This is a genomic window from Microbacterium marinum (assembly GCF_014204835.1).
GTDB classification, from domain to species: Bacteria; Actinomycetota; Actinomycetes; order Actinomycetales; family Microbacteriaceae; genus Microbacterium; species Microbacterium marinum.
In genome coordinates this window covers 2,484,939-2,540,336 of the sequence record NZ_JACHMD010000001.1, presented here as the reverse complement: position 1 = coordinate 2,540,336, position 55,398 = coordinate 2,484,939, and the positions used below count along the sequence as shown (strand labels likewise).

The following is a 55,398-nucleotide window of genomic DNA, read 5'->3' as shown; positions in this document are numbered from 1 at the left end:
GTCGCCGCGTGCGCCTCGTTCACCGTCTGCGGGCTCGCGGTCCTCGGCGGTCTCCTGCTCATCGTCTTCAACCACTGAACCGAGCACGCTGAGCCCGGGACGATCCGGGGTGCGACACCGTCGGTAGCGCTCCGTAGGCTGGGCGGCATGCAGCCCGTCACCTTCGGCCAGCACGCGCCCGCACTCCGGACGATTGTCCACCTGAGCGACACCCATCTCCTCGCCGGTGACGTCCCCCTCGGCGGCCGGTACGACTCCACCGCCGGGGCGGCGGCCGCGCTCGCCGCGGTCGAGCGCACCGGCATCCGCCCCGACGCGATCGTCATCACCGGCGACCTCACCGACCTCGGCGAGCCGGCCGCGTACCGGCGCCTGCGCGAACTCGTCGAGCCGGTCGCCGCCCGCCTCGGCGCGCCCGTGGTGTGGGTCGCCGGCAATCACGACGAGCGGCCGGCGATGCGGGAGGGGCTCTTCGACATCGTCGGCACCGAGGAGCCGATCACCGGCGTGTGGGACCTGGGCGGGCTGCGCCTGGTCGCCCTCGACTCCACCGTCCCCGGCTGGCACCACGGCGAGCTCGGCCCCGACCAGCTGGACTGGCTGCGCGGCATCCTCGCCCAGCCTGCCCCGCTCGGGACGATCCTGGCGCTTCACCACCCGCCGCTGCCCACGCACATCCCGTTCTTCGACATCCTGGAATTGCAGCGCCAGCATGAGCTCGCCGACGTCATCGCGGACACCGATGTGCGCGGCATCCTCGCTGGTCATCTCCACTACTCCACGAGCGGCACGTTCGCCGGTGTCCCCGTGAACGTCGCGTCGGCCACCTGCTACACGATGAACCTGCAACGACCCGCGACGGCGGTGAACGGGATGGATGCCGGGCAGTCGTTCCACCTCGTCCACGTGTACCCCGACACGATCACGCACGCGGTGGTCCCGGTCGTCGAGGCCGAGACCGCCGAGCACTTCACGCCGGAATGGACGGCTCGGATGGCGGAGCTGACGGCGCAGGAGCGCCTCGAGGCGTTCTCGCGCAAACCTTCGCGCTGACCCGCACCGACGAGCAGCTGGCGACACGCGCACCCCCGCCGCCCGGATCGAGGTCGGCGGCTAGGCTCGTGGCATCCCTTTCACGCTGTGAGACCCACAAGGACACCACACATGGCACTGGACGCAACGACGCGCACCGAAACCGACTCCCTGGGGAGTCTCGAGATCCCCGCCGACGCCTATTGGGGCATCCACACTGCGCGGGCACTGGAGAACTTCCCCATCTCGATGCGACCGATCTCGGTCTACCGAGACCTCGTCGTCGCCCTGGCGATGGTCAAGCAGGCCTCGGCTCGGGCGAACAAGGAGATCGGGGTCCTCGAAGGCTCGCGAGCCGACCTCATCGATCAGGCCGCCCAGCGCGTCATCGACGGCGAGTTCCACGATCAGTTCGTGGTCGGCGTCATCCAGGGCGGCGCGGGCACCTCGACGAACATGAACGCGAACGAGGTCATCACCAATATCGCGCTCGAGATGGCCGGCCGTGACAAGGGCGACTACGCCTACCTCTCGCCGATCGACCACACCAACCGCAGCCAGTCGACCAATGACGTCTATCCGACCGCCATCAAGGTCGGCCTCGGCCTCGACCTGCAGTCGCTCCTCGAGGAGCTCGACCTGCTGCGCCGGGCCTTCCTCGCCAAAGCCGGCGAGTTCCACGACATCCTGAAGGTGGGCCGGACCCAGCTCCAGGATGCCGTTCCGATGACCCTCGGGCAGGAGTTCCACGGGTTCGCGACCACCCTGGGCGAGGACTACCACCGTCTGAAGGAGAACGCCTACCTCCTTTACGAGATCAACATGGGAGCGACGGCGATCGGCACCGGGATCACGACGCACCCGGATTATGCGCCCGCCGTCCTCCGCCACCTGCGGGAGATCAGCGGGCTCGATCTCGAGCTGGCCGAGGACCTCGTGGAATCCACGAGCGACACCGGCGCCTTCATGTCGTTCTCCTCCTCCCTCAAGCGCAACGCCATCAAACTGTCGAAGATCAGCAACGATCTGCGCTTGCTCTCGAGCGGCCCGCAGGCGGGATTCGGCGAGATCAACCTCCCCCCGCGTCAGGCGGGGTCGAGCATCATGCCCGGCAAGGTGAACCCGGTGATCCCCGAGGTGGTCAATCAGGTCGCCTTCGCCGTCGCCGGCGCCGACCTCACCGTGACCATGGCCGTCGAAGGAGGCCAGCTGCAGCTGAACGCCTTCGAACCCGTGATCGCGCACTCGATCTTCCAATCGATCACCTGGATGCGGCGTGGCATGCGGACGCTCCGGGTGAACTGCGTCGACGGCATCACCGCGAACCGCGAGCGGCTGGGCACGATGGTCGGCTCCTCGGTCGGGGTGATCACGGCGCTCACGCCGTTCATCGGGTACGCCGCGGCCGCCGCTCTCGCCAAGACGGCGCTGTTGACCGGACGGAACGTGGGCGACCTCGTGGTGGAGGCCGGGCTGATGTCGCGCGACGACGTCGACAAACAGCTCTCGCCGGCGAGACTGTCGGGCCTGGAGGCCTCTACGCGCGCGATCCCCGTTATCACAGCAACAGGAGATGTCGACGGAAACTGACCGCTTCTTGTCTGAGAGACCCGAAGGCCGATAGCGTCGGGGGGTATCTCGGCCGATCAGCGACCAGAAGGACATGACATGACCGATCCCCAGCAGCCGAACCCGCAGCACACTCCGCCGGCAGCTCCCGCCTACGAGTCTGCCGCCTACCCCAACGCCCCGCAGTACTCCGGCGGACAGCCGGCAGCGGACGCGCCGGCCCCCGGCAAGACGCTCGGCATCGTCGCACTGATCCTCGCGATCGTGCCCGGCACCCAGCTGATCGGCCTCATCCTCGGCATCGTCGCCCTCGTCCAGAGCCGCAAGGCCGGGCGCAAGAACGGTTTCGCGCTCGCCGCGATCATCGTCAGCGTCGTGCTGATCCTCATCACGATCCTCATCATCGTGCTCGCTGTCGCAGCGTTCCAGGCAGCCGGTGGCGGCGACCTCATCACGCAGGTGAACGCCTGCCTCGACGACCCGTCGGGAACCGTGACCGTGCAGGGCATCACGATGTCGTGTCAGGAACTGCTGGAGCAGTCGGGCTACTGAGCCACACGCCATGACGAAGGCCCGGACGCGATCGCGTCCGGGCCTTCGTCATTCGTTCAATCGGTGATGCGACAGAACGTCGTGAGCTCGCCGATGCCGTCAATGCCGACCGTGACCGTCGACCGGTCGCGCAAGAAGATCTGCGGATCCCGCGAGTACCCGGCGCCGCCGGGGCTGCCGGTGGAGATCAGCGTCCCGGGGAGCAGGGTCGCCGACCGGGAGAGGTAGGACACGAGCTTGGCGACCGGATGGATCATCTGGCCGGTCGACGCATCCTGGACGGTCTGACCGTCGACGATGGCCCAGATGTGGAGGTCCTGCGGATCGGGAATCTCATCGGCGGTGACGACGAACGGCCCCGTCGGCGTGAAACCGTCGAACGACTTGCACCGGGACCACTGCGCCTCCGAGAACTGGATGTCGCGGGCCGTGATGTCGTTGACGACGGTGTACCCCCAGACGTGATCCAGGGCGTCCTCGAGCGGCACGTCGCGGGCCGCCAGTCCGACGATGACGCCGAGCTCGGCCTCGTAGTCGACGGACTGGCTGAGCGACCTCGGCCACGTCGTCGTGTGACGGTGACCGCTGAGGGAGCCGGGCCACAGCGTGAACACCGTCGGCGCGGCATCCGCCTTCAGACCCAGCTCGCTCGAGTGGGCGGCGTAGTTGAGGCCGATCGCGATCGTCACCGGGTTCCCCGAGATCGCCGAGGCGAACTCGGCACCGGCGAACGGATGCCACGTGGCGCGAGGCGAGTGCTCCCGCACGCGGTCGAGCAGATCGTCACCGCCTTCGATGAGCGCCTGCAGTGTCGAGGGGGCGCCCGCGAAGAGCGTCGACACGACGGCGGCGCGATCCTCGTCGATGAGCACCAGCTGCGGTTCGTCGGCACCGTCGAGAACAATGTGGGCGAAGCGCATGCCTCCAGGCTACCGTCGTGGGTCGGCGTGAGACGGGCGAGCGCACCGCGGGCGACGGTCTCCCGCGCCCCTAGGCTGATCGCCATGACGTTCCCGTCGCCGCTGGCGCAGCCTCCGCAGTCCTCGCCGACGACACCGCCGCCGGCTCCTGCGCACCGGGCGCTTCCCGTGCCTTCGACCTCGCGCGGGCGTGTCGTGCTGTGGGTGCTGGCGGCAGTGCTCGCCGTCGTGTGCGCCGGGCTGGTCGCCTACATGCTCACCTTCCTGGGTGCGGAGGCGGCGATCGTGGCGGGGCTGCTCGCGCTCGTGCCGTTGACCATCGTGCTGTTCGCGATCCGCCTCATCGACCGGTGGGAGCCCGAGCCCCGCGGCCTCGTGGCGTTCGCGGTCGCGTGGGGTGCCATCGCCGCCGTGGCGATCGCGCTCGCCGTCGACCTGCTCGTCGTCCTCGTCCTGGGTCCGGTTGCGGTCCCCGATGTCATCTCCTCCGTCGTGCAGGCGCCGATCGTCGAAGAGGTCGCCAAGGGTCTCGGGGTCCTCATCCTCTTCGTCGCCGCGCGTCGCTCGTTCGACGGCCCGGTCGACGGCGTCGTCTACGGCGCGCTCGTCGGCGCCGGGTTCGCTTTCACCGAGAACATCCTCTACTTCGCGGACAGCCTGCTCACCGGCGGAGCGGCCGACGCCGCGACCACGTTCTTCCTGCGCGGCATCCTCTCGCCGTTCGCGCACGTGATGTTCACGGCCCTGATCGGATACGGCGTCGGACTCGCGGCGCGGGCCGGGCTCTCCCGCGGGGCGGCCCTCGGCCCCTGGCTGGCAGGCGTCGTGGCAGGGACCGTGCTCCACGCGTTCTGGAACGGGTCGGCGATGCTCGCGGACTTCTTCGCGCTGTACGTCACGCTCCAAGTGCCGCTGTTCGCGCTGTTCATCCTCGCGATCGTGCTGCTGCGCCGGGAGGAGGCGCGGCTGACGCGCGAGAGGCTGGGCGAGTACGCGGCGGTCGGATGGTTCTCGCCGGCCGAGGTGGAGATGCTCGCGACACCTGCGGGACGCAGCAGGGCGATCGCCTGGGCGCGCACGCTCCCCGGCGATCGTGCTGGGCTCATGCGGGCTTTCATCCGCGAGGCGACGTCCCTCGCGGCGGCCAGGCAGCGGGTCGTCACGGGGCGAGACGCACGGGCCGCCGACGACGAACGCGTCTATCTCGAACGCGCGACCCGCATCCGTGAGCGACTGCTCGCCCGCTGAACCACGGACGACGATCCTCGGGCTGAGAAAGACTCAGCGCCCGGTGCCGCGGCGATGCCTGCGAGTCTTCCGGGCGCTGAGTTGGCCTATAGACATGGTCCGCCTGGCTCCGGACGATGTCAAGACCCCTCCCGGCCATCCGACGTTGACCAGAAATTTGCATTCATGGAAATACAATCGGATGCCGTGAGGTTCAACCCTCTGACAGCCGGCGAACGCCGGACGCCCAAGAACGAAGGACGACCATGACCGACGCCACCACGCTCGACATCCCCGGCTACAAGGCGGGCACCTGGGTGCTCGACGCCTCCCACAGTGAGGTGGGCTTCAGTGTCCGCCACATGATGATCTCGAAGGTCCGCGGGCACTTCGCCATCAAGGAAGCCACCCTCACGGCGCCCGAGAACCCGCTCGAGGCGACCCTCGAGGCCAAGGTCGACGCAGCCTCGATCGACACGAAGGACGAGGGCCGCGACGGTCACCTCCGCAGCGCGGACTTCTTCGACGTCGAGAACTACCCGACGATCACCTTCGCGTCGACGGGTGTGCGCTACGAGGGTGGCGACTTCCTCGTCGACGGACAGCTCACCATCAAGGACGTCACCAAGCCCGTCACCTTCGACGTCGACTTCGGTGGCTTCGGAACCGACCCGTGGGGCAACTACAAGGCCGGCGCCACCGCGAAGACCGTCATCAACCGCGAAGACTTCGGCCTCACCTGGAACGCCGCGCTCGAGACCGGCGGTGTGCTGGTGGGGAAGGACATCACCATCGAGCTCGACCTCCAGGGATCCGTCCAGGCCTGAGCCGCGTTGACCCCCGCCACCTCCTCCGGTTGGATGGATGCATGACTGCAGACCGCACCAAGCCCGAGATCGACGCTCCACTCGATCCCGCCCCCACCGACCTCGTCGTCCGCGACCTCATCGAGGGTGACGGCGCCGAGGCGAAGGCCGGCGACACCGTCACCGTCCACTACGTCGGTGTGGAGTACGTCTCCGGTGAGGAGTTCGACTCCTCGTGGAACCGCGGGGAGAGCATCCAGTTCCCGCTGCGCGGACTCATCCAGGGTTGGCAGGACGGCATCCCCGGCATGAAGGTCGGCGGGCGTCGTGAACTCGTGATCCCGCCGCACCTGGCGTACGGCCCCGCGGGTGGACACTTCCTCGGTGGCAAGACGCTCATCTTCATCATCGACCTGCTGAAGGTCGGCTGACGCGAGAGCGAGCCGAAGGCCCGGCCGGAGCGATCCGGCCGGGCCTTCGCACGAAGGGGGAGAGATGGTCGGCTGGGGGAAGTCGCTGCGTCTGACGGGCGCTGCCGTCGCGATGCTGCTCGCGGTGACGGTGCTGCAGGCGGTACCGCCCGCGGCAGCTCACGCGGACGCCGGCGCCGGGACGCGCGTCGCCGCAGCGCAGACCCCGGCGCCGTCACCCGGCGTCGCTCCCAGCCCGACACCCTCCGTCGAGCCGGTGACGGTGTTCGGCTACTACCGGACGCCGTGGAAGACCAACAGCTTCATCTACGAGGTACGCACGGACGGGACGGTGCACCGACTCACCCGCGACCAGTGGAAGGCGATCGGCGCGCCGGCCGTCGCATTCGCGCCGGTCTCCTACGCGCGGACCTCGTGGTCGACGAAGGTGTATGCGCTCGTGACGTGGCCCCATCACGACGGCGACGAGGCGGTGGACCAGGTCGTTCCGCTTGGGTCGGCGGCACTCCGGTCGGTGGGTTCCCCCCGCGGTCGCGTGACGGGTCACGTCCCCACGACGACATACTTCCGTTACGCCTCCGGCCCGGAGGATCTCTACGCCCGGACGCCGGACGGTGCCGCGCGGCTTCTGACGTCGGGTGAACGCCGGGCCGCCGGTTCCCCCGACGCGGGGAAAGTCGTCGGCGGGGGCTACTACCGAGCGGCATGGTCGCGGAAGATCCACTTCGTTTCGCCAGACGGGCGGCGGAAGACGATCGGCCCCGCGGCCCACGCAGCCCGTGGCAAGCCGCAGGTCTCCCTCGCGCCGACCGTGTACGCGCGGACACCGTGGTCGAAAACCGTGCACGCGCTCATCACCTGGCCTCGCACACCTTCGGACCGTCGGGTCGATCAGGTGGTGCGACTGACCTCCGCGACATACGCCGCCGCCGGGAAGCCGAAGACGACGATGCGGTATCGCCTCCCGGGTGATGCCTTCGTGCGCCTTCCCATCGGCAGGACGATCTACCACCGGATGTCAGGGACGCTCACCCCGGTCACGTGGTCGCAGTGGCGTGCAGCCGGATCGCCGGCTCTGCGGAAGGCGTCGCTGACGAAGCCGATGTACATCCGCGACATCCTCATCGTGAACAAGTCGCTCCCGCTGCCGCGCAGCTACGGCAACGGGCTGCGCCCCGAGCTCACCAGAGCGTTCTCGAAGATGAAGGCCGCGGCGCGGGCTGACGGCGTCTCGTTGAACATCATCTCGGGCTTCCGCTCCTATGCCTCTCAGGCGGCGATCTACCCCGCGAAGATCCGGCAGTACGGGTATGAGACCGCGCAGCTGCGGTCGGCGCGGCCGGGACACAGCGAGCACCAGACCGGGCTGGCGATCGACGTCAACTCGATCTCGCAGTCATGGGGCGAGACGAAGGCGGGCCGGTGGGTCGCGCGCAACGGCCACCGCTACGGCTTCATCGTCCGATACCCGAAGGGCAAGACCTCGGTGACGGGGTACGCGTACGAGCCGTGGCACCTTCGGCACGTCGGCGTCTCCACAGCGACGCACCTGTACAAGACGGGGCTCACGCTCGATGAGTACCTCGGCGTGCCGTCGAAGTACCGCTGATCCTCACGGCTCGGGATGCCGTGCGTCGTACGACCGGAATCGGGGTGCGAACCGCACGAGGGTCGCCGTCAGCGCGACGATGATCAGCCCGCCGACAACCTCCGGCACCCAGAGTGCGGCGACCGTCGAGAAGACACCGACGTAGAGCGCCCCCACGCGGGGCCCACCCGCGACGACGACGATGAAGACGCCCTGGAGTCGTCCGCGCATCGCGTCGGGCACCGCCGCCTGGAGCATCGTGTTCCGGTAGATCGAACTGACGTTGTCGGCGGCGCCGGTGATCGCCAGTGCCGCGCATGCGGCGGCGATCATGGCGGCGTTCGGCGTCGTGGCATCCACCCCGCCTTCTGCGCCAACGCCGAGCTGAGCCATCAGCAGGACGAGGCCGAACAGGGCGATCGCGGAGCCGTAGACGGTGATCGCTCGGGCGATCCCGATGCCGTGGAAGGGGAAGCGCGCCACCTGCCCCGAGAACACGCTCGAGAGCAGGGCACCGATCGCGATCGAGGCGGTGAGCAGACCGGTCGTCACGGGACCGCCGCCGAGGAGGACGGCACCGATGGCCGGGAACAGCGCCAGCGGGTGGCCGAACGTCATCGCGATGATGTCGAGGATGAACTGCAGCCGGATGTTGCCCGCGCGTCGGAGGAAACGCCAGCCGTCGACGAGCGACGCGAGCCCGGGCTTCACGATCTCACCCTCGGGGCGAACCGGAGGGAGGGTCCAGAGCCCCAGGAACAGCGCCGACATGAGTGCCACGTCGATGGTGTAGGTCCAGCCGTACCCGACCGTCGCGACGAGGACGCCTCCGAGGGCAGGACCGACCGCGACCATGATCCCCATCGCGATCCCCTGCAGAGCGGATGCCGCGGCGAGGAGATCGCGGGGGAGGAGCCTCGGCACGATGGCCTGCCGGGTCGCCATGACCACGGAGTTCGCGGCGGAGTTGACCACCGACAGGACGTAGAGCCACACCACGCTCTCCGCGCCGGTCCAGGTGAGCGCCATGAGGAGCACCGTCGAGACGAAAGTGATGGATGCCGCGCCGAGGGCGAGCGCGCGCCGGTCGACGGCATCGGCGAGCATGCCGCCGTAGAGGCCCGCGAGGATCATCGGAACGAGCCCGGCGACGGCGATCATCGCCACAGCGAAGCTCGATCCGGTGAGCTCGTACATGTGGAGCATGACCGCGACGATGGTCAGCTGCCCGCCCAGGCCTCCGAGGGTGGATCCGAACCACATGCGTGCGAACGGTGCGCTCGCCGTGAGTGGCCGGAGGTCGATCAGATGGTCTCGTCGGATGCCGGGGAATCGGCGGGGCGGCACGGCGGATGGCACCGTTCGAGGCTACCCGCCGCGCGGTGCGCGGCCCGCCGTGCGACTGGTAGACTCTTGTGGTTGCCGTTCGATCGGCCGCGGATAAAGAGAGCCCTCGCATCAGGCGTCGGGCGCCGCGCAACGAAGAGGAAGGGGATCACCTATGGCACTGGAAGCAGACGTCAAGAAGGCGATCATCGAAGAGTACGCGACGCACCCCGGTGACACCGGATCCCCCGAGGTGCAGGTCGCGATGCTGACGCAGCGCATCAAGGACCTCACCGAGCACCTCAAGGAGCACAAGCACGACCACCACTCGCGTCGTGGTCTGTTCCTTCTCGTCGGTCAGCGCCGCCGTCTCCTGGGCTACCTCCAGGACGTCGACATCAACCGTTACCGCTCGCTCATCGAGCGCCTCGGCCTCCGTCGATAAGGCATCGCTGCCAGCGTTCAATCGCGCAGAACATTCTTGAGAAGGCCGCTCCACGGTGTGGGGCGGCCTTCGTCGTTGCGCTCAGGCGCGGGCGGCCACCAGGTCGGCGTGCCAGATCTCGGCGACGTCGGGGTGAGCCCGCAGGCGCGACTTCAGCGCGTTCTCTCCGTGGAGGCCGTAGATCGGGTTGGCCGGATCCTGTGCGACGCCGCGCGCGTGAGGGGCGAGTTCCGCGGGCAGGTCGATGCGGGGGAGCTCTGCGTCGAGGGACGGGTTGAAGAAGAACGGCACCGAGATCCGATCGTGCGGCGCTCGCGGCGAGACCACCCGGTGATCGGTGGCGGTGAGGTACCCGTCTGTGGCCACCTCGAGGAGTTCGCCGATGTTCACGACGAACGCTCCGGGCACCGACGGAGCGTCGACCCAGACGCCGTCGCGACGTACCTGGAGGCCGCCCTTGCCGGGCTCCACCCACAACAGGGTGAGAACGCCGGAGTCCTTGTGCGCGCCGACGCCCTGCTGGGGTTCCGGGTCCGTCGACCCGGGGTAGCGGACGATCTTCAGCAGCGTCTGGGCCTCACCGAAGTGGTCTTCGAAATAGGTCGCGGGGGCGCCCAGCGCTTCGGCCCACGCCCGCAGGAGCTTGCGTGCGACCTCCGAGAGCAGGGACGTCCACTCCTCGACGAGCGGGCGCAGCTCCGGCTGAGCGCTCGGCCAGAGGTTCGGGCCGACAAGCACGGCGTAGTCGGGGGCATCGGGGTCGTCGATGGCGGGGCGTTCCGGACCGATGTCGATCTGCTCCCGCCAGTCGACTTTGCCCTGGGTGCGCTCACCGCCGATCCGCGTGTACCCGCGGAAGTGCGGACTCTTCGTGTTCTCGATCTCCAGCTTCTCCGCCTCGGACAGGTTGAAGAAGTCACGCGCGGCGCGGTGCAGTCGGCCTTCCAACTCGGGCGAGACGCCCGTGCCCGTCAGGTAGAAGAACCCCACGTCGTGCGTCGCGCGGCGCAGCTCCGCGCGGAAGCGTTCGGCCGCCTCCGGCCCGTGGTCGAGGAGGGAGAGGTCGAGGACGGGGAGGTTCAGCTCGGACATGGTCCGAGGATAAGCAGGGCCCTGTGAGGGTCGGCGCAATGTTGCCCCGCGTTACCCGCCCGACCGCGGTGTGCGGGCGTCTTCAGTGGAAGGGTGCCGCGACGCGGTTCCGGTGATAGTCGAAGATGATGCTCGTGCGGGTGTTGGCGACGCTGCGCTGTGCGGAGAGGTGCTCGACGACGAACGCGCGCACCTCGCTCGAGTCTCCGACGGCGATGTGGATGAGGAAATCGTCCGACCCGCCGAGGAAGAACATCTGTATCACCTGCGGGAGACCGCGCACCTCCGACGCGAAGTCGACGATGCTCTCCTGGCGAGATCCGGGTCGCAGGGTCACGTGGACCATCGCGTGCAGCCCCGCCCCGACGACGCGTTGATCGACACTCGCGTGGAATCCGGTGATGACCCCGCGGTCGATGAGCCCTCGCGTCCGCGCGTGCGCGGTCGACGGGGCGACGTCAAGTCGCGCGGCGAGCTCGGCGTTCGACAGTCGTCCGTCGCGGGCGAGGGCCGCGACGATCGCGCGATCCAGCTCGTCGAGGACATTCGTCGGTGGGAGATTCTTCGACGTGGAGCCCGCATGTGACGGCATCCGCCCTCCTTTCGCATGATTGCAACGCGATCTGCCGAAGATTCTGCCATCGTCACCCGCTCGAAACGAACCCTGTGCAGGATTTTCCCGCACCCACTCATCGACGAGGAGCGAGAGACCATGCGCATCGGCATCCCCAGCGAGATCAAGAACAACGAGAACCGCGTGGCCATCACGCCCGCCGGGGTCGATGCGCTGGTGGCCCGAGGTCACCACGTGCGGGTGCAGTCCGGTGCCGGCGCCGGGTCTCGGATCTCGGATGCCGACTACGAGGCCGCCGGGGCGGTCGTGGTCGGCGAGGCGGCGGCCGTCTGGGGCGAGGTGGAACTGCTGGTGAAGGTGAAGGAGCCGATCGAGCAGGAGTACTCCTTCCTGCGCGACGATCTGACCCTGTTCGCCTACCTCCACCTTGCTGCGGATCGACCGCTCACCGACGCCCTCCTCTCGTCGAGGACCACAGCCGTGGCGTACGAGACGGTGCAGCTGCCCGACCGCTCGCTCCCGCTCCTGTCGCCCATGAGCGAGGTCGCGGGTCGGATCTCCATCACCGTGGGTGCGTATTCGCTGATGAGCGCCGCCGGCGGACGGGGAACCCTCCTCGGCGGGGTCGCGGGGACCCCGAAAGCCAAGGTCGTCGTGATCGGCGGAGGCGTGGCGGGTGAGCACGCAGCCGCGAACGCCCTGGGGATGGGTGCGGACGTCACGGTCATCGATGTCTCTCTGCCACGGTTGCGCGAGCTGGAGAAGCGCTACGCCGGGCTGCACACGCGGGCGTCGAGCCGATACGACATCGCCGAGCAGGTGGCCGTGGCCGACCTCGTGATCGGTTCGGTCCTCATCCCCGGCGCGGCTGCCCCGAAACTCGTCACGCTCGACATGGTGGCGGGCATGAAGCCGGGCGCCGTCCTCGTCGACATCGCGATCGATCAGGGCGGCTGCTTCGAGGGTTCGCGGCCCACAACGCACGACGCGCCGACGTTCACGGTGCACGACGCCCTCTACTACTGCGTCGCGAACATGCCGGGCGCGGTGCCTGAGACCTCGACGCGCGCGCTCACGAATGCGACGCTGCCCTACCTCCTGTCCCTGGCGGATCTCGGCTGGGATGCCGCTGCGGCGGCCGACCCGGCGCTGGCGAAGGGGCTCAACACCATCGACGGGCGGGTCGCGAACGCGGGAGTCGCCGCGGCGTTCGGGATGGCCTTCGCGGGCTAATCGGCGGCGCCGGTGCCGCCGTCGCGTCGCTCGGGCTGCGGGGAGCGCGAGCCTGTGTCGGGTCGGCGTGACCCCGTCGGGTCGTTGCGTCGGGTATCCCGGCGCGTGAGCGAGGGATCCGCGAACAGCCAGCCGGGCCGCGGCTCGATGAGCGGCCGGAACAGGCGGCGCACCGGGCGGGACGCCAGCCCGACCGTGATCACGATCGAGAGCAGGATCACCAGCGGCAGGAACACCCAGGTGGGATCGAGATCGCGGAGGATCCCCGACTCGCGGAACGGGTACAGCACGAAGGAGTGCAGCAGGTACACGTACATCGTGTACCGCCCGATCGCCGTCCAGCGGTATCCGCCACGGGGGATCAGCGCGAAGAACGCGACGCTGAGCACGACGGCGATGAGCATCAGGGCGAGACGGACGCCGCCCGCCCACCACTCGGTGCCGCCGATGGCGGCGTAGTTCTCGTCGTAGAAGAGCCACTGGCGCAGGTTCATCGCCTCGAGTTCGTTCACGAACCGCCAGGAGATGAAGGCGGTGACGGCGAACAGGAGCGCCGCTCCGATCCGGAACGAGAGGCGGCGACGCCGCAGGAGATCCCGCTTCTCGAGGATCTTGTGGTGACTCAGCCACCATCCGAGGGTGAAGAACGGCAGGAGCCCGAGGGTGCGTGAGAGGGACAGTGTCGAGTCGACGTTGGGGAGGTAGCCCACGGACAGCGAGATCAGCACCGTCCACAGGAGCGGCCACCGGAGGAGGGCGAGATAGGGGAGGACCACTCGGAAGATCGCGAGGGCGAGGAGGAACCACAGCGTCCACGACGGCTGGGTGAGGTTCGGGTTCGCTTCCCCCTCGAAGACGAGCTTGGTCGCGGTCCAGAGCCCTTCGAAGATGACGTACGGCAGGACGATGTCGGTGAGCACGCGCGTCATCTGCCGCCGGTTGGGCGGATCCGACTTGGAGAAGTACCCCGAGATCAGGGCGAACGCCGGCATGTGGAACGCGTAGATCAGGAAGTACAGACTCAGTGCGATGTCGGAGTCGTAGGTGAGGCGCTGGATGGCATGACCGAGCACGACCAGCAGGATGCAGGCCGCGCGCGCGTTGTCCCAGATGGGGACGCGCCGCGTGCGGGGGGCGGCGGGGGCGGCAGTGCTCATCCTGGCCAGCGTACCGGCGGGAATAACCTGGACACGACCGCGTTGACTTGGGTACATTCAATTGCATGAATCGGGCGCGATGCGTCCGGAAAGCGAGAGAGATCGTGAGCGACACGACCACCACCTGGCCCGGCGTCCAGTTCGGCATCTTCACCGTCACCGACATCACGCAGGACCCCACGACCGGTCACACCCCCAGCGAGCGTGAGCGCATCTCCGCCACGGTCGAGATCGCCAAGCACGCCGAGGAGGTCGGGCTCGATGTCTTCGCCATCGGCGAGCACCACAACCCGCCGTTCTGGTCGTCCTCGCCGACGACCGCGCTCGCCTACATCGCGGCTCAGACCGAGAAGCTGATTCTGTCGACCTCGACGACGCTCATCACTACGAACGACCCGGTGAAGATCGCCGAAGACTACGCGATGCTCCAGCACCTCTCCGGCGGTCGCATGGACCTCATGCTCGGCCGAGGCAACACCGGCCCGGTCTACCCCTGGTTCGGTCAGGACATCCGCCAGGGCGTGCCGCTCGCGATCGAGAACTACGCGCTGCTGCACAAGCTGTGGCGCGAGGACGTCGTGGACTGGGAAGGCAAGTTCCGCACATCGCTCCAGGGCTTCACGTCCACCCCGCGTCCGCTCGACGGTGTGCCGCCGTTCGTCTGGCACGGTTCGATCCGCACCCCCGAGATCGCAGAGCAGGCCGCCTACTACGGCGACGGGTTCTTCGCGAACAACATCTTCTGGCCCGCCGAGCACTACCAGCGGCTCATCGGCCTGTACCGGCAGCGGTGGCAGCACTACGGGCACGGCGCCCCCGAGACGGCCATCGTCGGGATCGGCGGGCAGGCGTTCATGGCCAAGAACTCGCAGGACGCCGTGGCGCAGTTCCGCCCGTACTTCGACAACGCCCCCGTCTACGGCCATGGGCCGTCGATGGAAGACTTCACCGAGATGACGCCCCTCACCGTCGGGTCGCCGCAGCAGGTCATCGACCGGTACGCCGGCATGCGCGATCTCTTCGGCGACTTCCAGCGACAGCTGTTCCTCGTCGACCACGCCGGGCTCCCGCTCAAGATGGTCCTCGAGCAGCTCGACTTCCTCGGCGGCGAAGTCGTGCCGGTGCTCCGCAAGGAGCTCGCCCAGAACCGCCCCGCCTCCGTGCCCGACGCGCCGACCCACGCCGCGCGCGTGGCCGCGACCTACGGCGACGGACCCGTCCGCGACGCCCGTCCGCGCGCCAACCGCGGCGACAACCTGTCGGGTCCGAGCCCCTACCAGGACACCCCGGCTCCCGCAGGTGCCGCCTTCGGCGTCGGCGGCGCACGATGACCGCGCGTCGGATCGCGGTCGTCTCCGCGGGGCTGTCCAACCCGTCGTCGACGCGGATGCTCGCCGACAAACTCGCCGCGGCGGCGCTCGCCGACCTCGCGGGGCGAGACGTCTCGGCATCCGTCGACACGTTCGAACTGCGTGAGTACGCGCACGACATCACGAACAACCTGCTCACCGGGTTCGCGCCGCCCGCGCTCGAGACGATGATCAACGCCGTGGTGTCGGCCGACGCGCTCATCGTGGTGACGCCGATCTTCTCGACCAGCTACTCGGGCCTCTTCAAGTCGTTCATCGACGTCCTCGACCCCGACGCCCTGAACGGGATGCCGGTCCTCATCGGAGCGAACGCCGGCACCGCCCGGCACTCGCTGGCCATCGACTACGCGATCCGCCCGCTGTTCGCCTACCTGCACGCCGAGGCCGTTCCCACCGGTGTCTTCGCAGCGTCGTCGGACTGGGGCGCGAAGGCGGACGACGTGAAGCCGCTGTCGGCGCGGATCGAGCGGGGTGCGCGTGAGCTGGCGGATGCCATCGCCCGGCGTCCCGCAGCGACCGGGCTCGATCCCTTCGACCCCGAGTCCTACCTGGGTAAGGGCGGTTCGTTCGGCCACCTGCTGGGCGGGCTCACGGGCGAATGATCAGGCTCGGCGTCGTCCGCTCACCCGGGCGACGACGACGTCGATGACGGCGCCGAGGGCGATCGCGACGACGATCGAGAGAATGACGGCGACGAGCGGATCGCGGGGGAGCAGCGCGCCGATCGCCGCACCGATGACCGCCTGGTAGATCGCCCAGGCGGTGCCGGCGACGGCGACGATCGTGAGGTACCTCACCGCCGGGACGCGCGTGGCGCCGGCGGTGAGGTTGACGGCGAGGCGCGCGAACGGGATGAACCGGGCGGTGAACACCACCGTCGCCGTTCCGCGCGCGAGCCGGCGTCCGGCCCAATCGAACGCGTCCTGCACGCGGCGGTGGCGCATCCAGCGCCAGCGGCTCAGCCCGATCGCCCGCCCAGCCGCGTAGCAGAGCGCGTCGCCGCAGAATGCCGCTGCCGCGGCCACCGCGATGACGGCGAGGAGGGGCGGCGAGCCGATCGACACCGCGAGCGCTCCCGCCGCGCTCACGGCGACCTCGCCCGGGATGACGACGAGGACCGCGTCGAGGAGGACCAGTGCGAACAAGAGCGGAAGCGTCCAGGGGCCGTCGGCGACGCCCGCGAGCAGATCGGCGAGCACGTCCCAGCAGTACCGTCCGTCGGTGAACGGCGGGCGAACGACGACGCGGGCGGACGCGGGAACGACGCGCGGGAGACGTGACGGTGACGTGCCGGGGGAGGGTCGGTGAACTCTCCGCGACAGGGGCGCGGACGCGGTCGCGCGGGTCTTCCGTGCGGGCACCCTGAGGGTGTGAGAGTCGCGGTCATCACCGAGTCCTTCCTCCCCCACATGAACGGGGTCACCGGTTCCGTGCTGCAGGTGCGGGACCATCTCGAGCGCGCCGGGCACGACGTCTTCGTCGTCGCCCCGGCGGTCCGCAGGCACGCGCTGGGGATGCCGGGTCGCTCGGTCCCCTCCATGCCGCTGCCGTCGTATCCCGCCGTTCGGGTGTCGGCGCCCCCGTCTGTGACGATCGCGCGCGACCTGCGCCGGTTCGGGGCGGACGTCGTCCACCTGGCTTCCCCATTCCTCTTGGGCTGGCAGGGTGTCATCGCCGCGGAGTCCCAGCGGATGCCCTCGGTGGCCGTCTACCAGACCGACGTCGTCGCGTACACGGCGAGGTACGGCATCCCGCAGGCGACGGCGCTCGCGGAGGGGCACGTGAAGCGGCTCCACCGCCGCGCGACCCTCACCCTCGCCCCCTCGGAGGCGGCGCGCACGCAGCTCGAGGGCTTGGGCGTGGACCGGGTCGCGCTGTGGGGACGCGGCGTCGACGGCATCCGATTCTCCCCCTCACGCCGCAGCGAGGCGTGGCGCCGCCGCGTCGCGGCGGGAGAGACGATCGTCGGGTACGTGGGGCGGCTCGCGCCGGAGAAGCAGGTCGAGGATCTGGCGGCGCTCGCCGGCATCCAGGGGGTGCGCGTCGTCATCGTCGGCGACGGCCCGTCGCGGCCGTCACTGGAGCGGGCGCTGCCGGAGGCGGTGTTCCTCGGGCATCTCCAGGGTGACGAGCTCGCGACGGCGATGGCGAGCTTCGACGTGTTCGTGCACCCGGGCGAGAGCGAGACGTTTGGGCAGACGATTCAAGAGGCGCAGGCGAGTGGGGTGCCGGTGGTCGCCACGGGTCGTGGGGGTCCGCTCGACCTCGTCCGCAGCAGCGTCGACGGCTGGCTCTACCGTCCCGGTGACCGCGATGATCTGCGGGCCCGTGTCGAGGACCTCGTCGGGGACGCCGCGAAGCGGCGCGCGTTCGCAGCGTCAGCGCGCGTCGCCGTGTCGGGCCGCACGTGGTCGAGTCTCGGCGCCCGTCTTCTCGAGCACTACGACCGTGCGCAACACCTTGCGCGGCTCGACCGCGACCTGCGCGTGAGGGTCTGGCCCCGTCCTGAGCTCCCCGGGGCGGGCGGCGCCACTTCAGCGCCCCACGAGCGGCGGTGGTCGCGCTATGTCGCGCTGGGCGACTCCATCACCGAAGGACTGTGCGACACGTCTCGGACGCCGGACGGTGCGTTCCGTGGTTGGGCCGATCGCCTCGCGCAGCTGCTGGCGCTCTCGGGGAACGATCGGAATCCCTTCCGCTACGCGAACCTCGCCGTGCGCAGCCGTCGCGTGCGTCATCTCCTCGAAGAGCAGCTGCCGCGGTGCCTGGAGCTCCGGCCCGATCTCGTCTCGATCCTCATCGGCGCCAACGACCTGGTCGGTGGACCCGTCGACATCGATGGCCTCGCGGGCGAGGTGGGCGGAGCCGTGCGCGCCCTGCGCGCCAACGGGTGCGATGTCCTCCTCGCGACCGTCTTCCTTCCCGAGCGCGCCGCGGCCGGGTTCCTGGCCCGCAGGTTCGCGGCGTACAACGCACGGCTGCGGACGATCGCGCGGGAGACCGGTGCCCTGCTCCTCGATCTCGAGGCTCATCCCGAGCTCGCCCGCCTCGACCAGTGGGCCGACGACCGCGTGCACCTGCGCTCGCGCGGGCATCGATTCGTCGCCTACCGCGCCGCCGAGACGCTCGGGGTGCCGCATGCCGAGGCGCTGGCCGGGCTCGATGAGGCCTTCCATGTCGACGAGGACGTCCCCGCGCGAGGAACGTGGCTACGCCGCGACGCGCTGCCGTGGATCTGGCGGCGCCTGCGCGGCCGCACCGCAGGGGACGGGCTGACCGCGAAGTTGCCCGACTACGTGATCGTGAGCCGCCCCACCGGCCGGGCCACCCTGCCGCAATGACCGCACGCGCGACGAGGGGCCCGAACGCCGATGCGTCCGGGCCCCTCCTCCCCGCTCTGCGGTACCGCGCGGCTCAGCCGCTCTTGCGGCGGAACTCGCGCTTGGTGACGGCTGCGTGCGTTCCGTGAACGGCGGAGTCGCCGTCCAGGTGCGCCTCGCCGCGTCGGTGGTGGGCGTTCTTCTTCTCGAGCGCCTCGCGGAACTTCCGCTTCACGTCGTCGGATGCCGCGCCGGCGGACTTCTCGTCATCACTCATACGGCCACGATACGCAGACGGGAGGCGCGCTGATAGGCTGTTTCGGGTTGCCGTCTGGCATCCGCTCAACTTCACAGTGAGCTCCCATCGAACGATGGGTCCATGGAGCAGGCCGGCAGGAAGCTGGTCCCCTGTGGTGGGTTCCCCTCCGACAAGAGGGTGATCTTCCACTGGTGGCCAGCGCAGGCGGTACTCGCGGATGCGTCCGCGCGCTCATATCTGCCTGTTCCTGCTCCTTCGAACGACCCTCGCCCCTCACACGGAGGGACGAGGCTAAACAAAGAAGGAGAGACCTCTTGGAAGGTCCTGAAATCACCGCCGCCGAAGCTGTCCTCGACAACGGCCGCTTCGGCACCCGCACTGTCCGGTTCGAAACCGGACGACTGGCCCAGCAGGCGCAGGGCGCCGTGGCCGCCTACCTCGACGAGGAGACGATGCTCCTGTCGGCCACCAGCGCCGGCAAGCACCCCCGCGAGGGCTTCGACTTCTTCCCGCTGACCGTCGACGTCGAAGAGCGCTCGTACGCAGCAGGCAAGATCCCCGGCTCGTTCTTCCGTCGTGAGGGCCGCCCCTCCACCGAGGCGATCCTCGTGTGCCGTCTGATCGACCGGCCGCTGCGCCCGTCGTTCGTCGACGGCCTGCGCAACGAGGTCCAGATCGTCGTCACCGTGCTGTCGATCGCTCCGGGCGAGTACTACGACGCGCTCGCGATCAACGCGGCATCCGCGTCGACCCAGATCTCGGGTCTGCCCTTCTCCGGCCCGATCGCCGGTGTCCGCCTCGCCCTCATCCCGGGCCACGGCGAGCACGCCGACCAGTGGGTGGCGTTCCCGACGGCCGCGCAGGTCGACGAGGCCGTCTTCGACCTGATGGTCGCCGGTCGCGTGCTCCCCGACGGCGACGTCGCGATCATGATGGTCGAGGCCGAGGCCACCGAGAACAGCTGGAACCTCATCAAGGGCGGCGCCGTCAAGCCGAGCGAGGAGATCGTCGCCGGTGGCCTCGAAGCCGCCAAGCCGTTCCTCAAGCAGCTCGTCGAGGCGCAGGCGCAGATGGCGGCTTCGTCGTCGCGCGAGCCCGGCGTCTACCCGGTCTTCGCGCCGTACAGCTCCGAGGTCTACGACTTCGTCGCCGGCCGCGCGTACGACGACCTGGTGAACGTCTACCAGATCGCCGACAAGCAGGAGCGTCAGGCAGCCGACGACGTGGTCAAGGACCGCGTCAAGGCCGAGCTGATCGCCGCCGTCGAGGCCGACCAGCTTCCCGCCGGCGCGCCGATCGAGTTCTCCGCCGCCTACAAGTCGGTCACCAAGGTCGTCGTCCGCGGTCGCATCCTCTCCGAGGGTGTCCGCATGGATGGTCGTGGCCTCGCCGACATCCGTCCGCTCGACGCCGAGGTGCAGGTCATCCCGCGCGTCCACGGTTCGGCGGTCTTCCAGCGCGGCGAGACCCAGATCATGGGTGTCACCACGCTCAACATGCTCAAGATGGAGCAGCAGATCGACTCGCTGTCCCCGACGACGAGCAAGCGCTACATGCACCACTACAACTTCCCGCCCTACTCGACCGGTGAGACCGGCCGTGTGGGCAGCCCCAAGCGTCGCGAGATCGGGCACGGCTTCCTCGCCGAGCGCGCCCTCGTGCCCGTGCTGCCCAGCCGCGAGGAGTTCCCGTACGCGATCCGTCAGGTCTCCGAGGCGCTGAGCTCCAACGGCTCGACCTCGATGGGCTCGGTCTGCGCCTCGACCCTCTCGCTGCTGAACGCGGGCGTGCCGCTGCGCGCTCCCGTCGCCGGCATCGCGATGGGTCTCGTCTCCGACGAGGTCGACGGCCAGACGCGCTACGCCGCGCTGACCGACATCCTGGGAGCGGAAGACGCGCTCGGTGACATGGACTTCAAGGTCGCCGGAACGAGCGAGTTCATCACGGCGATCCAGCTCGACACGAAGCTCGACGGCATCCCGTCGTCGGTGCTCGCCGCCGCGCTGACCCAGGCCAAGGAAGCACGCATCACAATCCTGAACGTGCTCAACTCCGCGATCGACGCCCCCGACGAGATGGCGCCCACCGCGCCCCGCGTCATCAGCGTGCAGATCCCCGTCGACAAGATCGGTGAGCTGATCGGCCCCAAGGGCAAGACGATCAACGCCATCCAGGACGAGACCGGCGCGCAGATCTCCATCGAGGACGACGGCACCGTCTACATCGGCGCCGTCGACGGACCCTCGGCAGAGGCCGCGCGCGCGCAGGTGAACGCGATCGCCAACCCGACCAACCCCGAGGTCGGCGAGCAGTTCCTCGGCACCGTGGTCAAGCTGGCGGCGTTCGGCGCGTTCGTGTCGCTGCTTCCGGGCAAGGACGGCCTGCTGCACATCAGCGAGGTCCGCAAGCTCGCCGGTGGCAAGCGCGTCGAGAACGTCGAAGACGTGCTCGGTGTCGGTCAGAAGCTCCTCGTGCGCATCACGAAGATCGACGATCGTGGCAAGCTCTCGCTCGAGCCGGTTCTCGAGGAGGCAGCGGACCAGGAAGGCTCCGCCGCCGCCAGTGAGGGGCCGGAGGCCCCCGCAGAGGGCTGATCCCGAACGACTCGGACGCCCCGGCTCTCTTCTCAGAGGGTCGGGGCGTCCGTCGTCATACGTGACCGGTCGTGACGCAATAGTTATCGAAACATCCACGGGCACGCCCCGGAATGGACCAGGGGTGTCGGTGCCCTGCTCTACTCTCGGGAGTACGCATCGGGGGGTGCGTGGATTCACGCACCCTCGAATGCTCCGCAAGGAGGGGCGATGAACGTGTTCGGCTCGGCACACCCGCCGGCCGCCACCGCGCCCGAGCAACACCCGTCGGGGCCGCTTCCCGTGCAGGGCGTGCCGGTCGGGGAGGCGCTCCGCGTCAGTCTCGGGGAGACCGGATTCGACGTGTTCCCGCTCGTTCTCGGCGCCGCAGAGTTCGGCTGGCACGTCGACCTCCGCGCCGCGCACGCCATCCTCGACGCCTACCGGCTCCGCGGCGGCAACATTCTCCACACCTCCGACAGCTACGCGGCCGGGCGTAGCGAGCACGTCATCGGGCAGTGGTTCCGCAGTCGAGGGTCGCGCGACGAGACCGTCCTGACCGTGCGCGTCGGTCGGAATCCCGACAACCCGGGCCTCGGCTCGGTGAACCTGGTCCGCGCGGTCGAGGCCTCCCTCACGCGGCTCGGGACCGACCGCATCGACGTCCTCTACCTCGACGGCTCGGCGGATCGCGCGACCGTCCTCGAAGACACCCTCGCCACCGCGGAGTGGCTGGTGGAGACAGGCAAGATCCGGGCCCTCGCGGCATCCGGATACACGGCCGCCCAGCTGGTCGAGGCGCGCATCCTCTCCTCCGCCGGATATCCCCGATTCACCGTCCTCGACGTCGCCTACAACGTCTTGCGGCGAGACGAATTCGACGGTGACCTCCGACTGGTCGCCGGCGCGCAAGGCATCGCGGTGACGCCGTCGCAGGCGCTCGAGCACGGGTACCTCTCGGGGGCGCACCGCGATCGGGATCGTGTCGGCGGCTCTGTCCGGGGTCGCCAACTCGCCGCGAGCATGAACCGGCGCGGGGCGCGCACCCTCCGCGCGCTCGACAGGATCGCCGGCGAGCTCGCGGTGCCGCCCGCGGCGATCGCCATCGCCTGGCTGCTGGCGCAGCGAGTCGTCGTCGCACCGATCGCCAACGCATACGCCGTCTCGCATGTGGAGGAGCTCGTTCAGGGCGTCGGGGTGCAGTTGAGCCGCGCGCACCTGGCTGAGATCGCGCGCGCCGCCGAGTGAAGCCCGACGTCGATCGGGCGTGACGCTGCTTCGTCCGTGCCCTGACGTATGGTGGAGGACAGCCGCGGTTACCCGCGGCGAGGGACGACCGAAGCGAGCGATGACGTGACGCACTATCTCTATCTGGTGCGCCACGGTGAGCACCTCGACGCCGAGCACGGCATGGTCGACGGGCCGCTCTCGCCGCGTGGCCGCCGGCAGGCGGAGCTTCTCGCCGATCGCCTCTCCGGTGTGCCGCTGACCAATGTGTGGCACTCTCCTCTCGAGCGGGCCGCCGAGACCGCCCGGGCCGTCGCCGGACGGTTGCCCGCGGTCGACCCCGAACCCACCGCACTCCTGTTCGACTGCGTTCCGAGTGGGATGACGCCCGACACCCCGAGTGTGTACGAGCCGTTCTTCGGTGGCGTCACCGAAGCCGAGGTCGACGCTGGCGCGGCGCAGATGTCCGATGCCGTCGCGGAATTCCTCGCGCACCGCCCGAACGCGCACGAGTTGCTCATCACCCACAACTTCGTCATCGCATGGTTCGTGCGCCACGTGCTCGACGCGCCGACGTGGCGCTGGCTCACGCTGACTCAGGCGAACTGCGGTCTCACCGTCCTCGCCCAGCGTCCGGGGAGGCCGTGGACGTTGGTGACCCACAACGACCTCGCGCACCTCCCCATGGAGCTGCGCACCGGACTGCCCGAAGCGCCGCTCGTCTGAGGCCGGCTTCCGGACTCGCTCGGTCGGGACGGCGGCTCTAAGGTGGGCGGATGCCGCAGCCGCCCGCCGAGGTCATCCTCACCACCGCGTCGGTCGAGCGGTTGATCCGCGCGCAGCACCCCGACCTTGCGGCCCCCGTGCGCCCGGTGGCGCGCGGGTGGGACAACGCCGTCTACCGGCTGGGGGACACGTTGGCCGTGCGGCTCCCCGTCCGCGCCGTCGCGGCGCCGCTGATCCGCAACGAGCAGCGCTGGCTGCCCGCGATCGCGGCGCGTCTGCCGGTGGCCGTGCCGGCACCGCTCGCGGTCGGTGAGCCGGGGGAGAGCTTCCCGTGGCACTGGAGCATCGTCCCCTGGTTCTCGGGCACGCCGGCGTCGGCGGTCGATCCGCAGGCGCGCGACGACATCGCCGTCGAGTTCGCCCAGGTCCTCCTGGCGTTGCACACACCCGCACCCTCGGAGGCGCCGCACAATCCGGTCCGCGGGGTGCCGCTTGCCGCCCGCGCCGCCGCTGTCGAGCCGCGGTTCATCGACTCACCGCGACTCCGAGAGATCTGGCAAGACGGCTGCGATGCCCCGACCTGGCCGAATCCGCCGGTGTGGGTCCACGGCGACGTGCACCCCGGCAACCTCGTCCTCCAGAGTGGCGGCATCCACGCACTCATCGACTTCGGTGACATGTGCGCCGGAGATCCCGCGTGCGACCTCGCGATCGCCTGGCTGGGCTTCACCGCGGTGGGCCGCGCCCGGTTCATGGCGGCGCTGGAGGGCGAGTACGACCCGCACATCTGGACGCGTGCGCAGGCGTGGGCGGCCGCGATCGCCGCCCTCCTCGCCGACGCGGACGATGCCTGGCTCCGCGCGATGTCGGTGCACGCAGGCGCGGAGCTGACCGGGGCCTGAGCGCCTCGGTTTGGTCGTTGCCACCAAGGCGAGAAGAATCGATCGGTGCTCGATGGTCCGCTGCTCGCCGACTGGCTCCCGGTTTCGGCGGCCGCGCTCATCTTCCTCCTGGTCGCGGCAGGTGTCGCGGGATGGGTCGACGCCGTCGTCGGCGGTGGGGGCCTCATCCAGCTCCCGGCTCTCGTGATCGCGGTTCCGCAGGACGTCTCGACGCCGTACATCCTCGGGACGAACAAGCTGTCGTCGTTCTTCGGGACACTGTCCGCGAGCTGGGTGTACCTCCGCAGCATCCGGGTGCAGATGAACCTGCTCGTGCCGCTCGTCCTCGGCGCATTCGGCGGGTCCGCCGTGGGCGCCGCGTTGTCGAGATATGTGCCACGCGAGGTACTGACGCCGGTCGTGCTCGTCGCCGTCATTGCGGTGGCCGCCTACACGCTGCTGAAGCCGACGATGGGTCTGCATCACGAGCCGCGCCATCTCGGCAACCTCGCGGTCGGCTGGCGATCGCTGGTCATCGGGATCGGGGTCGGGTTCTACGACGGCATCCTCGGACCCGGGACGGGCTCGTTCTTCGTCATCCTGCTCGTCGCCGTGCTCGGGTTCGGCTTCCTCCAGGCGAGCGTCAACGCGAAGATCGCCAACCTCACCACCAACCTCGCCGCGCTCGCGGTGTACGGCGTGCACGGTGAGATCCTGCTCCTTCTCGGCGCAGCCATGGCGATCGCGAACATGAGCGGCGGTTTCATCGGAGCGAAGATGGCCACACGGGGCGGCAGCGCCTTCGTGAGGGTCGTCTTCCTGGTCGTCTTGTCGCTGCTGATCGTCAAGCTCGCCTGGGACACGGTCGTGCAGTTCACCGCCCCGTAGGCTGGGAGCCATGACGACGCGCGTTGCCCTCGTGGGTGGGACCGGCAAACTGGGCAGCATCATCGCCGAGGTGATCGAGGCGACCGCGGGATTCGAGACGGTCGCCGTCCTCGGATCGGCCAGCGATCTCAGCGAGATGGACGGCGCCGACCTCGTCGTCGACGCATCCACGCCCGCCGTCTCGGTGGACATCGTGCGCGCGGCGATCGATCGCGGCATCAACGTCCTCGTAGGCACCTCCGGCTGGTCCGCGGAACGCATCGCCCTGGTGCGTCCGCTCGTCGAGACCGCCGGGACCGGCGCCGTGTTCATCCCGAACTTCTCGCTCGGCTCCGTCATCGGCTCGGCGCTCGCCGCCGCCTCGGCACGGTTCTTCCCGTCGATCGAGATCGTCGAGACCCATCGTGAGACGAAGGTCGACTCCCCGAGCGGCACCGCCGTCCGGACGGCGGAACTGATCGCCGCGGCGCGCGCCGACACCGGTCCGGTCGAGGCCCCGCACGTCGACCAGCGTGCACGAGGTCAGCAGATCGCCAGCGTGCCCGTGCACTCCCTCCGCCGCCCCGGTGTCGTCGCCAAGCAGGAGACCATCCTGTCCGGCCCGGGGGAGTCGCTCACGATCGTCCACGACACCGTCGACCCGGGCGCGGCCTACGCACCCGGCATCCGCACCGCTCTGGCCGCAGCCCGCGACGCGCGGGGGATCGTGGTCGGCTTGGACTCGATGATCGACATCGGCATCCGCCTGCCGTCGTCGCCTCGTGCGGACGCACCCGTGGCCGACGACGCGTCGGGGCAGGCAGCCCGGGCCACCGGGGCATGAGCACCCGGATCGGCGTCGCGATCGTCGCTGTCGTCCTGGCGCTCTACATAGCCCTCGTCGGACAGCGTGCGGTCCTGCTCCTGACCAGTGGCGACGGCGTCGGCATCGCGATGGGAGTCGCGATGCTCGTCCTGCCTGTGGTCGCCGCGTGGGCACTGTGGCGCGAGCTGAGCTTCGGGTGGGGTGCCGCCAGACTGGGGCGACGGCTCGAAGACGAAGGCGCAGCGCCCGCCGAGGAGGTCGACCTCCGACCGAGTGGTCGCCCCGTCCTCGCCGACGCGGACGCGCTCTTCCCGGCATACCGCGAAGCGGTCGAGGCGTCCCCCGATGACTGGCGTCCCTGGTTCCGGATGGGACTGCTGTACGACGGCGCCGGCGACCGGCGCCGGGCGCGCAGTGCGATCCGCTCCGCGATCCGGCTCGAGCGTGCCGAGCGGCGCCGCTGAGCTCAGACGGCTGCCGCCACGGCATCCTCGACCGTGGGATGCCGGAACGCGAACCCCGACGAGGTGAGCGCGGCGGGCACCACGTGCGTGTCCACCGTGAGCAGCGCCTCCACGGCATCCTTTCCGAGCGCGAGCCGGAGAGCGAAGGCAGGCGCGCGCAGGACGTAGGGGCGGCCGAGGCGGCGCGCCAGGGCGAAGCCCAAATCATTCGCGGTCGCGCGCGTGGGGCCGGAGAGATTGACCGGTCCGGTGAGGCGGTGATCGATGACGTGCCGTATCGCGGCGATCTCGTCGTCGAGCGAGATGTACGGCCACACCTGCGTGCCGCGTCCGATCGGTCCGGAGACGCCCAGCTTCGTGAGGGCGATCAGCGGCTTCAAGACACCATCGCGGTGCACGACGGGGGCGGTTCGGAGCAGAGCCACGTCTCCTCCCGCGGCGACGGCCGCGCTCTCCCATTCGCCGCAGAGGTCGGAGAGGAACGCGTCACCGCGTGCCCCCGTCTCGTCGAACGTCCGACCGGCGCCGTCGGGCGGATAGTAGCCGACGGCCGACGAACTGACGAAGTGGGGCGCATCTTCGCCCAGGTCCCGTAGGGCGCGGGCGAGGGTCTGTGTCGGGTGGATGCGAGACCAGACGAGTTCGTGCCGGTAGCGGGCGGTCCACGGGAACCGCCCGATGCTGGCGCCATTGAGGTTCACCACGGCGCGGGCGCCCGCGAGGACAGCGGGGTCGAGGCGCTCACTGCCGGGCTCCCAGTGCACCTCTCCCGGACCGGTGGGCGCTCGGCGCACCAGGTGGACGACCTCGACGCCGTCCGCCGTCAGTGACTCCGTCAGCGCGCGCCCGATGAGACCCGACGCGCCCGAGACGACGACACGACCCTCAGGCAAGCGTCGCCTCGAGCGTGATCTCGATGCCGGTCAGCGCCGCCGAGACGGGGCATCCCGTCTTCGCCTCCTGCGCGATCCGGTCGAAGTCGACGGCGGAGAGCCCGGGCACCGTCGCGTTGACGTTCAGGTGCGACCCGGTGATCCCGGTGCCGGGGATGAACGTCACGGATGCCGTCGTCTCCACGCTTTCGGGAGGGGTGCCGTTCTGCGCGAGTGCGTGCGAGAGCGCCATGCTGAAGCACGACGAATGGGCGGCGGCGAGAAGCTCCTCGGGAGTCGTCACGGACGTGGATCCCTCGCTGCGGGCCTTCCAGTTCACCGGCAGCGGGCCCTGGTTTGAACTCTCCAGCGCGATCTCGCCGGAGCCCTCTGCGAGGCTCCCCTTCCAGCTGGTGGTGGCTTCGCTCGTGACGCTCATCGGGTGCTCCTCGCAGGATCGGGGTCGATGCGGCCGAGCCTAGACCGGGCGTCGATCCGGCGGAACGCCTTGACGCGCGGCATCCATCGTGAGATCGAGCGCGCTCAGGCGGTGCGCCCCACAAGGCCGGCGCGCTGGAGCAGCAGCCAGAGCTGGCAGCCGAGGCACAATCCGAACACCGCGTTCAAGAAGGCGGCGACGAACGCCAGGCCCGCCGCGACCGGCAGCGCATACGGGACCCCGATGAGATGCAGGACGAGCCCCACCCCAGTGACGACCAGGCCGACTCCCTGCGCGAAGCGGGGCGGGCGCGGATCCTCCAGCTCGGTCGGCGGCGCGAGCCGCGGCTGGACGACCTTGCGGTAGAGCACGCCCCAGGGCGCGGTGCGCGGTGCGACGACGCCCCAGAGGAACAGCAGTGCGATGACGAGCACCGCGATGAAGCCGGGGTCGGCGATCCGGGCGAGCAGGGGAGAAGCCGGCAGGACGAACTCGGCCGGCACGATCTGCTTCTGGCTCCCGTCGGCGAAACTGATGAACCACTCGATCCCACCGCGTGCCGTCGAGATCCCCACGAGCGCGAGGAAGGTCGCGACCAGCAGCAGGACGGCCGTGATGGATGCCGCGAACCGCGGCCCGCGGGGATCGATTCCACGCACCTCAGCCATGACGCACTCCCGTTCGCACGCGATCGAGCTCCATCTCCACGACGTGGCGGCTGGGGGTGCCGCCGAACCGCGTCTTCACGACGCCGTGCCGGTCGAGGATGAGCGTGGTGGGGGTCTGCAAGACGTGGAAGTGCTTGGCGATGTCGGGTCGGTGCGTGAGGTCGACGTCGAGATGGAGGACGCCGTGGTTGTCGTCGGCGATGGCGCGGAGCGTGCGGTGCACGCCAGGGCACCGACTGCACATCTCGGTGCTGAACTGCAGCAGCGTCGCGCTGTCGCCGAGGGCCGGGGCCCCGAGGCGTGTGGGCTCGACGATCTCGGACGGATCGAAGGGGCGCGGCCGGTTCTGCTGCCAGCGCAGGAAGAGACCCGCGCCGACGGTGGCCGCGAGGAGGGCGGCGAGCACGATGACGGCGGTGGTGAGATCCATGGCGCCTTCCACGGTAGTGGGCGTCGCGACTCGCCCGCTCCCGCCCAGCGCCCCGACGTCATCGTGCGTCACAGGCGCCGGTAGTGTGTGAGCCGTGAGTGAGCGCGCAGATTCCCCCGAGATCGAGTTCCGCAGCGATGTCGCCGTCGAGCTGGTGCGCTCCAGTGCCTCGGACAGCGACGTCCTGTTCGCCGCGCGTGTGTCGACGCAGGGCGAGCAGACCCTCGCCGCCGCGGCCGACGGCACCGAGGCGACGGGCCGTGACCGCGGCCTCATCAACTACCTCATGCGCGACCGCCACGGCTCGCCGTTCGAGCACAACTCGATGACCTTCTACGTGCAGGCGCCGATCTTCGTGTTCCGCGAGTTCATGCGGCACCGGATCGCCTCCTACAACGAGGAATCGGGTCGCTACCGGGAGCTCCGCCCCGTCTTCTACGTCCCCGCTCCCGAGCGCAACCTGCTGCAGGTGGGCAAGCCCGGCGCCTACGAGTTCCTCCCCGGCACGCCCGAGCAGGTCGCTCTCGTCGACGAGACGACCCGCACGGCGTCGATCGCCGCATTCGAGGCGTACCAGCGCATGCTCGAGGCCGGCGTCGCCCGCGAGGTCGCGCGCATCGTGCTGCCGCTGAACATCTTCTCGTCGATGTACGTGACGGTGAATGCGCGTTCGCTGATGAACTTCCTGTCGCTGCGCACGAAGCGCGAGGGCACCCATTTCCCGTCGTTCCCGCAGCGCGAGATCGAGATGTGTGCCGAGAAGATGGAGAACGCGTTCCGCGAGCTGATGCCGCTCACGTACGCCGCTTTCAACGCGAACGGCCGCGTCGCCCCCTGACTCGCGGGCCGCCGCGGAGCGAGGCCCCCGACCGGTACCCTGGAGGCATGACGCACTCCGGTAATCCCTTCGGCCAGGTGCTCGTCGCGCTCATCACTCCGATGACCGCCGACGGCGAAGTGGATTGGCCCGCGGTCGAGAAGCACATCGACGGCGTCATTACCGGCGGCGCCGACGGCATCGTCGTGACCGGCACCACCGGCGAGACCTCGACGCTCACGGATGCCGAGAAGCTGAAGCTCGTCGAGGTCGGCAAGTCCGTCTCGGCCGGCCGCGCGAAGATCATCACCGGCGGCGGATCGAACGAGACCGCCCACGCGATCGAGCTCTACAAGGCGAGCGAGAAGGCCGGCGCCGACGGCATCATGATCGTCACGCCGTACTACAACAAGCCGACGCAGGCGGGCATCCTCACGCACTTCCGTCTCGTCGCGGATGCCACCGATCTCCCGGTCATCCTCTACGACATCCCCGGCCGCACCGGAGTGCCCATCAAGTACGAGACGATCCTCCGGCTCGCGAAGCACCCGAACATCCTCGCCGTGAAGGACGCCAAGGGCGACTTCAGCGAGGTCAGCCGCGTGCTGAATCAGACGGATCTGCTCTACTTCTCCGGTGACGACGCGAACGTCCTCCCGCACCTGTCGATCGGCGCCGCCGGCCTCATCGGCGTGACGGCGAACATCACCTCCGCGCCGTACCGCGTGATCGTGGATGCCGTGAACCGCGGCGACCTGCACACCGCGACCGCCGCGCACAAGAAGCTCGAGCCGCTCGTGCGGGCCGTCATGACGCACGTCCCCGGCACCGTCAGCGCGAAGTACATCCTGCACGGCCTGGGCCGCATCTCGAGCCCGCGCGTGCGTCTGCCCCTCGTGGGCCCGGAGGAGTGGGAAGCCGCCCTCATCGAGGACGAACTCGCCCTCGTGAAGGACGTCGACGGCGCCGACTTCTCCAACTTCCGACCCGACCGCAACGCCGCCGCCGGCGGCGCCCTCCCGAAGGTGCATGGAACAACTCGATGAGCAACACCGTCTCCGCCCCTGAGGCCTTGGCACCCGGCACTCTCCGCGTCACCCCCGTCGGTGGCCTCGGCGAGGTCGGACGCAACATGACCGTCTTCGAGTTCGACGGCAAGCTCCTGATCGTCGACTGCGGCGTGCTGTTCCCTGAGGAGCACCAGCCGGGCGTCGACCTGATCCTCCCCGACTTCGAGGCCATCCGCGGTCGGCTCGACGACATCGTCGGTGTCGTCCTGACGCACGGCCACGAAGACCACATCGGCGCGGTGCCCTACCTGCTCAAGCGCAAGGGCGACATCCCCCTGATCGGATCCCAGCTGACCCTCGCCCTGGTCGAGGCGAAGCTCAAGGAGCACCGGATCAAGCCGTACTCCATGACGGTCGCCGAGGGGCAGCGCGAGCAGCTCGGACCCTTCGATCTCGAATTCGTCGCGGTCAACCACTCGATCCCGGATGCGCTCGCCGTCGCGATCCGCACGCCCGCGGGTCTGGTCCTCGCCACCGGCGACTTCAAGATGGACCAGCTCCCGCTGGACGGCCGCCTCACCGATCTCCGGGCGTTCGCGCGCCTGGGGGAGGAGGGGGTCGACCTCTTCCTCGTCGATTCGACCAACGCCGACGTGCCCGGCTTCACGCCGCTGGAGCGGGAGATCGGGCCGGTCCTCGATCAGGTGATCGGCAAGGCGCCGCGCCGCGTGATCGTGGCGAGCTTCTCGAGCCACGTGCACCGCGTGCAGCAGGTGATCGACGCCGCTGCCGCCCACGGCCGTCGTGTCGCGTTCTTGGGACGGTCGATGGTCCGGAACATGACCATCGCCGAGCAGCTCGGGTACCTCAACGTTCCCGACGGCGTGCTCATCGACTACAAGAAGGCCAAGGACCTGCCCGACGATCGCGTCGTCTACATGTCGACGGGCTCGCAGGGCGAGCCGATGGCCGTCCTGTCCCGCATGGCGAACCTCGACCACGCGATCGAGCCCGGGGAGGGTGACACCGTCATCCTCGCCTCGAGCCTCATCCCGGGCAACGAGAACGCCGTCTACCGCGTGATCGACGGCCTGACCAAGCTCGGCGCGAACGTCGTGCACAAGGCCAACGCCAAGGTGCACGTGTCGGGTCACGCCGCTGCCGGTGAGCTCCTGTACTGCTACAACATCCTGGGACCGAAGAACGTGCTTCCGGTGCACGGCGAGTACCGCCACCTCATGGCGAACGCGAAGCTCGCCCAGGACAGCGGCATCCCGGCGGAGAACACGATCATCGCCGAGAACGGCACCGTGATCGACCTCAAGGACGGCGTCACCCGCGTCGTCGGTCAGCTCGACCTCGGGTTCGTCTACGTCGACGGTTCGTCCGTCGGAGAGATCACCGACGCCGATCTGAAGGATCGTCGGATCCTGGGTGAAGAGGGGTTCATCTCCGTGATCGTCGTGGTGGATGCCGCGACCGGACGCATCGTGACCGGTCCCGAGATCCACGCACGCGGCTTCGCCGAGGACGACACCGTCTTCGATTCGGTCAAGCCGAAGATCGCGCAGGCGCTCACCGAGGCGGCGAAGTCGGGTGTCCGCGACCAGCACGCGCTCCAGCAGGTGGTCCGCCGGACGATCGGCCGCTGGGTCAACCAGTCGCTGCGCCGGCGCCCGATGATCGTGCCGATGGTCATCGAGGCCTGAGGCCGAACGCGGACGACCGGGCATGGCCGAGACCTGGACGCTGCGAGCCGCCACGCAGGGCGACGGTCTCTTCCTCGGCGACATGGTGGTCGAAGCGGCCAACTGGCGGGCGGGTGCCGCGCGTCCGCGGCATGAGATCTTGACGCACCCCGACCACCGGCGTTACCTCGCGGGATGGATGCGGCCGGGGGATGCCGGTGTCGTCGCGACGGTCGCGGACGAACCCGTCGGCGCCGCCTGGTACCGCATGCTCCCGCGCACCGACCCGGGGTTCGGGTACGTCGGCACGGGGGTGCCCGAGCTGATCATCGGCGTGCGGCCGCTGTGGCGTGCTCACGGTGTGGGGCGCGCGCTCCTGCGTCGGCTGTGCGACCAGGCGCGGGCCGAGGGGCGGGCGCGGATCTGCCTCTCGGTGGAGCGGGGCAACTTCGCTCAGGTCTTCTACCGCTCCGAGGGCTTCGCGGTCACGCAGAGCGGGTTCGGGCGCGACACGATGGTCAGATCGCTGCGCTGACGGCTGCCCGTCTGGCGGCTCCCGCCGCGTCAATCCGGGGAAGTGTCGTCCGTCGCGCCTACCGTGGAGGTATGGCCAGGAGCAGCAGTCCGACCAGCAAGTCCCGCGCGTCCGCGTCGGGCCCTTCGTCGCGCGCCAAGAAGTCCGAGCCGGCTCCCCGCAGCAAAGCTGCGCCCGCGCCCCGCCGATACGTCGACGACGTCGACAGGCCGCCGGTGATCGCACGAGCGTGGATGGGCCTCGCGCATGCGGTCGGCGGCATGTTCCGCGCCTTCGGTTCCGAGTCCCTCGAGAAGGATCAGCGACGCGACGGCTTCCCGTTCCTCCTCGTCCTGATGGCCGCCGCGGGAGCGGTCGTCGAGTGGTTCCTGATCGGCACGGACGTCGGCACGAACATCAGCGCCTACACCGTGGGGGCGCTCATCGGGCGCGAGGCCTTCGTCTTCCCGGTGATCCTCCTCATCCTGGCGGGCTGGCTGTTCCGGCATCCGCCCTCCGTCCATGACAACGGACGCATCGGCATCGGTGCCGGGTTGTTCATCCTGGCCGTCGCGGGCTTCTGCCACGTCCTCGGCGAGCGACCGCAGCCGAGCGCCGGTCTGCCCGCGCTGAGCGCCAGCGGCGGGCTCGCCGGCTGGGCCATCGGCGAGCCGCTCACGGCGTTGACCGAAGTCGGAGCCGGCATCGTCCTGGGGCTCCTCGCCGTTCTGAGCGTCCTGATCCTGACGAAGACGCCGCCGAACCGCATCGGCCAGCGCCTCGGCGACCTCTACGCCTGGATGTTCGGCGCCGAGCGCGCGGAGCCGCGCGCGGAGACCGCCCCCACCGTCGCGTTCGACGAGCCCTCGGACGACGCGGAGCCCAGCCTGCCCTGGTGGCGTCGCAATACGTCCGGTCGTGAAGAGGATGCCGACGGCGGCCTCGGCGCCGACGACCTCACCGCCCTGCTCGAAGCGAGCGGCGATGGCAGCTTCGACAACCCGGTGACCTCGCCCGAGGTGCCGACGGATGCGGTCACCGAGATCATCGATCCGGCTCCCGCCCGCAAGCCCGGACGTAAGCCGGGTGCGCTCGAGGTCCCGCCGCCGCCCCCGCTGCCCGACTTCCTGCCCGCCGGCTCCGATGCGGAGGGTGCGGACTCTGCGGACTACCGCCTCCCGGCATCCGATGCGCTCGCGGCGGGGACGCCGCACAAGGCACGCTCCGAGGCGAACGACGCGATGGTCCGCGCCATCACCGGAGTCTTCGAGCAGTTCTCGGTGGATGCGAAGGTCACCGGGTTCTCCCGCGGACCGACAGTCACCCAGTACGAGATCGCGCTCGGCCCCGGAGTGAAGGTCGAGCGCATCACCGCGCTGACCAACAACATCGCGTACGCCGTCGCCTCGAACGAGGTGCGCATCCTCGCGCCGATCCCCGGCAAGAGCGCCATCGGCGTCGAGATCCCGAACACCGATCGCGAGATCGTCACGCTCGGCGACGTCCTGCGTTCGCCGAATGCGCAGCAGGCGACCCACCCCATGACGATCGGCATCGGGAAGGACGTCGGCGGCGGATACGTCGTCGCGAACCTCGCGAAGATGCCGCACCTCCTTGTCGCCGGCTCCACCGGATCCGGTAAGTCGAGCTTCGTGAACTCTATGATCACGAGCCTCCTCATGCGCGCGAAGCCGAGCGATGTGCGGATGGTCCTGATCGACCCGAAGCGCGTCGAGCTCACCGGCTACGCCGGCGTGCCGCACCTCATCACCCCCATCATCACGAACCCCAAGAAGGCCGCTGAAGCGCTGCAGTGGGTCGTGAAGGAGATGGACATGCGGTACGACGACCTCGCGTCGTTCGGATTCCGCCACATCGACGACTTCAACAAGGCCGTCGTCGCCGGCGAGCTTCAGCTGCCGGCGGGGAGCGAGCGCGTCCTCAAGCCGTACCCCTACCTCCTGGTGGTCGTCGACGAGCTCGCCGACCTGATGATGGTCGCGCCGCGTGATGTCGAGGACTCGATCGTCCGCATCACGCAGCTCGCCCGCGCTTCCGGCATCCACCTCGTCCTCGCCACGCAGCGACCCTCCGTCGACGTCGTCACGGGTCTGATCAAGGCGAACGTCCCCTCCCGTCTCGCCTTCGCGGTCACGAGCGTCACCGACAGCCGCGTCATCCTCGACCAGCCCGGCGCGGACCGGCTCATCGGTCAGGGTGACGGGCTCTTCCTGCCGATGGGCGCATCGAAGGCGCTCCGCGTGCAGGGGGCCTGGGTGGCCGAGAAGGAGATCGAGAAGGTCGTCGCCCACGTCAAGAACCAGGCGCGTCCCGAGTACCGCAAGGACGTCGAGGCCATCGTCGAGAAGAAGGAGATCGACGCCGATATCGGTGACGATCTCGAACTGCTCCTCGCGGCCGCGGAGCAGATCATCTCCACGCAGTTCGGGTCCACCTCGATGCTGCAGCGAAAGCTCCGCGTCGGGTTCGCGAAAGCAGGACGACTCATGGATCTGCTGGAGGCGCGCGAGATCGTCGGGCCTTCGGAAGGATCCAAGGCCCGCGACGTCCTCGTGACGCCGGACGAGCTCCCCGCCGTCCTCGCCCGCCTCCGCGGAGAGGACCCGCCTGAGGACGACGTCCCTGCCGCCGTACCAGGGCCGCCCCCCGTCCCCGCCGACCCGTACGGGCCCGACGCCGTCACCGCACAGTTCGACGGCTACGAGGTCGTCGAGGCCGAGGGTGGCGACGAGGACGCCTGGGGCCTCACCGGCCGCGACTGACCTCGATAGGCTTCGATCGTGACGATCCCGAGGCAACTCCCCAACGCCATCACCATCGTGCGCATCCTGTGCGCTCCGGTGTTCGTCTGGATGCTGCTGGCCGATGCAGGCGCCGACGGCGGACTGCGCTGGGCGGCGGCGGTGCTGTTCATCGTCGCGATCGCCACGGACGGGATCGACGGGTACCTCGCGCGCAGGTACGACATCGTGTCGGACCTCGGCAAGCTCCTCGATCCGATCGCCGACAAGGTGCTGACGGGAGCCGCCTTCGTCGGCCTGTCGATCCTGGCCGAGCTGCCCTGGTGGATCACGATCCTCGTCCTCGTGCGTGAGGTCGGCATCACCGTCCATCGCCTGATCGTCGCCTCCGACCATGTCGTGGCGGCCGCGTGGATGGGCAAGCTCAAGACCGTCGCGCAGGGCGTTGCGCTCTCCCTCGCCCTGCTCCCGCTCTGGGAGGTGGTGGGCGACGGCATCCACGTCGTGAACGCGGTCGTCATGTCGATCGCGGTCATCCTCACCGTCGCAAGCGGGCTCGACTACGTCGTCACCGAGATCCGCGGCAGGCGCCGGGCGGCGCGGGCATGAGGCGGCGCACGCCGAGCGAACTCCCCGACGACCTCGAGGAGACCCTTGTCTCGGTGGGCCCTAGATCGGAGGCCGAACGCCTGGTCAGCCGGCTGAAGGAGCTCGGGTGGAGCCTCGGCGTCGCGGAGTCGCTCACGGGCGGGCTCGTCGCGGCATCCATCGTCGCGGTACCGGGGGCGTCGGTCGTCTTCCGTGGGGGGATCGTGGCCTACGCGACCGACCTGAAGGCGCGTCTGCTGTCGGTAGACGCGACTCTGCTGGAGGCGCACGGCCCGGTTCACCCGCGGGTCGCGAGGCAGATGGCGGAGGGCATCCGTCGCGCCGTCGGCGACGAGGATGCCGCTGATGTGGGGATCGCCACGACCGGTGTCGCGGGTCCGCTCTCGTCCGACGGTCAGCCCGTGGGGACCGTCCACATCGCGGTGTCGACGCCGCTCGGTTCGCGGGTCGAATCGCTGGAGCTCGACGGCGACCGGGAGCAGATCCGCACCGAGGCCGCTGCGCGGGCCATCGCCCTCGCGATCGAGGCTCTTTGACCCCGGGAATACGTCTCGTTTCGACGTCGTTACGTCTCGGTGATTCCCATCCATTCCCCAGCACGCGGGGTCTAGGGTGACAGCCAAGGTGTTGTACCGTTGTTCCCCCCGAAGGGTGCATCGGATGGACAGCAGAAGGAGGCCCCCGCATGATCCTGGTTCGTCAAGAGATCGGTGATGTGCTGCGCGACTTCCGTCTGCAGAAAGGGCACACGCTCCGTCAGGTGTCCGGCAAGGCCAGCGTCGCCCTGGGCTACCTGAGCGAGGTCGAGCGCGGCCAGAAGGAAGCATCCAGCGAGATCCTCGCCGCCGTCGCCGAGGCGCTCGATGTGCCGATCTCGCGGATCATGCGCGAAGTCGGTGACCGCATCTCCGTCCTCGAGGGTCTCCACCCGATCACGGACGTCGTGCCGGACGACCTCGCGTCGCTGGGCGACGACATCGTCACGCCTGAGCTTTCGCTCCGCTGACGCCCGCATGCGGCACAGCGAGTTCGAGCGCGCCGTCGCCGATGAGTTCGGTGCGACGGGGGCTGCGCTCGTCGACGACCTCGTCCTGACGGCTGTCGGCGGTCGGACCGCGCGACAGGCCCTCGCGGCCGGAGTCCCGCCACGCGAGGTCTGGCAGGCGCTGTGCGTGGAGACGGACGTCCCGATCGCGCGCCGTCACGGCGCAGGTCGCCTCGAGCCGCGTCGCTGACCGGCGTGTCGCGCTCGAAGATCTGTTCGATACGCGCGTAGGCTTCTGCACAACGGGAGTCGGACGAACGTCGTCCACGGCGAGCGGGTCGAGCGGCAGCGATGTCGGAGGCCCCTCGTAGCGTGAAGGACGTCAGATGACACCCACGCCCTGTCGCAGCATCCGATCCATCGGTGACGAGCGCGACAGCCTACGGGCGACGGACCTCGAGCACGAAGGAGCATGACATGCCATCACCCGCCGACCGCGAGAAGGCCCTGGAATCGGCCCTCGCCCAGATCGACCGCCAGTTCGGCAAGGGCTCGATCATGCGACTGGGGAGCGACGAGCGTGCTCCCGTCGAGGTCATCCCCACCGGCTCGATCGCGCTCGATGTCGCGCTCGGTATCGGCGGCCTCCCGCGCGGCCGCGTCGTCGAGATCTACGGCCCGGAGTCCTCGGGTAAGACGACGCTCACCCTGCACGCGATCGCCAATGTGCAGCGCGCCGGCGGCATCGCCGCCTTCGTCGACGCGGAGCACGCGCTCGACCCCGACTACGCGCAGAAGCTCGGCGTCGACATCGACCAGCTTCTCGTGTCGCAGCCCGACACCGGTGAGCAGGCGCTCGAGATCGCCGACATGCTGATCCGTTCCGGCGCCATCGACCTGGTCGTCATCGACTCCGTGGCGGCCCTCGTGCCCGAGGCGGAGATCAAGGGCGAGATGGGCGATTCCCACGTCGGTCTGCAGGCCCGCCTCATGTCGCAGGCGCTCCGAAAGATCACCGGTGGCCTCAGCCAGACCAAGACGACGGCGATCTTCATCAACCAGCTGCGCGAGAAGATCGGTGTGTTCTTCGGATCGCCCGAGACCACGGCCGGTGGTAAGGCGCTGAAGTTCTACGCGTCGGTCCGTCTCGACATCCGTCGCATCGAGACGCTGAAGGACGGTACCGAGGCAGTCGGCAACCGCACGCGCGTCAAGGTCGTCAAGAACAAGATGGCGCCCCCCTTCAAGCAGGCGGAGTTCGACATCCTCTACGGCGTCGGCATCTCCCGCGAGGGCAGCCTGATCGACTTCGGTGTCGAGCACGGCATCGTCAAGAAGTCGGGTGCCTGGTACACGTACGAGGGCGAGCAGCTCGGGCAGGGCAAGGAGAACTCCCGCAACTTCCTGCTCAAGAACACCGATGTCGCGGCGGAGATCGAGACGAAGATCAAGCAGAAGATGGGCATCGGCCAGCCCCGTCAGACCGAGGACGCACCGGCGAGCGACGAGCTCGCCGCGCGCCGCCCGGCCTGACCATGACGGTGGAGAACGGGGGCGAGCAGGAATCGCTCGCCCCCGTCATCCCCTTGTTCGGCGGTCGGGTCGCCGCGCAGGAGCGGTCGGACCCGCCCGTGCGAGCCGAAGCGGCGCGCGGTGACGCAGCGACGCCGTGGCACGCGACGTGGATCGACGATCCGAGTCGTGGCGGTGCTCCGCGATCGGCGAGTCACCCGGTGTTCGGGCGGCGCCGTCCTCCCGAGCCCGCGTCTGCGGACGACGACGAGGACTCGAGTGACCTCGCCGACGATGCGGAGCGGAGTCTCCTGAGGAAGCTGCGCACCCGGTCGCTCTCGGTCAAGGAAGCGCGCGCGGCTGTGAGCGCATACGAGCTCGACGCGGGAGCCGTCGACGAGATCGTCAGCCGCTTCCTCGATCGGGGCTATCTCGACGACGCGGCGCTCGCGGAGCAACTCGTCGACAAGGCGACGTCGCGGAAGGCCCAGGGCCGGCAGGCGATCGGCCAGACGCTCGCACAGCGGGGGATTCCGCGCGAGGTGATCGACGCCGCACTCGACCAGCTCCCCGACGACGAGTGGGAACGCGCTCTCGAGTTCGCCCGAGGGAAAGCTGCGGGGATGGCCGACCTCGATCGAGACGTGGCGCTTCGTCGCCTCGCCGGTCAGCTCGCGCGTCGAGGCTTCGGAGGCGCGGCACTGTCGGCCGCCCGGCAGGCGCTCGAAGAGAACACGCGTCCCCGACACGGCGTCAGGTTCGAATGATCCGATCGGTCGTCATGGCGACGGCTCGTAGAATGGCCAGATCATGACCAGCCCGTCCGCTGCCCCCACTCTCATCGCGCCGTCTACCGCCGCCGTCACCGTGGACGGTCGCGCGCGCACCTACGAAGTACGCACCTTCGGATGCCAGATGAACGTGCACGACTCCGAGCGCCTCTCCGGCTCCCTCGAGTCAGCCGGATACGTGCGCGCCGAGGTGGGCGACGAGGCGGATGTCGTCGTCATCAACACGTGCGCTGTGCGCGACAACGCCTCCGGCAAGCTGTACGGCACGCTCGGCCATCTGAAGAGTCGCAAGGACAAGCACGAGGGCATGCAGATCGCCGTCGGCGGATGTCTCGCGCAAATGGACAAGGACGCGGTTCAGCAGAAGGCTCCCTGGGTGGACGTGGTCTTCGGCACCCACAACATGGGGTCGCTGCCGGGCATGCTCGAACGCGCCCGTCACAACGGCGAAGCCGAACTCGAAATCCTCGACGCGCTCGAGGTGTTCCCCTCCACGCTCCCCACCAAGCGCGACTCCGCACACAGTGGATGGGTCTCGATCTCGGTGGGCTGCAACAACACGTGCACGTTCTGCATCGTCCCGAGCCTCCGCGGCAAGGAGAAAGATCGCCGACCCGGTGACATCCTGAGCGAGATCAAGCTCCTCGTCGACGATGGCGCGATCGAGGTCACCCTGCTCGGCCAGAACGTCAACAGCTACGGCGTTGAATTCGGCGACCGCCAGGCATTCGGCAAGCTCCTCCGCGCGGCGGGGGAGATCCCCGGTCTGGAGCGCATCCGCTTCACGAGCCCTCACCCGGCGGCCTTCACCGACGACGTCATCGACGCGATGGCCGAGACGCCCGCCGTCATGCCGCAGCTGCACATGCCGCTCCAGTCCGGATCGGACCGCATCCTCAAAGCGATGCGCCGGTCCTACCGGAGCGACCGCTTCCTCGGCATCCTCGACCGCGTCCGCGCCAAGATGCCAGACGCAGCGATCTCGACCGACATCATCGTCGGCTTCCCCGGCGAGACCGAAGAGGACTTCGAGGACACGCTGCGGGTCGTCGAGCAGGCCCGATTCGCGAGTGCCTTCACCTTCCAGTACTCGATCCGCGAGGGCACGCCGGCGGCGACGATGCCCGACCAGGTGCCGAAGGACGTCGTCCAGCGTCGCTACGAGCGACTCGTCGCCCTGCAGGAGCGGATCTCCCTCGAAGAGAACCAGAAGCAGCTCGGTCGCGAGATCGACGTGCTGGTGTCGACAGGGGAGGGAAAGAAGGATGCCGCGACGCACCGTCTCACCGGCCGCGCCGAGGACAACCGACTGGTCCACTTCGAGCTCCCGGAGGGATCGCCGTTCCCGAGGCCTGGCGATGTCGTGACGGTCGTCGTCACCCACGCCGCCCCGTTCCATCTGCTTGCCGACAGCTCCGACGGCGCGCCGCTGCGCATCCGCCGGACGCGCGCCGGCGACGCCTGGGATCGCGCTCAGGCCGATTCGTGCGGCGTCCCGGCTGCGGCGGACGGTGCGCCGCGCGCTGTCTCGCTCGGCCTGCCGACGCTCCGCGTCGGCCAGTGAGGCGGTGACCGCGCCGCGCCTGTGGGCGCTGGTCGGCGCGACCGGGACGGGGAAGACCGCCCTCTCGCTCCGGCTCGCGGAGGCGATCGACGCCGAGATCGTCAACGCCGACGCCATGCAGCTCTACCGCGGCATGGACATCGGCACGGCGAAGCTGCCGGTCGCGGACAGACGCGGCATCCCGCACCATCTGTTCGATGTCCTCGAGGTCTCCCAGGATGCCGCCGTCGCGGCCTACCAGCGTGATGCCCGGCAGGCCATCAGAGAGGTGTTCGACCGGGGCAAGGATGCCGTGCTCGTCGGCGGCTCGGGGCTCTACGTCTCGAGTGTGCTGTTCGACTTCCGGTTCCCGCCGCGCGATCACAGCCTCCGGGCGGAACTCGAGGCCGAACTCGATCGAGAGGGTGCGGCGCAGCTGCTGGAGCGGTTGCGCGCGCTCGACCCGGACACCGCCGCAAGGGTCGACCCGCGAAACGGCCGTCGCATCGTCCGTGCGCTCGAAGTGGTCCTCCAGGGTGCTGCCACGCACGGCGCCACCCTTCCCGACGCGCCGGAGTCCTGGCATCCGCAGACCACGGTTGTGGGCGTCCACGTCGAGCGCGAAGCGCTGGTGACGCGTCTGGACGACCGGGTGACGGGGATGTGGTCACAGGGCATCTTCGCGGAGGCGGAGGGCCTGCTCTCGCAGGGCCTCGAGCAGGGCACCACCGCGCAGCGGGCCATCGGATACGCCCAGGCGCTCGCACAGCTGCGCGGCGAGATCAGCGAAGCCGAGGCGATCGCGCAGACCCAGGCGCTCACGCGCCGCTATGCCCGCCGCCAGGTGTCGTGGTTCAAGCGCTATCCCCGACTTCACTGGGTGGCGCCGGACGCGACCGTCGGGCAGCTCCGAGACTTGGAATCCCCGGCCTAGAATCCCCGCCCTGGGATCACCAATCTAGAATCAGAGGGTGGCGATGATCCCCTTCACCAAAGGTCACGGAACCGGCAACGACTTCGTGATCGTTGCCGACCCCGACGGGACGATGACGCTGTCCGCCGACCAGATCGCGGCGCTCACCGATCGCCGCTTCGGGATCGGCGCCGACGGACTGCTGCGCGTCGTGCGCTCCACCGCCATCGACGAGGGGACGTCGACTCCTGACGCGGAGTGGTTCATGGACTACCGCAATGCGGACGGCTCCGCGGCGGAGATGTGCGGCAACGGTGTCCGCGTCTTCGTCAAGTACCTCCTGAGCGCTGGACTCGCGACCCTCGGCGCGGGGGAGACCCTTCGGATCGGAACCCGCGCGGGCACCAAGGCGGTCACGCTGTCCGACAACGGCTTCGAAGTCGACCTGGGCCTGTGGCGTCCCGAGGAACAGGAGATCCTGGTCCGCGGTCGCGGACTAGCGGTGGCACGCCCCGGGCTCGGCGTCGACGTCGGCAACCCGCACGTCGTGGTCGCGCTCTCGAGCGTGGACGAACTGACGGGACTCGATCTGACGGTGCAGCCTGTGCTCGATCCCGCACCGGCCGCGGGAGCGAACGTCGAGTTCGTCGTCCCCGCCGAACCGCTCGTCGAGGACGGCGTCGGAACCATCCGGATGCGCGTCTTCGAACGCGGCGTCGGCGAGACGCTGTCGTGCGGCACGGGTGTGGCGGCATCCGCCCTGGCCGTTCGACACTGGGCCGGAGCCGGTGCGCCGGACCGCTGGAACGTCGACGTCCCGGGCGGACGCCTGGGCGTCCGTGTCGTCAGGACGGATGCGGGCGAGCGCGTTCTGCTCTCGGGTCCCGCGACGCTCGTCTTCTCAGGCGAGATCTCCCTCGCCTGAGGCGGGCAGGTCGATCGCTCCCGTCGGCGGGGTGCCGTGGCGACGGACTTTGAGCACGCGGAACCCGCGCCCCGTTGCCGCCCGGCTCACGGAGTAGCTCCGGTCGAGGGATGCCGCGAGCCAGCGCTGCAGCGAGTCGGATCCGAGGTTGCGCTGCACGACGAGCCAGGCGTCACTCCGCTCGGCGAGGCGGGGGATCCACGTGTCGAGGAGTCCGTGCAGCACATCCTTGCCCACGCGGATCGGCGGGTTGGAGCGGATGGTCCGGAACGCGATGTCGTCGGGAACATCCTGCGGCAGGACGGCGTTGACATTGGTGGCGCCCAGCTCGGCGGCGTTCCGTCGGACCAGGTCGAGTGCGCGTTCGTTCACGTCGACCGCCCACACGGTGGCGTGGGGGGATTCGAGTGCGAGCGACAGGGCGATCGGGCCCCAGCCGCACCCGAGGTCGAGCAGATGGCCTCCGGGTGGGGGCGGGGGAGTGTTCGCCAGCAGGACGGCCGTCCCGCCGTCGACGTGCTCGGGACTGAAGACCCCGCCGGCGGTCGTCACCTCGACGTCGCGTCCGGCGAGGGACACACGGATGCGACGGAGGTTCTCGGGGCTGGCGGGGGACGCGCTGAAGTAGTGGTCGCTCCCCATGCGACGAGCGTAGCGGAGGCGGCTCCGCCCGCGGGAAGCTAGAGTTCACGGATGGCCGCACGGCCTCGAAAGGATCACATGACGGACACCACCACCCCCTCCACTGCGGACGATCGGGCGACGACGGATGCCACGGCGACGACGCCGGGCGAGTCCCTCGACGCGGTGGATCGCGTGCTCGCGCGCGCAGAGGCTCGGTCGGGTGTGAGCGTCTTCGGCTCCGGCGGTTCCGCTCAGGCGCTGCAGGACGCGACGACGGTCTCCTACAGCGACACCGACGGCGACCAGTGGGACCGTGAGGAGCGCGCGGCGCTTCGTCGCGTGCCGGGTCTGTCGACCGAGCTCGAGGACGTCACCGAGGTCGAGTACCGCCAGCTGCGGCTCGAGAACGTCGTCCTCATCGGCGTCTATCCGCAGGGGTCCCACGAGGATGCCGAGAACTCGCTCCGCGAGCTCGCCGCCCTGAGTGAGACGGCCGGTGCGGTGGTGCTCGACGGTGTTCTCCAGCGGCGACCCCACCCCGACCCCGCGACGTACATCGGACGCGGCAAGGCAGCGGAGCTGCGCGATCTCGTCGCGGCGGTCGGTGCCGACACGGTCATCGCCGACACCGAGCTCGCTCCCAGCCAGCGACGCGCGCTCGAGGACGTGGTCAAGGTGAAGGTGATCGACCGCACGACGGTGATCCTCGACATCTTCAGCCAGCACGCGAAAAGCCGAGAGGGCAAGGCGCAGGTCGAGCTCGCCCAGCTCGAGTACCTCCTCCCGCGTCTGCGCGGATGGGGTGACTCGATGAGCCGCCAGGCCGGTGGACAGGTCGGCGCGGGCGGGGCCGGTATGGGCTCGCGCGGACCAGGTGAGACGAAGATCGAGCTCGATCGTCGTCGCATCCGCACGCGGATGGCGATGCTCCGGCGTCAGATTCGCGACTTCGCCCCCGCACGCGACGCCAAGCGTGCCGAGCGCAAGCGCAACACGATCCCGTCCGTGGCGATCGCCGGCTACACGAACGCCGGCAAGTCCAGTCTCCTGAACCGCCTGACGAGCGCCGGCGTGCTCGTGGAGAACGCGCTGTTCGCGACCCTCGACGCGACGGTGCGCCGCGCGGAAGCGGCGGACGGGCGCGTGTTCACCCTGACCGACACGGTGGGATTCGTCCGAAACCTCCCGCATCAGCTGGTGGAGGCGTTCCGCTCGACGCTGGAGGAGGTCGGCGGGGCCGACGTCATCGTCCACGTCGTCGACGGGTCGCACCCCGACCCGGCCGCGCAGCTCGCGACCGTCCGAGACGTGATGGGTGACGTCGGAGCGCGGTCGACGAACGAGATCGTCGTTTTCAACAAGGCCGACCTCGTCGACCCCGATTCGCGCCTCGTGCTGCGCGGGCTCGAACCGCACGCGCACTTCGTGTCGTCCAGGACGGGCGAGGGGATCGCCGAGCTCCGCGCCGCGATCGAGGAGGCGCTGCCGCTGCCCGCCGTCGAGGTGCGGGCTCTGGTCCCGTACGACCGCGGCGATCTGGTCAACGCTGTCCACGAGTCCGGGCTGATCGTGTCGACGACGCACGAGGAGGGCGGCACGGCCGTCCACGCGCACGTCTCGGAGCGCCTGGCGGCGGAACTGGCTCCGTACGCCGTGTGAGTCCGCCGCCGGACGATCAGTCCAGTTCGACCGGTGGCACCCCTGGCGTCTCGAACCCGAAGACCTGACCGAGGAAGGCCAGTTCGGACTCGAGGGAGTGGACGATCGTCTCCGCCTTCCGGAACCCGTGCCCCTCGCCTTCATAGAGGACGTAGGCATGGGGGATTCCGCGTGAGCGGAGCGCGTCCCTGATCGCCTCCGCCTGCGTGGGCGGGACGACCGCGTCTTCATCGCCCTGGAGGAGGAGGACAGGCACCCGGAAGCCCTCGGTGCGCCCGAGCGGCGATCGCTCCAGGTAGAGCGCCTCGGCTTCCGGGAGCGGGCCGATGAGTCCATCGAGGTAGCGGGCTTCGAAGTCGTGGGTGTCGGTCGCCAGTGTCCGGGCATCCCCGACGCCGTAGCGCGAGATGCCGGCGCCGAACACCTCGGTGCCGACGAGCGCGGCCAGCACCGTCCACCCACCGGCGGAGCCGCCTTCGATCGCGATCCGCGCAGCGTCGGCGCGGCCCTCCTCGACGAGGCCTGTCGCGGCTGCGGCAACGTCGTCCACGTCGACGATGCCCCACTGTCCACGGAGCCGCTCACGGTAGGCGCGGCCGTAGCCCGTGGAGCCTCCGTAGTTGACCTCGAGCACGCCGATCCCGCGACTCGTGAAGTAGACAGTCTTGCTGTCGGCCACACCCCCGACGTGAGACGTCGGACCGCCGTGCACGAAGATGACGTACGGCGGCAGTTCTCCCTCGGGCGCTGCGTGGGTGGGGCTGGTCGGAGCGTGGTCGAAGGCGTGGACGGGCCCGTGAGCGCCGTCGACCGTGAGCTCACGCACGGCGGGGGTCCAGGTCTCGCCGAGCTCGGACACGCTGCCGCGCACGAGCTCGTGGGAGCCGTCGGGTTCGATGACCCACACACCGGTCACCCCGGGGGCCGAACCGGTGACGATCACCCGATCGCCGTGGACGTCCTCGATGACCGCGCGCGCCCGCACCGGCAGGTCGAGCCGGGTCACGGTCCCCGCCGCATCGATCCGAACGAGTTCGTCGGCACCATTCGTGCGGACGGCGACGACGTCGCCCCCTGCCAGAGGCGCGTACCACCGCAGCCCCAGCACCCAGAGTCCGGCACCTGTGTCGGCGTCGGCGGGCGCGAGTGGCGTGACGGTGGACGATGCGGCATCCGCCCGGTAGAGATTCCACCGTCCCGTGGGCTCATCGATGAACAGGAGGCCGCCGTCGACGGTCCACTCGGGTTGAAGGGCCGCGGTCGCGCCGTCGCTGACCGACCGTGATGCCCGCACGCGGCCGTCCTCCAGTGCGGCGACGCGCACCTCGGTGCGGTCCCAGGGCATGTCCGGATGGTTCCACGCGACCCACGCCAGCGTGCGGCCATCGGGGCTGAGCGCGGGCTGCGCGAGGAAGTCGCTGCCCGACACGAGCTCCGTCACCGTCTGGCTGCCGTCGGTGGCGATGGCGATGATCGAACGTCGCGGCACATGGCTCCCGCCGTGGACCTCACGGACAGCCAGGAGCGTGCCGGCCTGCCAGCGGAGGCCGCCGTGCCGGATCGCGTCGTCGGCCTCGGTCAGCGGGACCGGGTCGCCGCCCGGAAGCAGACTCCAGACGCGCTGATCGGTCTTCTCCACGAAGAAGAGCCGACCCTCGGCCGTCGCCGTCCAGGAGCCGCCGCCGTACTCGTGGGCACGCGAGCGCGCATTCCAGGGATCGGGGAGCAGATCCTCGATGGCGCCGGACGCGGTGCGCCTGCGGACGGACGAACGACCACCTTCTGTCGGCAGGGATTCGCCCCACCACACCTCGTCCCCGACGAAGCGCGCACCGTCGAATCGAGCGGATGCCGCGGAGGCATCTGCGGCGGAGAGCGGTGACAGCCAGGATCCGTAGGGAGCGATCGTCGTCATGACTCTCACGCTACGCGGCGTGCGCGTGAGTCACGTGTCGACCGTAGAGGTGTCAGACCGCTCGCAGGACGGCGACGACCTTACCGAGGACGACCGCCTCGTCACCGAGGATCGGTTCGAAGGCGGAGTTGCGGGGGAGGAGCCAGGTGTGGCCGTCGCGCTGGCGGAAGGTCTTCACGGTGGCCTCGCCGTCGAGCATCGCCGCGACGATCTCACCGTTGTCGGCGGTGGCCTGCGAGCGGACGACGACCCAGTCGCCGTCGCAGATCGCCGCGTCGATCATCGAGTCTCCCGAGACCTTCAGCATGAACAGCTCGCCCTTGCCGACGAGCTGCCGCGGAAGGGGGAAGATCTCCTCCACCTGCTGCTCGGCGGTGATCGGCACACCGGCGGCGATCCGCCCCACCAGCGGGACCATCGCGGCATCACCGACGGCGGGCACCGAGTCGGCGGGGTTCTCTCCGGCCGTCCCGGGCAGGTCGATGAGCACCTCCATCGCGCGTGTCTTGCCGGGGTCGCGACGGAGATACCCGCTGAGTTCGAGCTGCCCGAGCTGGTGGGTGACGCTGGAGAGGGACTTCAAGCCGACCGCGTCGCCGATCTCGCGCATGCTCGGCGGATAGCCGTGCGTGGCGATCGAGCGCTGGATGACCTCCAGAATGGCGAGCTGCTTGTCGCTGAGGTTCTTGCGCCTGCGGGTCTGCGGCTTCTCGCTCATGTGTTCCTCTCCCGTCCCGGTTTCCCGGTCCTTCCCGCGGTGCGGGGTGCACGCGCCTTCGAATGTCGGAGGTCGGTGGTGGGCTGTCGTCATCGAAACCGTATCCGGTGTCGAGAGGTTCTCTTCGTAGTCGACCGCGTGTCGTCTTCGATGGATCTCCGAGATCGGGTCGCTTGACAGTCTACGAATATCGAAGATAGATTCGGAAGAGAACTTCGCACCTCGCCCGTCCCGGCCGATGGGCGAGGGCGAAGATCTCACCTGACCGGGTCGTCCCCGAGGAGGAATCATGAGCACGCTGACCATCACCGACGCTGTCCGTCCGATCGCCCCCGTCGTCTCGACGCGGTTGCGGATCACGGCTCGCGGCCGCCGTGTCGTCGCTCTCCTCGCTTCGGTGCCCGTCGTGACCGCGCTCGCTGCAGCGATCCTGTCGGGCGGAGGCGCCCTCGCGAGCGGCGAGGCCGGTGCTCCGGCCGGTTCGTTCGAGACCGTGACGGTCCTGCCCGGCGACTCCCTGTGGTCGATCGCTGAAGACATCGCACCGGGTCACGACCCGCGTGACGTCGTCGACGGGCTCATGAGCCTCAACGCGCTGTCGTCGGCGGTGCTCGATGCGGGACAGTCGCTGGCCATTCCGACGGAGTACGCCGGCTCAGCATCCGGGAAATGAGTCACCCTCCGCGCCGTACGATGGCGTGGTGAGTGCGAGTCTGGACGACCTACCCCTTCGTGACGATCTGCGAGGCAAGACACCCTACGGTGCGCCCCAGGCGCCGCTGCCGGTTGCTCTGAACGTCAACGAGAACACCCACCCCGTTCCCGAGGAAGTCGCGGACGACATCCTCGACGGCATCGCCCAAGCGCTGCAGGACATCAACCGCTACCCCGACCGTGAGTTCACCGCCCTTCGCGAGGGATTCGCCGACTACCTGGGTCACGGACTCCAGCCCGACCAGATCTGGGCGGCGAACGGATCGAACGAAGTGCTCCAGCACATCCTCCAGGCGTTCGGAGGCCCGGGCCGCACCGCGTTCGGCTTCGGACCCACGTACTCGATGTACCCGCTGCTGACGGGCGCGACGGGCGCGCAGTACGTCAGCGGGACGCGAGGGCCGGACTTCTCTCTCTCGGCGGCGGACGCCGCTGCGCAGGTCGCCGAGGTGCAGCCCGATGTCGTCTTCCTGTGCGCACCGAACAATCCCACCGGCACCCCGATGGGATTGGACGTCATCGAGGCGGTCTACGAGGTCTCGCGGGGCATCGTGATCGTCGACGAGGCGTACTGGGAGTTCGCCCCGCGGGAGGAATCCTCCGCGCTGACGCTGCTGCAGGGTCGGGAGCGGCTCGTCGTCTCGCGAACGATGAGCAAGGCGTTCGCCTTCGCCGGCGCGCGCGTGGGTTATCTCGCGGCGGATCCGGCCCTGATCGACGCGTTGCGGCTGGTCAGACTGCCCTACCACCTGAGCGCACTCACGCAGGCCGCGGCGACCGCCGCACTCCGGCACGCGCCGACGATGCTGTCGATGGTCGACGACATCGTGTCGCAGCGCGACCGGATCTCTGCAACGCTCTCTGCCCTGGGGTACACCCCCTACGAGAGCTGGTCCAACTTCGTCCTGTTCGGTGGCGTCGACGACCCGAAAGCCACGTGGCAGGGGCTGTACGACCGCGGCATCCTCATCCGCGACGTCGGTCTCCCGCACACGCTGCGCGTGACCGCAGGCAGCGCTGAGGAATCGACCGCGTTCCTGGAGGCCCTTGCGTCGCTGTGATCGCCTCGGCGGTTCCGCGTCACACGTGAGAGTGCCGCGGTACGGCTCGGTAGAATCGGGGCATGAGCACCCCCGCAGCCCGCACGGCCTCGGTTCGCCGCGCGACCAGCGAGTCGACCATCGACCTCGAGCTGAACCTCGACGGTTCCGGCGTCAGCCGGATCGAGACCTCGGTGCCGTTCTTCGATCACCTGCTCACCGCCTTCGCGAAGCATTCGCTGACCGACCTCACCGTCACTGCGACCGGGGACACCCACATCGACGCCCACCACACCGTGGAGGACACGGCGATCGTCCTCGGGCAGGCGATCCGGCAGGCGCTCGGCGACAAGGCCGGGATCTCCCGCTACGGTGACGCACTGGTGCCGCTGGACGAGGCGCTCGCGCAGGCCGTCGTCGACATCAGTGGCCGGCCCTACCTCGTGCACACCGGCGAGCCCGCGGGATACGAATTCCACCTCATCGGCGGGCACTTCACGGGTGCCCTCGTCCGCCACACCTTCGAGGCGATCGCGTTCCACGCCGGCATCACCGTGCACGTGAACGTCGTCTCGGGGCGAGACCCGCACCACATCGCAGAAGCGGAGTACAAGGCGTTCGCGCGCGCTTTCCGGCAGGCCAAGGCCATCGATCCGCTGGTCAGCGGCATCCCCAGCACCAAGGGAGCCCTGTGACCGACGGCGCCGCCGATCGTCCGCTCGTCGCCGTCCTCGACTACGGCTCGGGCAACGTCCACTCCGCCGTCAAAGCGCTGATCGAGGCGGGTGCCGACGCCCGCTTGACCCGTGACCGCGGGCTCATCGCCGACGCCGCAGGGCTCCTCGTCCCGGGCGTGGGCGCCTTCTCGGCAGTCATGGCAGCCTTGCGCGAGAGTCGGGGCGATGAACTGATCGAACGACGTCTTGCGGGAGGGATGCCGGTGCTCGGCATCTGCGTCGGCATGCAGGTCATGTTCGAACTCGGCGTCGAGCGCGGCGTCGACACCGAAGGGCTCGGGGAGTGGCCGGGTTCGGTCACCGAGCTCGCCGCGCCCGTGCTCCCGCACATGGGGTGGAACACGGTTCGGCCAGGGGCAGACTCCACCCTGTTCGCAGGGCTGGAGGACGAGAGGTTCTACTTCGTCCACTCGTACGGCGCGCAGGAGTGGAGCCTGGACGTGATGAAGCCGTTCCGCGAGCCGGTCCTCACGTGGTGCGACTATGGCGCGCCGTTCCTCGCCGCCGTCGAGAACGGACCCCTCTCGGCCACGCAGTTCCACCCGGAGAAATCGGGTGCTGCCGGCATCCGGCTGCTCGGCAACTGGATCGGGTCGCTGCCCGCCGCCTAGTAGTGTTTCCCCCTGTGCGCGCGCCCGGCGCGCACCCCGTCCCTCCCGGAGCCATGAACGATTTCGCATCCTCGCCCGAACTGATCCTCCTTCCCGCCGTGGACGTCGCCGCCGGTAAGGCCGTGCGACTGACGCAGGGCGAGGCCGGCACCGAGACGAGCTACGGCGACCCGGTCGACGCCGCCCTCGAGTGGGCGGGGCAGGGTGCGGACTGGATCCACCTCGTCGATCTTGACGCCGCCTTCGGCCGCGGATCCAACGCGCCCCTCCTGCGCAAGGTCATCAAGCAGATGCGTGGCGTCCAGGTCGAGCTCTCCGGCGGCATCCGGGATGACGCCACCCTCGAAGCCGCCCTGGACAGCGGCGCCGCGCGCATCAACCTCGGGACGGCCGCGCTCGAGAACCCCGAATGGGCAGCCGACGTCATCGGGCGCTACGGCGAGGCGATCGCCGTCGGCCTCGACGTCCGTGGAACGACTCTCGCCGCCCGCGGGTGGACGCGCGACGGCGGCGACCTCTGGCAGGTTCTGGACCGGCTCGAGGATGCGGGCTGCAGCCGCTACGTCCTGACCGACGTCACCAAGGACGGCACCCTTCAGGGCCCCAACATCGAGCTCCTGCGCGAGGTCGCCACACGCACGGACAAGCCGGTTGTCGCCTCCGGTGGAATCTCGAGCCTCGACGACATCGCCGCCCTCCGCGAACTGGTCCCGCTCGGGGTCGAGGGAGCCATCGTCGGCAAGGCTCTGTACGCGGGGGCCTTCACCCTCGCCGAGGCGCTGGATGTCGCCGGACACTGATCCGCACGCCGCGGGGGATTCCGCCGGGGTCCCCTGGGAGGGGCGCAGCTTCCAAGCGAACCCGCACAGCGGGGACGACGGCAGCGCCGACCCCGCCCTGCACGCCGCGCTCGTTGCCTTCCACGCGGGGGAGGGTGATGCGGCATCCGTCGTCGACGCATACCGCACCGCGCGCCTGCTCATCCCTCTGGTCGCCGAGAAGGGCGACGAGGGCGTCGGCCCCACCGGGCTGACGGTCGACAAGACGCAGGAGCTGTCGATCGTCACCGTCGCGGCGCCGGACGGGCGTCGTGTGCTGCCGGTGTTCTCATCGGTCGACACGATGCGCCGATGGGATGCCGCGGCTCGTCCCGTGCCGGCGGACGGTGTGCGCACCGCGCTGTCGGCGGCTGCGGACGACACCGAGCTGATCGTGATCGATCCGGGCAGCGACACCGAATTCGTCATTCGCCGGCCCGCGGTCTGGGCGATCGGGCAGAACCGGCCGTGGGAAGCGCCGCACGTCTCACCGGACGTGTTCGCGGGGCTTCAGGAGTCCATCGGAGCGGAGCTGGGCGTCATCGATCTCTCCGTCGCGCCCGGGGATCCGCGTTCGAGGCTTCGAGGCCCCGAGCTGGTGGTGCGCCTCCACCTCGTCGACGGGCTCGATCAGGGCGCGCTGGATGCGATCCTGCAGCGGCTCGCTTCGCGGTGGGCGGCAGACGATCGCGTCGCGGTCCTCGTGGACTCGCTGACGGTCAAACTTCTGCGCGCGTGAGCACGCGACCCGTCAGTTGACGGGTCCGGTCCACTTCTCACCCGGTCCCTTGCCGATCGGGTCGGGAATGGTGGACGCTTCACGGAACGCGAGCTGGAGGGTGCGGAGGCCGTCACGCAGCGATCGGGCGTGCATGTCGCTCACCTCGGGTGCGGCGGCGGTGATCAGCCCCGCGAGGGCGTTGATGAGCTTGCGCGCCTCGTCGAGATCCTTCTGCTCGTCGGGATCATCCGCGAGGCCGAGCTTCACCGCGGCGGCGCTCATGAGGTGAACGGAGGTCGTCGTGATGACCTCGACGGCCGGCACGTCCGCGATGTCGCGGGTCGCTGCCTGGGAGACCCGCTCCTGCTCCTCCCACCGAGCGAGGCGTTCGGGGTCGTGGTCGCTGTGGTCGGCCGGAATAGTGCTCACGTGCTGCTCTCTGCTAGACTTCTGCGGGCACCGGAGTGTATGCACTCCGTGTCGAAAGAGGATCACATCCCACCCGCGCTTGCCGTTCCAGGCTACCGGGTCACGCACTCCGCCTCGTCCGCGAGGTTGTCCAGGGTGCAGATCACTTGATATGCCGATGCCCGTGCATCGTGCGGGGTGGACGTGACGATCTTCCGCCCGGCGGCACAATCCTTGTGCCTCCGGAGGTCCCCAACCGCACGAAGGAGTTCCGCATCAGCGATCCCCGCACCAATGACCGCATCCGCGTCCCCGAGGTCCGCCTCGTCGGCCCCGCGGGTGAGCAGGTCGGCGTCGTCCGCATCGAGGTGGCACTGCGCCTGGCCCAGGAGGCCGACCTCGATCTCGTCGAGGTGGCCCCGAACTCGAAGCCGCCCGTGGTCAAGATCATGGATTACGGCAAGTTCAAGTACGAGGCTGCGCAGAAGGCAAAGGAAGCGCGGCGCAATCAGGCGAACACCGTCCTCAAGGAGGTCCGGTTCCGTCTGAAGATCGAGGCTCACGACTACACGACCAAGCTCAAGCGCGCAGAGGGCTTCCTCCAGGCGGGCGACAAGGTCAAGGCGATGATCCTCTTCCGCGGTCGCGAGCAGTCGCGTCCCGAGCAGGGCGTGCGCCTGCTCCGCAAGTTCGCCGAGGATGTCGCCGAGTTCGGCACCGTCGAGTCCAACCCCACGATCGACGGTCGCAACATGGTGATGGTCGTGGCGCCGCACAAGAACAAGTCCGAGGTCAAGACCGAGCAGAACGCCGTTCGCGCGGCGACGAAGCAGGCCGCACGCGATGCGCGCAATGGTCAGGCCGACGAGACCCCCGCTCCCGCCTCGGCGGAGTAGCGCCCCAGACTCCCGCCCAGCGGGACACACAACGAAGGAAGAGATATGCCGAAGCAGAAGACCCACTCGGGTGCCAAGAAGCGCTTCAAGGTCACCGGAAGCGGCAAGCTCATGAAGCAGCAGGCCAACCTCCGTCACAACCTCGAAGGCAAGTCGACCCGTCGCACCCGCCGCCTCGACCAGGAGCAGGTCCTCGCCAAGGGCGACGCCAAGGTCGCCAAGAAGCTCCTCGGCCTCTGAGCGCCGACGCGCACTGAATTAGGAAGTAGAAGAAATGGCTAGAGTCAAGCGGGCCGTCAACGCCCACAAGAAGCGTCGCGTCATCCTCGAGCGCGCCTCCGGTTACCGCGGTCAGCGTTCGCGCCTGTACCGCAAGGCCAAGGAGCAGGTCACCCACTCGCTGGTCTACGCATACCGGGACCGTCGTAAGCGCAAGGGCGACTTCCGTCGCCTGTGGATCCAGCGGATCAACGCTGCGGCCCGTCAGAACGGTGTCACGTACAACCGCTTCATCCAGGGCCTCGGTCTCGCCGGCGTCCAGGTCGACCGCCGCATGCTCGCCGAGCTCGCGGTCAACGAGCCGGCCGTCTTCGCGTCGCTCGTCGCGACCGCCAAGGCTGCGCTGCCCGCTGACGTCAACGCCCCCAAGGCCTGACACCACCACGGCATCCCGAAAGGGCGTCCTCTCTGAGGGCGCCCTTTCGTCTTGCTCGGCGAGGTCGCGCGGCACTGCGTCGGGACGGAGGGTCGCCCCTAGACTGGAGGGGTGCTCGAGAACCCCCGATCCCCGCGTGTTCGCGCTGTCGCGAAGCTGACCAAGCGCACGGCGCGTCAGGAGACCGGGCTGTATCTGCTCGAGGGACCTCAGGCCGCCCGCGAGGCCCTGTCGTACCGGCCCGACACCCTGATCGAGCTCTACGCGACGCCCACGGCGTGGGAGAAGCACCACGACCTCCGCGAGATCGCCGCTGAGTCCGGGGTAGAGGTCGCCTTCGCGAGCGAGCCCGTGATCGATGCGATGGCGGACACGGTGACGCCGCAGGGGATCATCGCGGTCGCACGTCAGACGCCGACCTCGGTCCGTGACGTCTTCAGCGACTCGCCTCAGCTGATCGTCATCTGCGAAGAGGTGCGGGACCCCGGAAACCTCGGGACCATCATCCGGGCAGCGGATGCCGTCGGCGCCGACGCCGTCGTCCTCACCGGTCGCACGGTGGACCCGTTCAACCCCAAGGTCGTCCGCGCGACGACCGGATCGCTCTTTCACCTGCCCGTCGCCGTCGGCGCCGATCTGGCGGAGACGATCGAGCGCGCGCGCGGCACCGGACTCCGTATCGTGGCGGCCGATGTCGGGGGAGAAGACTTCCTCGCCCACCGTGACACTCTCGCCGAACCGACCGCCTGGGTCTTCGGCAATGAGGCACGCGGGCTCGATCCCGAGGCGCTCGCCCTCGTCGACCTCTCGCTGAAGCTCCCCATCTTCGGGCTCGCGGAGTCGTTGAACCTCGCGACGGCGGCCAGCGTCTGCCTGTACGAGTCGGCGTTCGCGCAGCGCGCGCGAGCGTGAACGACACGCCCGGCTGCTTGATTACGG

At 69.4% G+C, this 55,398-nt stretch carries 60 protein-coding genes (1 of these 60 cut by a window edge); 45 read left to right on the top strand and 15 right to left on the bottom strand.

From position 1 onward, the window contains the following. The 4 genes from BKA24_RS12505 to BKA24_RS12490 form a co-directional block, all read left to right on the top strand. Positions 1-78, top strand: the final stretch of a protein-coding gene (locus BKA24_RS12505; protein WP_184218696.1) for a peptidase. 258 nt of this gene lie to the left of the window's left edge; only the last 78 of its 336 coding nucleotides appear in the window; its start codon lies off the left edge, out of view; it ends in the stop codon at positions 76-78. A gap of 69 nt (positions 79-147) precedes the next feature. After that, positions 148-1,053 carry a phosphodiesterase gene (locus BKA24_RS12500; protein WP_184218693.1) on the top strand — a complete coding sequence of 302 codons (906 nt, stop codon included), beginning with the start codon at positions 148-150 and terminating at the stop codon, positions 1,051-1,053. 111 nt (positions 1,054-1,164) lie between these two features. Then, entirely contained in the window at positions 1,165-2,622 is a 1,458-nt protein-coding gene (locus BKA24_RS12495) for an aspartate ammonia-lyase (protein WP_184218690.1), read from the top strand. 78 nt (positions 2,623-2,700) lie between these two features. Then, on the top strand, positions 2,701-3,153 hold the full coding sequence (locus BKA24_RS12490) for a DUF4190 domain-containing protein (RefSeq protein ID WP_184218687.1): 453 nt from the start codon (positions 2,701-2,703) through the stop codon (positions 3,151-3,153). 56 nt (positions 3,154-3,209) lie between these two features. On the opposite strand, the gene BKA24_RS12485 is transcribed toward BKA24_RS12490, so the two are convergent. Continuing rightward, positions 3,210-4,073 carry a fumarylacetoacetate hydrolase family protein gene (locus BKA24_RS12485; RefSeq protein WP_184218684.1) on the bottom strand — a complete coding sequence of 288 codons (864 nt, stop codon included), beginning with the start codon at positions 4,071-4,073 and terminating at the stop codon, positions 3,210-3,212. Positions 4,074-4,157: 84 nt separating this feature from the next. On the opposite strand from BKA24_RS12485, the gene BKA24_RS12480 reads away from it, so the two are divergent. The 4 genes from BKA24_RS12480 (at position 4,158) to BKA24_RS12465 (ending at position 8,146) form a co-directional block, all read left to right on the top strand. Continuing rightward, positions 4,158-5,321 (top strand): PrsW family intramembrane metalloprotease, encoded by a 1,164-nt coding sequence (locus tag BKA24_RS12480; RefSeq protein ID WP_184218681.1) that lies wholly within the window; start codon positions 4,158-4,160, stop codon positions 5,319-5,321. A 245-nt stretch (positions 5,322-5,566) separates the two neighbouring features. Continuing rightward, a complete protein-coding gene (locus tag BKA24_RS12475) occupies positions 5,567-6,127 on the top strand; it encodes a YceI family protein (protein ID WP_184218678.1) in 561 nt (186 codons plus the stop codon). Positions 6,128-6,168: 41 nt separating this feature from the next. Then, positions 6,169-6,537: an FKBP-type peptidyl-prolyl cis-trans isomerase gene (locus BKA24_RS12470; protein WP_184218676.1), complete on the top strand. Its 369-nt coding sequence runs from the start codon at positions 6,169-6,171 to the stop codon at positions 6,535-6,537. A 64-nt stretch (positions 6,538-6,601) separates the two neighbouring features. Next, positions 6,602-8,146, top strand: coding sequence for a M15 family metallopeptidase (locus tag BKA24_RS12465; RefSeq protein ID WP_184218674.1), 1,545 nt, complete (start codon positions 6,602-6,604; stop codon positions 8,144-8,146). 3 nt (positions 8,147-8,149) lie between these two features. On the opposite strand, the gene BKA24_RS12460 is transcribed toward BKA24_RS12465, so the two are convergent. After that, positions 8,150-9,484 carry an MFS transporter gene (locus BKA24_RS12460; protein WP_343066121.1) on the bottom strand — a complete coding sequence of 445 codons (1,335 nt, stop codon included), beginning with the start codon at positions 9,482-9,484 and terminating at the stop codon, positions 8,150-8,152. 142 nt (positions 9,485-9,626) lie between these two features. Between BKA24_RS12460 and rpsO the strand changes: the two genes are divergently transcribed. Further along, entirely contained in the window at positions 9,627-9,896 is a 270-nt protein-coding gene (gene rpsO / locus BKA24_RS12455) for a 30S ribosomal protein S15 (protein ID WP_018187174.1), read from the top strand. A gap of 81 nt (positions 9,897-9,977) precedes the next feature. Here the strand turns inward: rpsO and BKA24_RS12450 are convergent, their stop codons facing one another. Beyond that, positions 9,978-10,988 (bottom strand): isopenicillin N synthase family dioxygenase, encoded by a 1,011-nt coding sequence (locus BKA24_RS12450; RefSeq protein WP_184218672.1) that lies wholly within the window; start codon positions 10,986-10,988, stop codon positions 9,978-9,980. Positions 10,989-11,070: 82 nt separating this feature from the next. Next, complete coding sequence (locus BKA24_RS12445; RefSeq protein ID WP_184218670.1) at positions 11,071-11,580, bottom strand: Lrp/AsnC family transcriptional regulator; 510 nt, start codon at positions 11,578-11,580, stop codon at positions 11,071-11,073. A 120-nt stretch (positions 11,581-11,700) separates the two neighbouring features. Here BKA24_RS12445 and ald point away from each other — a divergent pair, with 120 nt between their 5' ends. Then, complete coding sequence (gene ald, locus BKA24_RS12440) at positions 11,701-12,795, top strand: alanine dehydrogenase (RefSeq protein ID WP_184218668.1); 1,095 nt, start codon at positions 11,701-11,703, stop codon at positions 12,793-12,795. Here ald and BKA24_RS12435 read toward each other — a convergent pair. Next, a complete protein-coding gene (locus BKA24_RS12435) occupies positions 12,792-13,952 on the bottom strand; it encodes an acyltransferase family protein (protein ID WP_184218666.1) in 1,161 nt (386 codons plus the stop codon). The genes ald and BKA24_RS12435 overlap by 4 nt on opposite strands. 104 nt (positions 13,953-14,056) lie before the next feature. Here BKA24_RS12435 and BKA24_RS12430 point away from each other — a divergent pair, with 104 nt between their 5' ends. Both BKA24_RS12430 and BKA24_RS12425 read left to right on the top strand, forming a co-directional pair. Further along, positions 14,057-15,283, top strand: a complete 1,227-nt coding sequence (locus BKA24_RS12430) for a CE1758 family FMN-dependent luciferase-like monooxygenase (RefSeq protein ID WP_184218663.1) — start codon at positions 14,057-14,059, stop codon at positions 15,281-15,283. Next, positions 15,280-15,924, top strand: coding sequence for a CE1759 family FMN reductase (locus tag BKA24_RS12425; protein WP_184218661.1), 645 nt, complete (start codon positions 15,280-15,282; stop codon positions 15,922-15,924). Before BKA24_RS12430 ends, BKA24_RS12425 begins: the two co-directional genes overlap by 4 nt. Here the strand turns inward: BKA24_RS12425 and BKA24_RS15645 are convergent, their stop codons facing one another. Beyond that, positions 15,925-16,683: a DedA family protein gene (locus BKA24_RS15645; protein ID WP_343066120.1), complete on the bottom strand. Its 759-nt coding sequence runs from the start codon at positions 16,681-16,683 to the stop codon at positions 15,925-15,927. Between the two features lie 9 nt (positions 16,684-16,692). Between BKA24_RS15645 and BKA24_RS12415 the strand changes: the two genes are divergently transcribed. Next, positions 16,693-18,663, top strand: coding sequence for a GDSL-type esterase/lipase family protein (locus BKA24_RS12415; protein ID WP_184218658.1), 1,971 nt, complete (start codon positions 16,693-16,695; stop codon positions 18,661-18,663). Positions 18,664-18,736: 73 nt separating this feature from the next. On the opposite strand, the gene BKA24_RS12410 is transcribed toward BKA24_RS12415, so the two are convergent. Continuing rightward, positions 18,737-18,919, bottom strand: coding sequence for a DUF5302 domain-containing protein (locus BKA24_RS12410; protein ID WP_184218655.1), 183 nt, complete (start codon positions 18,917-18,919; stop codon positions 18,737-18,739). Between the two features lie 296 nt (positions 18,920-19,215). Between BKA24_RS12410 and BKA24_RS12405 the strand changes: the two genes are divergently transcribed. The 7 genes from BKA24_RS12405 (at position 19,216) to BKA24_RS12375 (ending at position 26,465) form a co-directional block, all read left to right on the top strand. Further along, positions 19,216-21,495, top strand: a complete 2,280-nt coding sequence (locus BKA24_RS12405; protein ID WP_184218651.1) for a polyribonucleotide nucleotidyltransferase — start codon at positions 19,216-19,218, stop codon at positions 21,493-21,495. A gap of 210 nt (positions 21,496-21,705) precedes the next feature. Beyond that, on the top strand, positions 21,706-22,722 hold the full coding sequence (locus BKA24_RS12400; protein WP_184218648.1) for an aldo/keto reductase: 1,017 nt from the start codon (positions 21,706-21,708) through the stop codon (positions 22,720-22,722). Between the two features lie 105 nt (positions 22,723-22,827). After that, on the top strand, positions 22,828-23,427 hold the full coding sequence (locus tag BKA24_RS12395; protein WP_184218645.1) for a histidine phosphatase family protein: 600 nt from the start codon (positions 22,828-22,830) through the stop codon (positions 23,425-23,427). Between the two features lie 50 nt (positions 23,428-23,477). Then, positions 23,478-24,329 carry an aminoglycoside phosphotransferase family protein gene (locus BKA24_RS12390; protein ID WP_184218642.1) on the top strand — a complete coding sequence of 284 codons (852 nt, stop codon included), beginning with the start codon at positions 23,478-23,480 and terminating at the stop codon, positions 24,327-24,329. A gap of 45 nt (positions 24,330-24,374) precedes the next feature. Further along, positions 24,375-25,196, top strand: a complete 822-nt coding sequence (locus BKA24_RS12385) for a TSUP family transporter (RefSeq protein ID WP_184218638.1) — start codon at positions 24,375-24,377, stop codon at positions 25,194-25,196. Positions 25,197-25,206: 10 nt separating this feature from the next. After that, positions 25,207-26,019: a 4-hydroxy-tetrahydrodipicolinate reductase gene (dapB, locus tag BKA24_RS12380; RefSeq protein ID WP_184218635.1), complete on the top strand. Its 813-nt coding sequence runs from the start codon at positions 25,207-25,209 to the stop codon at positions 26,017-26,019. Next, the gene (locus BKA24_RS12375; protein ID WP_184218632.1) at positions 26,016-26,465 is read left to right on the top strand and encodes a hypothetical protein; all 450 of its coding nucleotides are present in this window, start codon (positions 26,016-26,018) and stop codon (positions 26,463-26,465) included. The genes dapB and BKA24_RS12375 overlap by 4 nt, the downstream gene beginning before the upstream one ends. Before the next feature lie 2 nt (positions 26,466-26,467). Here the strand turns inward: BKA24_RS12375 and BKA24_RS12370 are convergent, their stop codons facing one another. From BKA24_RS12370 to BKA24_RS12355, 4 genes are all read right to left on the bottom strand, one after another. Next, positions 26,468-27,358, bottom strand: a complete 891-nt coding sequence (locus BKA24_RS12370) for a TIGR01777 family oxidoreductase (RefSeq protein WP_184218629.1) — start codon at positions 27,356-27,358, stop codon at positions 26,468-26,470. After that, positions 27,351-27,776: an OsmC family peroxiredoxin gene (locus BKA24_RS12365; protein ID WP_184218626.1), complete on the bottom strand. Its 426-nt coding sequence runs from the start codon at positions 27,774-27,776 to the stop codon at positions 27,351-27,353. The genes BKA24_RS12370 and BKA24_RS12365 overlap by 8 nt, the downstream gene beginning before the upstream one ends. A gap of 104 nt (positions 27,777-27,880) precedes the next feature. Then, a complete protein-coding gene (locus tag BKA24_RS12360) occupies positions 27,881-28,444 on the bottom strand; it encodes a DUF4395 domain-containing protein (RefSeq protein ID WP_184218622.1) in 564 nt (187 codons plus the stop codon). After that, the gene (locus BKA24_RS12355) at positions 28,437-28,874 is read right to left on the bottom strand and encodes a TlpA family protein disulfide reductase (protein ID WP_184218620.1); all 438 of its coding nucleotides are present in this window, start codon (positions 28,872-28,874) and stop codon (positions 28,437-28,439) included. The genes BKA24_RS12360 and BKA24_RS12355 overlap by 8 nt, the downstream gene beginning before the upstream one ends. A gap of 94 nt (positions 28,875-28,968) precedes the next feature. On the opposite strand from BKA24_RS12355, the gene thyX reads away from it, so the two are divergent. The 14 genes from thyX (at position 28,969) to dapF (ending at position 42,943) form a co-directional block, all read left to right on the top strand. After that, entirely contained in the window at positions 28,969-29,712 is a 744-nt protein-coding gene (gene thyX / locus BKA24_RS12350; RefSeq protein ID WP_184218617.1) for an FAD-dependent thymidylate synthase, read from the top strand. Between the two features lie 47 nt (positions 29,713-29,759). After that, positions 29,760-30,737, top strand: a complete 978-nt coding sequence (dapA, locus tag BKA24_RS12345) for a 4-hydroxy-tetrahydrodipicolinate synthase (protein ID WP_184218614.1) — start codon at positions 29,760-29,762, stop codon at positions 30,735-30,737. Continuing rightward, positions 30,734-32,410: a ribonuclease J gene (locus tag BKA24_RS12340; protein WP_184218611.1), complete on the top strand. Its 1,677-nt coding sequence runs from the start codon at positions 30,734-30,736 to the stop codon at positions 32,408-32,410. The genes dapA and BKA24_RS12340 overlap by 4 nt, the downstream gene beginning before the upstream one ends. A 22-nt stretch (positions 32,411-32,432) precedes the next feature. Then, the gene (locus BKA24_RS12335) at positions 32,433-32,924 is read left to right on the top strand and encodes a GNAT family N-acetyltransferase (RefSeq protein ID WP_184218608.1); all 492 of its coding nucleotides are present in this window, start codon (positions 32,433-32,435) and stop codon (positions 32,922-32,924) included. Between the two features lie 71 nt (positions 32,925-32,995). Beyond that, the gene (locus tag BKA24_RS12330; protein WP_184218605.1) at positions 32,996-35,686 is read left to right on the top strand and encodes an FtsK/SpoIIIE family DNA translocase; all 2,691 of its coding nucleotides are present in this window, start codon (positions 32,996-32,998) and stop codon (positions 35,684-35,686) included. 18 nt (positions 35,687-35,704) lie between these two features. Then, positions 35,705-36,274: a CDP-diacylglycerol--glycerol-3-phosphate 3-phosphatidyltransferase gene (gene pgsA, locus BKA24_RS12325; protein ID WP_184218602.1), complete on the top strand. Its 570-nt coding sequence runs from the start codon at positions 35,705-35,707 to the stop codon at positions 36,272-36,274. After that, on the top strand, positions 36,271-36,810 hold the full coding sequence (locus BKA24_RS12320; protein WP_184218599.1) for a CinA family protein: 540 nt from the start codon (positions 36,271-36,273) through the stop codon (positions 36,808-36,810). The genes pgsA and BKA24_RS12320 overlap by 4 nt, the downstream gene beginning before the upstream one ends. Before the next feature lie 149 nt (positions 36,811-36,959). After that, positions 36,960-37,280, top strand: a complete 321-nt coding sequence (locus BKA24_RS12315) for a helix-turn-helix domain-containing protein (RefSeq protein ID WP_184218595.1) — start codon at positions 36,960-36,962, stop codon at positions 37,278-37,280. 7 nt (positions 37,281-37,287) lie between these two features. Next, complete coding sequence (locus BKA24_RS12310) at positions 37,288-37,509, top strand: DUF3046 domain-containing protein (RefSeq protein ID WP_184218592.1); 222 nt, start codon at positions 37,288-37,290, stop codon at positions 37,507-37,509. Positions 37,510-37,736: 227 nt separating this feature from the next. Further along, positions 37,737-38,792, top strand: a complete 1,056-nt coding sequence (gene recA, locus BKA24_RS12305; RefSeq protein ID WP_184218588.1) for a recombinase RecA — start codon at positions 37,737-37,739, stop codon at positions 38,790-38,792. 2 nt (positions 38,793-38,794) lie between these two features. Beyond that, complete coding sequence (locus BKA24_RS12300; protein ID WP_184218585.1) at positions 38,795-39,538, top strand: regulatory protein RecX; 744 nt, start codon at positions 38,795-38,797, stop codon at positions 39,536-39,538. Between the two features lie 43 nt (positions 39,539-39,581). Continuing rightward, positions 39,582-41,126, top strand: a complete 1,545-nt coding sequence (gene miaB / locus BKA24_RS12295) for a tRNA (N6-isopentenyl adenosine(37)-C2)-methylthiotransferase MiaB (protein ID WP_184218582.1) — start codon at positions 39,582-39,584, stop codon at positions 41,124-41,126. A 4-nt stretch (positions 41,127-41,130) separates the two neighbouring features. Beyond that, positions 41,131-42,039: a tRNA (adenosine(37)-N6)-dimethylallyltransferase MiaA gene (miaA, locus tag BKA24_RS12290; protein ID WP_184218579.1), complete on the top strand. Its 909-nt coding sequence runs from the start codon at positions 41,131-41,133 to the stop codon at positions 42,037-42,039. Positions 42,040-42,076: 37 nt separating this feature from the next. Beyond that, positions 42,077-42,943, top strand: a complete 867-nt coding sequence (dapF, locus tag BKA24_RS12285) for a diaminopimelate epimerase (RefSeq protein ID WP_184218576.1) — start codon at positions 42,077-42,079, stop codon at positions 42,941-42,943. Here dapF and BKA24_RS12280 read toward each other — a convergent pair. Next, the gene (locus tag BKA24_RS12280; protein WP_184218572.1) at positions 42,920-43,585 is read right to left on the bottom strand and encodes a class I SAM-dependent methyltransferase; all 666 of its coding nucleotides are present in this window, start codon (positions 43,583-43,585) and stop codon (positions 42,920-42,922) included. The genes dapF and BKA24_RS12280 overlap by 24 nt on opposite strands. Before the next feature lie 78 nt (positions 43,586-43,663). Between BKA24_RS12280 and hflX the strand changes: the two genes are divergently transcribed. Further along, entirely contained in the window at positions 43,664-45,226 is a 1,563-nt protein-coding gene (gene hflX / locus BKA24_RS12275) for a GTPase HflX (RefSeq protein ID WP_221417322.1), read from the top strand. A 16-nt stretch (positions 45,227-45,242) separates the two neighbouring features. Here the strand turns inward: hflX and BKA24_RS12270 are convergent, their stop codons facing one another. Further along, positions 45,243-47,141 carry a prolyl oligopeptidase family serine peptidase gene (locus tag BKA24_RS12270; protein WP_184218569.1) on the bottom strand — a complete coding sequence of 633 codons (1,899 nt, stop codon included), beginning with the start codon at positions 47,139-47,141 and terminating at the stop codon, positions 45,243-45,245. 52 nt (positions 47,142-47,193) lie between these two features. Continuing rightward, positions 47,194-47,859, bottom strand: coding sequence for a transcriptional repressor LexA (gene lexA / locus BKA24_RS12265; RefSeq protein ID WP_184218566.1), 666 nt, complete (start codon positions 47,857-47,859; stop codon positions 47,194-47,196). Between the two features lie 289 nt (positions 47,860-48,148). Between lexA and BKA24_RS12260 the strand changes: the two genes are divergently transcribed. From BKA24_RS12260 to BKA24_RS12235, 6 genes are all read left to right on the top strand, one after another. After that, entirely contained in the window at positions 48,149-48,532 is a 384-nt protein-coding gene (locus tag BKA24_RS12260; RefSeq protein ID WP_184218562.1) for a LysM peptidoglycan-binding domain-containing protein, read from the top strand. 28 nt (positions 48,533-48,560) lie between these two features. Next, complete coding sequence (locus tag BKA24_RS12255) at positions 48,561-49,634, top strand: histidinol-phosphate transaminase (RefSeq protein WP_343066119.1); 1,074 nt, start codon at positions 48,561-48,563, stop codon at positions 49,632-49,634. A 62-nt stretch (positions 49,635-49,696) separates the two neighbouring features. Continuing rightward, positions 49,697-50,308 (top strand): imidazoleglycerol-phosphate dehydratase HisB, encoded by a 612-nt coding sequence (gene hisB, locus BKA24_RS12250; protein ID WP_184218556.1) that lies wholly within the window; start codon positions 49,697-49,699, stop codon positions 50,306-50,308. Then, positions 50,305-50,961: an imidazole glycerol phosphate synthase subunit HisH gene (gene hisH, locus BKA24_RS12245; protein WP_184218554.1), complete on the top strand. Its 657-nt coding sequence runs from the start codon at positions 50,305-50,307 to the stop codon at positions 50,959-50,961. The genes hisB and hisH overlap by 4 nt, the downstream gene beginning before the upstream one ends. Positions 50,962-51,014: 53 nt before the next feature. Beyond that, positions 51,015-51,761 (top strand): bifunctional 1-(5-phosphoribosyl)-5-((5-phosphoribosylamino)methylideneamino)imidazole-4-carboxamide isomerase/phosphoribosylanthranilate isomerase PriA, encoded by a 747-nt coding sequence (gene priA / locus BKA24_RS12240; protein ID WP_184218552.1) that lies wholly within the window; start codon positions 51,015-51,017, stop codon positions 51,759-51,761. After that, the gene (locus tag BKA24_RS12235; RefSeq protein ID WP_184218550.1) at positions 51,745-52,518 is read left to right on the top strand and encodes an SseB family protein; all 774 of its coding nucleotides are present in this window, start codon (positions 51,745-51,747) and stop codon (positions 52,516-52,518) included. Before priA ends, BKA24_RS12235 begins: the two co-directional genes overlap by 17 nt. Before the next feature lie 12 nt (positions 52,519-52,530). Here the strand turns inward: BKA24_RS12235 and BKA24_RS12230 are convergent, their stop codons facing one another. Then, on the bottom strand, positions 52,531-52,929 hold the full coding sequence (locus tag BKA24_RS12230; RefSeq protein WP_184218548.1) for a DUF1844 domain-containing protein: 399 nt from the start codon (positions 52,927-52,929) through the stop codon (positions 52,531-52,533). 215 nt (positions 52,930-53,144) lie between these two features. On the opposite strand from BKA24_RS12230, the gene infC reads away from it, so the two are divergent. The 4 genes from infC (at position 53,145) to BKA24_RS12210 (ending at position 55,371) form a co-directional block, all read left to right on the top strand. After that, entirely contained in the window at positions 53,145-53,804 is a 660-nt protein-coding gene (gene infC, locus BKA24_RS12225) for a translation initiation factor IF-3 (protein ID WP_343066118.1), read from the top strand. Between the two features lie 45 nt (positions 53,805-53,849). Then, on the top strand, positions 53,850-54,044 hold the full coding sequence (gene rpmI, locus BKA24_RS12220) for a 50S ribosomal protein L35 (RefSeq protein WP_184218546.1): 195 nt from the start codon (positions 53,850-53,852) through the stop codon (positions 54,042-54,044). A 34-nt stretch (positions 54,045-54,078) separates the two neighbouring features. After that, on the top strand, positions 54,079-54,459 hold the full coding sequence (gene rplT, locus BKA24_RS12215) for a 50S ribosomal protein L20 (protein ID WP_018187229.1): 381 nt from the start codon (positions 54,079-54,081) through the stop codon (positions 54,457-54,459). 111 nt (positions 54,460-54,570) lie between these two features. Continuing rightward, positions 54,571-55,371, top strand: coding sequence for a TrmH family RNA methyltransferase (locus BKA24_RS12210; protein ID WP_184218544.1), 801 nt, complete (start codon positions 54,571-54,573; stop codon positions 55,369-55,371). Positions 55,372-55,398 lie beyond the last annotated feature (27 nt).

Excerpts from the sequence above, each read along its gene's own strand:
- BKA24_RS12330 (WP_184218605.1), top strand. The coding sequence starts at position 32,996 with ATGGCCAGGAGCAGCAGTCCGACCAGCAAGTCCCGCGCGTCCGCGTCG.
- BKA24_RS12300 (WP_184218585.1), top strand. The coding sequence starts at position 38,795 with ATGACGGTGGAGAACGGGGGCGAGCAGGAATCGCTCGCCCCCGTCATC.
- priA (WP_184218552.1), top strand. The coding sequence starts at position 51,015 with ATGAACGATTTCGCATCCTCGCCCGAACTGATCCTCCTTCCCGCCGTG.
- BKA24_RS12360 (WP_184218622.1), bottom strand. The coding sequence starts at position 28,444 with ATGGCTGAGGTGCGTGGAATCGATCCCCGCGGGCCGCGGTTCGCGGCA.
- BKA24_RS12495 (WP_184218690.1), top strand. The coding sequence starts at position 1,165 with ATGGCACTGGACGCAACGACGCGCACCGAAACCGACTCCCTGGGGAGT.
- lexA (WP_184218566.1), bottom strand. The coding sequence starts at position 47,859 with ATGAGCGAGAAGCCGCAGACCCGCAGGCGCAAGAACCTCAGCGACAAG.
- BKA24_RS12335 (WP_184218608.1), top strand. The coding sequence starts at position 32,433 with ATGGCCGAGACCTGGACGCTGCGAGCCGCCACGCAGGGCGACGGTCTC.
- recA (WP_184218588.1), top strand. The coding sequence starts at position 37,737 with ATGCCATCACCCGCCGACCGCGAGAAGGCCCTGGAATCGGCCCTCGCC.
- ald (WP_184218668.1), top strand. The coding sequence starts at position 11,701 with ATGCGCATCGGCATCCCCAGCGAGATCAAGAACAACGAGAACCGCGTG.
- BKA24_RS12270 (WP_184218569.1), bottom strand. The coding sequence starts at position 47,141 with ATGACGACGATCGCTCCCTACGGATCCTGGCTGTCACCGCTCTCCGCC.
- BKA24_RS12310 (WP_184218592.1), top strand. The coding sequence starts at position 37,288 with ATGCGGCACAGCGAGTTCGAGCGCGCCGTCGCCGATGAGTTCGGTGCG.
- BKA24_RS12375 (WP_184218632.1), top strand. The coding sequence starts at position 26,016 with ATGAGCACCCGGATCGGCGTCGCGATCGTCGCTGTCGTCCTGGCGCTC.
- dapB (WP_184218635.1), top strand. The coding sequence starts at position 25,207 with ATGACGACGCGCGTTGCCCTCGTGGGTGGGACCGGCAAACTGGGCAGC.
- BKA24_RS12445 (WP_184218670.1), bottom strand. The coding sequence starts at position 11,580 with ATGCCGTCACATGCGGGCTCCACGTCGAAGAATCTCCCACCGACGAAT.
- hflX (WP_221417322.1), top strand. The coding sequence starts at position 43,664 with ATGACGGACACCACCACCCCCTCCACTGCGGACGATCGGGCGACGACG.
- BKA24_RS12450 (WP_184218672.1), bottom strand. The coding sequence starts at position 10,988 with ATGTCCGAGCTGAACCTCCCCGTCCTCGACCTCTCCCTCCTCGACCAC.
- BKA24_RS12470 (WP_184218676.1), top strand. The coding sequence starts at position 6,169 with ATGACTGCAGACCGCACCAAGCCCGAGATCGACGCTCCACTCGATCCC.
- BKA24_RS12260 (WP_184218562.1), top strand. The coding sequence starts at position 48,149 with ATGAGCACGCTGACCATCACCGACGCTGTCCGTCCGATCGCCCCCGTC.
- hisB (WP_184218556.1), top strand. The coding sequence starts at position 49,697 with ATGAGCACCCCCGCAGCCCGCACGGCCTCGGTTCGCCGCGCGACCAGC.
- BKA24_RS12435 (WP_184218666.1), bottom strand. The coding sequence starts at position 13,952 with ATGAGCACTGCCGCCCCCGCCGCCCCCCGCACGCGGCGCGTCCCCATC.
- BKA24_RS12390 (WP_184218642.1), top strand. The coding sequence starts at position 23,478 with ATGCCGCAGCCGCCCGCCGAGGTCATCCTCACCACCGCGTCGGTCGAG.
- BKA24_RS12480 (WP_184218681.1), top strand. The coding sequence starts at position 4,158 with ATGACGTTCCCGTCGCCGCTGGCGCAGCCTCCGCAGTCCTCGCCGACG.
- BKA24_RS12315 (WP_184218595.1), top strand. The coding sequence starts at position 36,960 with ATGATCCTGGTTCGTCAAGAGATCGGTGATGTGCTGCGCGACTTCCGT.
- BKA24_RS12355 (WP_184218620.1), bottom strand. The coding sequence starts at position 28,874 with ATGGATCTCACCACCGCCGTCATCGTGCTCGCCGCCCTCCTCGCGGCC.
- BKA24_RS12340 (WP_184218611.1), top strand. The coding sequence starts at position 30,734 with ATGAGCAACACCGTCTCCGCCCCTGAGGCCTTGGCACCCGGCACTCTC.
- BKA24_RS12500 (WP_184218693.1), top strand. The coding sequence starts at position 148 with ATGCAGCCCGTCACCTTCGGCCAGCACGCGCCCGCACTCCGGACGATT.
- BKA24_RS12400 (WP_184218648.1), top strand. The coding sequence starts at position 21,706 with ATGAACGTGTTCGGCTCGGCACACCCGCCGGCCGCCACCGCGCCCGAG.
- BKA24_RS12365 (WP_184218626.1), bottom strand. The coding sequence starts at position 27,776 with ATGAGCGTCACGAGCGAAGCCACCACCAGCTGGAAGGGGAGCCTCGCA.
- BKA24_RS12235 (WP_184218550.1), top strand. The coding sequence starts at position 51,745 with ATGTCGCCGGACACTGATCCGCACGCCGCGGGGGATTCCGCCGGGGTC.
- BKA24_RS12475 (WP_184218678.1), top strand. The coding sequence starts at position 5,567 with ATGACCGACGCCACCACGCTCGACATCCCCGGCTACAAGGCGGGCACC.
- BKA24_RS12320 (WP_184218599.1), top strand. The coding sequence starts at position 36,271 with ATGAGGCGGCGCACGCCGAGCGAACTCCCCGACGACCTCGAGGAGACC.
- rpmI (WP_184218546.1), top strand. The coding sequence starts at position 53,850 with ATGCCGAAGCAGAAGACCCACTCGGGTGCCAAGAAGCGCTTCAAGGTC.
- BKA24_RS12485 (WP_184218684.1), bottom strand. The coding sequence starts at position 4,073 with ATGCGCTTCGCCCACATTGTTCTCGACGGTGCCGACGAACCGCAGCTG.
- BKA24_RS12410 (WP_184218655.1), bottom strand. The coding sequence starts at position 18,919 with ATGAGTGATGACGAGAAGTCCGCCGGCGCGGCATCCGACGACGTGAAG.
- BKA24_RS12465 (WP_184218674.1), top strand. The coding sequence starts at position 6,602 with ATGGTCGGCTGGGGGAAGTCGCTGCGTCTGACGGGCGCTGCCGTCGCG.
- BKA24_RS12425 (WP_184218661.1), top strand. The coding sequence starts at position 15,280 with ATGACCGCGCGTCGGATCGCGGTCGTCTCCGCGGGGCTGTCCAACCCG.
- BKA24_RS12490 (WP_184218687.1), top strand. The coding sequence starts at position 2,701 with ATGACCGATCCCCAGCAGCCGAACCCGCAGCACACTCCGCCGGCAGCT.
- dapA (WP_184218614.1), top strand. The coding sequence starts at position 29,760 with ATGACGCACTCCGGTAATCCCTTCGGCCAGGTGCTCGTCGCGCTCATC.
- BKA24_RS12280 (WP_184218572.1), bottom strand. The coding sequence starts at position 43,585 with ATGGGGAGCGACCACTACTTCAGCGCGTCCCCCGCCAGCCCCGAGAAC.
- rpsO (WP_018187174.1), top strand. The coding sequence starts at position 9,627 with ATGGCACTGGAAGCAGACGTCAAGAAGGCGATCATCGAAGAGTACGCG.
- miaB (WP_184218582.1), top strand. The coding sequence starts at position 39,582 with ATGACCAGCCCGTCCGCTGCCCCCACTCTCATCGCGCCGTCTACCGCC.
- rplT (WP_018187229.1), top strand. The coding sequence starts at position 54,079 with ATGGCTAGAGTCAAGCGGGCCGTCAACGCCCACAAGAAGCGTCGCGTC.